The sequence below is a fragment of the Chitinophaga filiformis genome, from assembly GCF_023100805.1.
Taxonomy (GTDB): Bacteria; Bacteroidota; Bacteroidia; order Chitinophagales; family Chitinophagaceae; genus Chitinophaga; species Chitinophaga filiformis_B.
Genome location: NZ_CP095855.1, coordinates 288,358 through 346,028 on the forward strand (window position 1 = coordinate 288,358; position 57,671 = coordinate 346,028).

The 57,671-nt window shown below is 44.2% G+C and carries 58 protein-coding genes and 1 tRNA gene (1 of these 59 running past the window's edge); 36 read left to right on the forward strand and 23 right to left on the reverse strand.

What is annotated here, in order from left to right:
• Positions 1-182: 182 nt before the first annotated feature.
• The 4 genes from MYF79_RS01240 (at position 183) to MYF79_RS01255 (ending at position 7,771) form a co-directional block, all read left to right on the forward strand.
• Positions 183-2,687, forward strand: a complete 2,505-nt coding sequence (locus MYF79_RS01240) for a bifunctional UDP-N-acetylmuramoyl-tripeptide:D-alanyl-D-alanine ligase/alanine racemase (protein WP_247812172.1) — start codon at positions 183-185, stop codon at positions 2,685-2,687.
• Positions 2,688-2,740: 53 nt separating this feature from the next.
• Entirely contained in the window at positions 2,741-3,391 is a 651-nt protein-coding gene (locus MYF79_RS01245) for a lipoprotein signal peptidase (RefSeq protein WP_247812173.1), read from the forward strand.
• 287 nt (positions 3,392-3,678) lie between these two features.
• Entirely contained in the window at positions 3,679-6,552 is a 2,874-nt protein-coding gene (locus tag MYF79_RS01250; protein WP_247812174.1) for a TonB-dependent receptor, read from the forward strand.
• 211 nt (positions 6,553-6,763) lie between these two features.
• A complete protein-coding gene (locus MYF79_RS01255; RefSeq protein ID WP_247812175.1) occupies positions 6,764-7,771 on the forward strand; it encodes a sulfite exporter TauE/SafE family protein in 1,008 nt (335 codons plus the stop codon).
• Positions 7,772-7,853: 82 nt separating this feature from the next.
• On the opposite strand, the gene fumC is transcribed toward MYF79_RS01255, so the two are convergent.
• From fumC to MYF79_RS01275, 4 genes are all read right to left on the reverse strand, one after another.
• Complete coding sequence (fumC, locus tag MYF79_RS01260; protein ID WP_247812177.1) at positions 7,854-9,254, reverse strand: class II fumarate hydratase; 1,401 nt, start codon at positions 9,252-9,254, stop codon at positions 7,854-7,856.
• A gap of 160 nt (positions 9,255-9,414) precedes the next feature.
• The gene (locus MYF79_RS01265) at positions 9,415-10,191 is read right to left on the reverse strand and encodes an enoyl-CoA hydratase/isomerase family protein (protein ID WP_247812178.1); all 777 of its coding nucleotides are present in this window, start codon (positions 10,189-10,191) and stop codon (positions 9,415-9,417) included.
• 410 nt (positions 10,192-10,601) lie between these two features.
• Positions 10,602-11,402 carry an outer membrane beta-barrel protein gene (locus MYF79_RS01270; RefSeq protein WP_247812179.1) on the reverse strand — a complete coding sequence of 267 codons (801 nt, stop codon included), beginning with the start codon at positions 11,400-11,402 and terminating at the stop codon, positions 10,602-10,604.
• An 87-nt stretch (positions 11,403-11,489) separates the two neighbouring features.
• Positions 11,490-11,909 (reverse strand): cobalamin B12-binding domain-containing protein, encoded by a 420-nt coding sequence (locus MYF79_RS01275; RefSeq protein WP_247812180.1) that lies wholly within the window; start codon positions 11,907-11,909, stop codon positions 11,490-11,492.
• Positions 11,910-12,035: 126 nt separating this feature from the next.
• On the opposite strand from MYF79_RS01275, the gene MYF79_RS01280 reads away from it, so the two are divergent.
• On the forward strand, positions 12,036-13,703 hold the full coding sequence (locus MYF79_RS01280) for a glutamine--tRNA ligase/YqeY domain fusion protein (protein WP_247812181.1): 1,668 nt from the start codon (positions 12,036-12,038) through the stop codon (positions 13,701-13,703).
• Positions 13,704-13,863: 160 nt separating this feature from the next.
• Here MYF79_RS01280 and gltX read toward each other — a convergent pair whose 3' ends face one another.
• Positions 13,864-15,396 carry a glutamate--tRNA ligase gene (gltX, locus tag MYF79_RS01285; RefSeq protein ID WP_247812182.1) on the reverse strand — a complete coding sequence of 511 codons (1,533 nt, stop codon included), beginning with the start codon at positions 15,394-15,396 and terminating at the stop codon, positions 13,864-13,866.
• 53 nt (positions 15,397-15,449) lie between these two features.
• On the opposite strand from gltX, the gene MYF79_RS01290 reads away from it, so the two are divergent.
• Positions 15,450-16,076, forward strand: coding sequence for a polysaccharide deacetylase family protein (locus MYF79_RS01290; RefSeq protein WP_247812183.1), 627 nt, complete (start codon positions 15,450-15,452; stop codon positions 16,074-16,076).
• A gap of 67 nt (positions 16,077-16,143) precedes the next feature.
• Here MYF79_RS01290 and MYF79_RS01295 read toward each other — a convergent pair whose 3' ends face one another.
• Positions 16,144-17,034 (reverse strand): hypothetical protein, encoded by an 891-nt coding sequence (locus tag MYF79_RS01295; RefSeq protein WP_247812185.1) that lies wholly within the window; start codon positions 17,032-17,034, stop codon positions 16,144-16,146.
• Positions 17,035-17,154: 120 nt separating this feature from the next.
• Between MYF79_RS01295 and MYF79_RS01300 the strand changes: the two genes are divergently transcribed.
• The 9 genes from MYF79_RS01300 (at position 17,155) to MYF79_RS01340 (ending at position 24,718) form a co-directional block, all read left to right on the forward strand.
• A complete protein-coding gene (locus MYF79_RS01300; RefSeq protein ID WP_247812186.1) occupies positions 17,155-17,925 on the forward strand; it encodes a TatD family hydrolase in 771 nt (256 codons plus the stop codon).
• 45 nt (positions 17,926-17,970) lie between these two features.
• On the forward strand, positions 17,971-19,014 hold the full coding sequence (locus MYF79_RS01305; protein ID WP_247812187.1) for an asparaginase: 1,044 nt from the start codon (positions 17,971-17,973) through the stop codon (positions 19,012-19,014).
• Between the two features lie 67 nt (positions 19,015-19,081).
• A tRNA-Ser gene (locus MYF79_RS01310) sits at positions 19,082-19,168 on the forward strand.
• A 715-nt stretch (positions 19,169-19,883) separates the two neighbouring features.
• On the forward strand, positions 19,884-20,750 hold the full coding sequence (locus MYF79_RS01315) for a helix-turn-helix domain-containing protein (RefSeq protein ID WP_247812188.1): 867 nt from the start codon (positions 19,884-19,886) through the stop codon (positions 20,748-20,750).
• An 85-nt stretch (positions 20,751-20,835) separates the two neighbouring features.
• The gene (locus MYF79_RS01320) at positions 20,836-21,585 is read left to right on the forward strand and encodes an SDR family oxidoreductase (protein ID WP_247812189.1); all 750 of its coding nucleotides are present in this window, start codon (positions 20,836-20,838) and stop codon (positions 21,583-21,585) included.
• Between the two features lie 258 nt (positions 21,586-21,843).
• Positions 21,844-22,392, forward strand: a complete 549-nt coding sequence (locus MYF79_RS01325; RefSeq protein ID WP_247812190.1) for a carboxymuconolactone decarboxylase family protein — start codon at positions 21,844-21,846, stop codon at positions 22,390-22,392.
• A 77-nt stretch (positions 22,393-22,469) separates the two neighbouring features.
• Positions 22,470-23,270: an enoyl-CoA hydratase/isomerase family protein gene (locus MYF79_RS01330; protein WP_247812191.1), complete on the forward strand. Its 801-nt coding sequence runs from the start codon at positions 22,470-22,472 to the stop codon at positions 23,268-23,270.
• Positions 23,271-23,282: 12 nt separating this feature from the next.
• A complete protein-coding gene (locus MYF79_RS01335; RefSeq protein WP_247812192.1) occupies positions 23,283-23,942 on the forward strand; it encodes a peroxiredoxin-like family protein in 660 nt (219 codons plus the stop codon).
• Between the two features lie 2 nt (positions 23,943-23,944).
• Entirely contained in the window at positions 23,945-24,718 is a 774-nt protein-coding gene (locus MYF79_RS01340; RefSeq protein ID WP_247812193.1) for an SDR family oxidoreductase, read from the forward strand.
• Between the two features lie 500 nt (positions 24,719-25,218).
• Here MYF79_RS01340 and MYF79_RS01345 read toward each other — a convergent pair whose 3' ends face one another.
• On the reverse strand, positions 25,219-25,641 hold the full coding sequence (locus MYF79_RS01345; RefSeq protein ID WP_247812194.1) for a winged helix-turn-helix transcriptional regulator: 423 nt from the start codon (positions 25,639-25,641) through the stop codon (positions 25,219-25,221).
• A 204-nt stretch (positions 25,642-25,845) separates the two neighbouring features.
• Here MYF79_RS01345 and MYF79_RS01350 point away from each other — a divergent pair, with 204 nt between their 5' ends.
• A complete protein-coding gene (locus tag MYF79_RS01350; protein ID WP_247812195.1) occupies positions 25,846-26,883 on the forward strand; it encodes an alkene reductase in 1,038 nt (345 codons plus the stop codon).
• Positions 26,884-27,080: 197 nt separating this feature from the next.
• Positions 27,081-27,752: a hypothetical protein gene (locus MYF79_RS01355; RefSeq protein WP_247812196.1), complete on the forward strand. Its 672-nt coding sequence runs from the start codon at positions 27,081-27,083 to the stop codon at positions 27,750-27,752.
• Positions 27,753-27,758: 6 nt separating this feature from the next.
• Here the strand turns inward: MYF79_RS01355 and MYF79_RS01360 are convergent, their stop codons facing one another.
• The 7 genes from MYF79_RS01360 to MYF79_RS01390 all read right to left on the reverse strand — a co-directional run bounded on the left by MYF79_RS01360 (position 27,759) and on the right by MYF79_RS01390 (position 32,869).
• A complete protein-coding gene (locus MYF79_RS01360; protein ID WP_317233103.1) occupies positions 27,759-27,902 on the reverse strand; it encodes a hypothetical protein in 144 nt (47 codons plus the stop codon).
• Between the two features lie 135 nt (positions 27,903-28,037).
• Positions 28,038-28,772: an alpha/beta fold hydrolase gene (locus tag MYF79_RS01365; protein WP_247812198.1), complete on the reverse strand. Its 735-nt coding sequence runs from the start codon at positions 28,770-28,772 to the stop codon at positions 28,038-28,040.
• 289 nt (positions 28,773-29,061) lie between these two features.
• On the reverse strand, positions 29,062-29,505 hold the full coding sequence (locus MYF79_RS01370; protein ID WP_247812199.1) for a DMT family transporter: 444 nt from the start codon (positions 29,503-29,505) through the stop codon (positions 29,062-29,064).
• A gap of 14 nt (positions 29,506-29,519) precedes the next feature.
• Positions 29,520-30,407: a helix-turn-helix domain-containing protein gene (locus MYF79_RS01375; protein ID WP_247812200.1), complete on the reverse strand. Its 888-nt coding sequence runs from the start codon at positions 30,405-30,407 to the stop codon at positions 29,520-29,522.
• A 185-nt stretch (positions 30,408-30,592) separates the two neighbouring features.
• Positions 30,593-30,832, reverse strand: a complete 240-nt coding sequence (locus MYF79_RS01380) for a hypothetical protein (RefSeq protein WP_247812201.1) — start codon at positions 30,830-30,832, stop codon at positions 30,593-30,595.
• Positions 30,833-30,940: 108 nt separating this feature from the next.
• Complete coding sequence (locus MYF79_RS01385) at positions 30,941-31,846, reverse strand: alpha/beta fold hydrolase (protein WP_247812202.1); 906 nt, start codon at positions 31,844-31,846, stop codon at positions 30,941-30,943.
• Positions 31,847-32,194: 348 nt separating this feature from the next.
• The gene (locus MYF79_RS01390) at positions 32,195-32,869 is read right to left on the reverse strand and encodes a putative quinol monooxygenase (RefSeq protein ID WP_247812204.1); all 675 of its coding nucleotides are present in this window, start codon (positions 32,867-32,869) and stop codon (positions 32,195-32,197) included.
• A 280-nt stretch (positions 32,870-33,149) separates the two neighbouring features.
• On the opposite strand from MYF79_RS01390, the gene MYF79_RS32400 reads away from it, so the two are divergent.
• From MYF79_RS32400 to MYF79_RS01400, 3 genes are all read left to right on the forward strand, one after another.
• On the forward strand, positions 33,150-33,278 hold the full coding sequence (locus tag MYF79_RS32400; protein ID WP_262922364.1) for a hypothetical protein: 129 nt from the start codon (positions 33,150-33,152) through the stop codon (positions 33,276-33,278).
• A gap of 240 nt (positions 33,279-33,518) precedes the next feature.
• On the forward strand, positions 33,519-34,415 hold the full coding sequence (locus MYF79_RS01395; RefSeq protein ID WP_247812205.1) for a LysR family transcriptional regulator: 897 nt from the start codon (positions 33,519-33,521) through the stop codon (positions 34,413-34,415).
• Positions 34,416-34,536: 121 nt separating this feature from the next.
• Positions 34,537-36,798 carry a histidine kinase dimerization/phosphoacceptor domain -containing protein gene (locus tag MYF79_RS01400; protein WP_247812206.1) on the forward strand — a complete coding sequence of 754 codons (2,262 nt, stop codon included), beginning with the start codon at positions 34,537-34,539 and terminating at the stop codon, positions 36,796-36,798.
• Between the two features lie 150 nt (positions 36,799-36,948).
• Here the strand turns inward: MYF79_RS01400 and MYF79_RS01405 are convergent, their stop codons facing one another.
• On the reverse strand, positions 36,949-37,413 hold the full coding sequence (locus tag MYF79_RS01405) for a hypothetical protein (RefSeq protein WP_247812207.1): 465 nt from the start codon (positions 37,411-37,413) through the stop codon (positions 36,949-36,951).
• Positions 37,414-37,522: 109 nt separating this feature from the next.
• Positions 37,523-37,879, reverse strand: a complete 357-nt coding sequence (locus tag MYF79_RS01410; RefSeq protein WP_247812208.1) for a winged helix-turn-helix transcriptional regulator — start codon at positions 37,877-37,879, stop codon at positions 37,523-37,525.
• Between the two features lie 110 nt (positions 37,880-37,989).
• Here MYF79_RS01410 and MYF79_RS01415 point away from each other — a divergent pair, with 110 nt between their 5' ends.
• Together MYF79_RS01415 and MYF79_RS01420 are read left to right on the forward strand one after the other, a co-directional pair.
• Positions 37,990-38,856, forward strand: coding sequence for an SDR family oxidoreductase (locus tag MYF79_RS01415; protein WP_247812209.1), 867 nt, complete (start codon positions 37,990-37,992; stop codon positions 38,854-38,856).
• A 146-nt stretch (positions 38,857-39,002) separates the two neighbouring features.
• A complete protein-coding gene (locus MYF79_RS01420) occupies positions 39,003-39,926 on the forward strand; it encodes an NAD-dependent epimerase/dehydratase family protein (RefSeq protein WP_247812210.1) in 924 nt (307 codons plus the stop codon).
• 126 nt (positions 39,927-40,052) lie between these two features.
• Here MYF79_RS01420 and MYF79_RS01425 read toward each other — a convergent pair whose 3' ends face one another.
• The 3 genes from MYF79_RS01425 to MYF79_RS01435 all read right to left on the reverse strand — a co-directional run bounded on the left by MYF79_RS01425 (position 40,053) and on the right by MYF79_RS01435 (position 42,647).
• A complete protein-coding gene (locus tag MYF79_RS01425) occupies positions 40,053-40,535 on the reverse strand; it encodes a GNAT family N-acetyltransferase (protein WP_247812211.1) in 483 nt (160 codons plus the stop codon).
• A gap of 61 nt (positions 40,536-40,596) precedes the next feature.
• A complete protein-coding gene (locus tag MYF79_RS01430) occupies positions 40,597-41,730 on the reverse strand; it encodes an epoxide hydrolase family protein (protein ID WP_247812212.1) in 1,134 nt (377 codons plus the stop codon).
• 77 nt (positions 41,731-41,807) lie between these two features.
• Positions 41,808-42,647 carry a helix-turn-helix domain-containing protein gene (locus tag MYF79_RS01435; RefSeq protein ID WP_247812213.1) on the reverse strand — a complete coding sequence of 280 codons (840 nt, stop codon included), beginning with the start codon at positions 42,645-42,647 and terminating at the stop codon, positions 41,808-41,810.
• A 338-nt stretch (positions 42,648-42,985) separates the two neighbouring features.
• Here MYF79_RS01435 and MYF79_RS01440 point away from each other — a divergent pair, with 338 nt between their 5' ends.
• The 9 genes from MYF79_RS01440 (at position 42,986) to MYF79_RS01480 (ending at position 50,174) form a co-directional block, all read left to right on the forward strand.
• Positions 42,986-43,402, forward strand: a complete 417-nt coding sequence (locus MYF79_RS01440) for a DUF4267 domain-containing protein (protein ID WP_247812214.1) — start codon at positions 42,986-42,988, stop codon at positions 43,400-43,402.
• Between the two features lie 4 nt (positions 43,403-43,406).
• A complete protein-coding gene (locus MYF79_RS01445) occupies positions 43,407-43,874 on the forward strand; it encodes a DUF1772 domain-containing protein (RefSeq protein WP_247812215.1) in 468 nt (155 codons plus the stop codon).
• Between the two features lie 211 nt (positions 43,875-44,085).
• A complete protein-coding gene (locus tag MYF79_RS01450) occupies positions 44,086-44,823 on the forward strand; it encodes a helix-turn-helix domain-containing protein (protein ID WP_247812216.1) in 738 nt (245 codons plus the stop codon).
• Between the two features lie 54 nt (positions 44,824-44,877).
• Complete coding sequence (locus tag MYF79_RS01455; protein WP_247812217.1) at positions 44,878-45,822, forward strand: NADP-dependent oxidoreductase; 945 nt, start codon at positions 44,878-44,880, stop codon at positions 45,820-45,822.
• A gap of 74 nt (positions 45,823-45,896) precedes the next feature.
• Positions 45,897-46,646 carry a pirin family protein gene (locus MYF79_RS01460; RefSeq protein ID WP_247812218.1) on the forward strand — a complete coding sequence of 250 codons (750 nt, stop codon included), beginning with the start codon at positions 45,897-45,899 and terminating at the stop codon, positions 46,644-46,646.
• A gap of 121 nt (positions 46,647-46,767) precedes the next feature.
• Positions 46,768-47,262 (forward strand): cupin domain-containing protein, encoded by a 495-nt coding sequence (locus MYF79_RS01465; RefSeq protein WP_247812219.1) that lies wholly within the window; start codon positions 46,768-46,770, stop codon positions 47,260-47,262.
• 50 nt (positions 47,263-47,312) lie between these two features.
• Complete coding sequence (locus tag MYF79_RS01470) at positions 47,313-48,209, forward strand: alpha/beta hydrolase fold domain-containing protein (protein ID WP_247812221.1); 897 nt, start codon at positions 47,313-47,315, stop codon at positions 48,207-48,209.
• Between the two features lie 98 nt (positions 48,210-48,307).
• On the forward strand, positions 48,308-49,240 hold the full coding sequence (locus tag MYF79_RS01475; protein ID WP_247812222.1) for an NADP-dependent oxidoreductase: 933 nt from the start codon (positions 48,308-48,310) through the stop codon (positions 49,238-49,240).
• A gap of 16 nt (positions 49,241-49,256) precedes the next feature.
• Positions 49,257-50,174: a helix-turn-helix domain-containing protein gene (locus MYF79_RS01480; RefSeq protein WP_247812223.1), complete on the forward strand. Its 918-nt coding sequence runs from the start codon at positions 49,257-49,259 to the stop codon at positions 50,172-50,174.
• A 17-nt stretch (positions 50,175-50,191) separates the two neighbouring features.
• Here MYF79_RS01480 and MYF79_RS01485 read toward each other — a convergent pair whose 3' ends face one another.
• Genes MYF79_RS01485 through MYF79_RS01500 form a run of 4 tightly spaced genes read right to left on the reverse strand, consistent with a single transcriptional unit; the run spans position 50,192 to position 53,688 of the window.
• Positions 50,192-50,893, reverse strand: coding sequence for a lycopene cyclase domain-containing protein (locus MYF79_RS01485; RefSeq protein ID WP_247812224.1), 702 nt, complete (start codon positions 50,891-50,893; stop codon positions 50,192-50,194).
• Positions 50,868-51,362: a sterol desaturase family protein gene (locus MYF79_RS01490; protein WP_247812225.1), complete on the reverse strand. Its 495-nt coding sequence runs from the start codon at positions 51,360-51,362 to the stop codon at positions 50,868-50,870. Before MYF79_RS01490 ends, MYF79_RS01485 begins: the two co-directional genes overlap by 26 nt.
• Positions 51,359-52,198, reverse strand: a complete 840-nt coding sequence (locus MYF79_RS01495; RefSeq protein ID WP_247812226.1) for a phytoene/squalene synthase family protein — start codon at positions 52,196-52,198, stop codon at positions 51,359-51,361. The genes MYF79_RS01490 and MYF79_RS01495 overlap by 4 nt, the downstream gene beginning before the upstream one ends.
• A complete protein-coding gene (locus MYF79_RS01500) occupies positions 52,195-53,688 on the reverse strand; it encodes a phytoene desaturase family protein (RefSeq protein WP_247812227.1) in 1,494 nt (497 codons plus the stop codon). The genes MYF79_RS01495 and MYF79_RS01500 overlap by 4 nt, the downstream gene beginning before the upstream one ends.
• A gap of 144 nt (positions 53,689-53,832) precedes the next feature.
• Between MYF79_RS01500 and MYF79_RS01505 the strand changes: the two genes are divergently transcribed.
• The 5 genes from MYF79_RS01505 to MYF79_RS01525 form a co-directional block, all read left to right on the forward strand.
• Positions 53,833-54,714 carry a MerR family transcriptional regulator gene (locus MYF79_RS01505; RefSeq protein ID WP_247812228.1) on the forward strand — a complete coding sequence of 294 codons (882 nt, stop codon included), beginning with the start codon at positions 53,833-53,835 and terminating at the stop codon, positions 54,712-54,714.
• A 140-nt stretch (positions 54,715-54,854) separates the two neighbouring features.
• The gene (locus MYF79_RS01510; RefSeq protein WP_247812229.1) at positions 54,855-55,277 is read left to right on the forward strand and encodes a response regulator; all 423 of its coding nucleotides are present in this window, start codon (positions 54,855-54,857) and stop codon (positions 55,275-55,277) included.
• A gap of 436 nt (positions 55,278-55,713) precedes the next feature.
• Entirely contained in the window at positions 55,714-56,457 is a 744-nt protein-coding gene (locus MYF79_RS01515; RefSeq protein ID WP_247812230.1) for a hypothetical protein, read from the forward strand.
• Positions 56,396-57,271, forward strand: coding sequence for a zf-HC2 domain-containing protein (locus tag MYF79_RS01520; protein ID WP_247812231.1), 876 nt, complete (start codon positions 56,396-56,398; stop codon positions 57,269-57,271). The genes MYF79_RS01515 and MYF79_RS01520 overlap by 62 nt, the downstream gene beginning before the upstream one ends.
• 338 nt (positions 57,272-57,609) lie before the next feature.
• A protein-coding gene (locus tag MYF79_RS01525; protein WP_247812232.1) for a pentapeptide repeat-containing protein crosses the window boundary here: on the forward strand, positions 57,610-57,671 show its beginning. The gene runs 874 nt beyond the window's last position; 62 of the gene's 936 nt are visible here — the first part of the coding sequence; it begins with the start codon at positions 57,610-57,612; its stop codon lies beyond the right edge, outside the window.

The following is a 57,671-nucleotide window of genomic DNA, read 5'->3' on the forward strand; positions in this document are numbered from 1 at the left end:
GGATTCGGGTCTATGACTATGGACTATTCCCCATATATTTGCCCAGCGATAAATTTAAAAGCGGCTACTTGAACCCCTGAAATAAAAGAGTCAACTTTTAAAATTCAATACCCGGTCAGCCGGGAACTATTAAGGGAAGTCGTGAAATGCGGGATGCTTTTCACATCAAAAATTAACCACACGTGTACAACGCAGAAAGTATCAGCAAAGTGCTGAAAGGTGAACTATTGCAACAGACGGGTAACCCGGAGATTGAACACATTTTGCTGGACAGTCGGAAACTCAGCTTTCCTGAAACATCTCTTTTTATACCATTGGTCAGCAGCAGACGCAATGCGCATCAATACATCCAGGAGCTGTATGACAAAGGCGTTTCCAATTTCATTGTAAGTGAACCTTTGCCTCAGGGCAAATTTCCTAAAGCCAATATCATTCTTGTAAAAGACACCATGCATGCGTTGCATACACTGGTGGCTTACCACCGGCAACAATTCCATATTCCGGTGATCGGTATTACCGGCAGTAACGGCAAGACCATTGTAAAGGAATGGCTGTACCAGCTGCTGGAAAAAGATTACAACATCGTTCGCAGCCCGAAAAGCTATAACTCACAGATCGGCGTTCCTTTGTCTGTATGGCAGATGAAGCCCGAACATCAGCTGGCTATTTTCGAGGCCGGCATTTCCCAGCCGGGAGAGATGGAACACCTGGAAAAGATCATCCGTCCTACCATTGGCATCTTCACCAATATCGGTGAAGCCCACAATGAAGGATTTCTGAACATCAGGCAGAAGATCAACGAGAAGCTGGTATTATTCTCCAAAAGCGAACTGCTGATCTATTGTAAAGACTATCTCGCTCTCAATGAATGTGTGCTCAACTTTCATAACCTGGTAGGTAAGAAGGAAAGCCATGAAGGAGGCTTACAGCTATTCTCCTGGTCGCGCAAAACAGAAGCAGACCTGCGTATTGTAAGCGTGAATAAAAGCGAAAACCGCTCCCATATAGAAGCCCTGTATCAGCATGAGCAGCTGCATATCAGCATTCCTTTTGTGGATGAAGGCTCGGTAGAGAATGCCATTCACTGCTGGGCGCTGATGATACACCTGGGTATGAGCCAGGAGGTCATTCAGCAGCGGATGGACCAGTTGGGCAATATTGCCATGCGCCTGGAGCTCAAACAGGGTATCAACAACTGCTCCATCATCAATGACAGCTATAACTCAGACCTGGGCTCACTGACCATAGCGCTGGAGTTCCTGCAACAACAGCAGCAACACCCCACCCGCACGGTCATCCTCAGCGATATACTGCAAAGTGGAAAAAGTGATGCGTCTCTTTATGAGGAAGTAGCCAGCCTGCTGCAGCAGAAGGGCATCAACAAGGTGATAGGTATCGGTAAAAACATCTGCAGGGAGAAAAAAAGTTTTCAGCAGATTCCCGGACTAAAGAGTAGTTTCTTTCTCACAACGGAAGAATTTATCCAGCAGTTCAACCAGCAGGATTTCCAGCATGAGACCATCTTGCTGAAGGGCGCCCGTGTGTTTGAATTCGAAAGGATCGGCAAATTGCTTGAACAAAAGGTGCATCAGACCATCCTGGAAATTAATTTAAGTGCGGTAGCACATAATGTAAAGCAATACCAATCCCGTCTGAAACCCAGTACCAAACTGATGGCGATGGTAAAGGCCTTTTCTTATGGCAGCGGAAGTTTTGAGATTGCAAATCTATTGCAGTTCCATGGCGTAGATTACCTCGCCGTTGCTTATGCTGACGAAGGAGTAGAATTAAGAAGGACAGGTATTACCATGCCGATCATGGTAATGAACCCCGAACCCGCCTCTTTCGACGCCATCCTTCAATGGAACCTGGAACCCGAAATATATTCCCTTCACCTGTTGAAGCAGTTTGAAGAAGAAGTACAGCTGGCCGGTAAAAATGGCTTCCCTGTACATATTAAGCTGGACACAGGTATGCACAGGCTTGGTTTTGAGAAGAAAGACATTCCTGAACTGGGGCGATTGCTCAATGACAATATATACCTCCGGGTAAGTTCCGTATTCAGTCATCTGGCAGCCAGTGAAAATCCGGCAATGGATGATTTCACAAAACAGCAGGGGCGCCTGTTCTTTGAAATGAGCCACGAGCTGCAGAAAGCCCTGGGTTATGCCGTGATCAGGCACATATCCAACAGCGCCGCTATAGAAAGGCATCCCGACCTGCAGCTGGATATGGTGAGGCTGGGTATCGGGATGTATGGAATTGACAGCGCCACCTCCATCCAGGAACAACTGCGCCCTGTCAGTACCCTGAAAACGACCGTAGCCCAGGTTAAACACCTGGCAGCCGGAGATACGGTAGGATACGGCGCTAAATGGGTAGCTAAAGGCCCCTCAGTTACAGCTACCGTGCGCATTGGCTATGCAGATGGCTATCCCCGTCGTCTGAGCAATGGGAAAGGAAAAATGCTGGTGCGTGGTCAATTGGCCCCTGTGGCAGGCATTGTGGCCATGGACATGCTGATGCTGGACGTGACCCACATCCCTGATGTAACAGAAGGGGACGAAGTGATCGTATTTGGCAGCGAATTGCCCGTTCAGCAGGTAGCAGCATGGGCCGAAACCATTCCTTACGAAATATTAACAGGAATTTCGCAGCGAGTGAAGCGTGTATATTTCGAGGAATGACCGGAAATTCCGATTTTGCACATTATTATTATTTTTGATAAAATTTTTACCCTTTGAAATATCGTCACGTAATTTGGATTGTTGTCTTAGTGCTGGTGGTGGATCAGGCCCTGAAGTTCTGGATAAAGACACACATGAACTTTAGCCAGGAATTCATCATTTTTCCTAACTGGTTCCGTATTCACTTCACTGAGAACCCTGGTATGGCCTATGGGCTGGAGCTGGGAGGAGAATGGGGCAAAGTGTTACTGACGCTTTTCCGCCTGGCGGCCGTAGTAATAGGTTTTAAGTACATGAAAACGCTGGTAAAACAGCATCATCATACAGGTTTACTGGTATGCGGCGCCCTTATTCTGGCAGGTGCTGCCGGCAACCTGATAGACAGCATGTTCTACGGACTGATATTTTCAGAGACCAATTTTTATGATGTGGCTACCTTCCTGCCAAAAGGCGGTGGTTATGCCGGTTTCCTTCATGGAAAAGTGGTAGATATGCTCTACTTTCCGGTTTACCGTGGTTACCTTCCAACCTGGATACCATTCAAGGGAGGCGAATATTTCGTGTTCTTTAACCCGATCTTCAATATTGCGGATGCTGCCATTTCCGTGGGCGTGATCACCATCCTGGTATTCCAGAAACGTTTTTTTCACAAGCACAACGAAAAGCAATCGACTGAAAAAGAACCAGTTGCAGTAACAAAATAAGTTTTTAAGATACTTTTTAAAGCGGTTTCGTCCAGGACGAGACCGCTTTTTTTTGCCCATTCCTTTGAAAAATTAATTTGCCGTATTACATTTGTCTACAAATCCGATAGACTAATAGTTATAATGAAGGGATGATTTAATATTCACCACCAATTAAATACGCAATGAACGCTTCTTTACGATGTTGCTGAGCACTGAAAACAGCTTTTCCCCGACAAACCTGTAATGGCATCTGCCAAAATCGTTTTCATTCACAAGACCAATTTATTTATCAATAAACTATAGTTATGTCCGCAAAAAGACACACTATCTATACAGCATTTTTTTGGCTGCTGACATTATTACTACCTATACTGGCCCAGGCTCAGCTGAATGGATCTTATATTCTCAGCGGCAGGATCACCGGCGACAAAGGCGAAGCACTGGTGGGCGCTACAGTCCAGATCAAGGGAACTTCTTTCGGCGCCACGACGGATACTACCGGCCGCTTCGAAATCACCACGAACGCCAAATTCCCCTTAAAACTGCAGGTACGCCTGCTGGGTTATCAAACGCAGGAATTTGACGTAAAGAACAGCAACAGCCGCTTACAGTTCCAGCTGGTAACACAATCGCTGCTGGTAAATGAAGTGGTGGTATCGGCTTCCCGTCAGCAGGAAAAGCTGATGAGATCTCCGGTGGCCATCGAAAAACTGGACGTTAAAGCCCTGAAGGAAACACCGGCAGCTTCCTTTTATGATGCCATCGGCAACCTGAAAGGGGTTCAGATGACTACCGCTGGTCTGACCTTCAAAGTTTTCAATACACGTGGCTTCAACGTACCCAATAACTTTCGCTTTATGCAGCTGATAGATGGTGTGGACAACCAGGCAGCCACACTGGGTGTGCCCCTTGGAAACGCTATCGGGCCCACAGAGCTGGACATCCTGAGTATCGAGGTAACGCCTGGCGCTTCTTCCGCGCTGTATGGTATGAACGCCCTGAACGGGATGTCTAACCTCATCACAAAAAATCCTTTCCAATACCAGGGTATCAGTGTATACCAGAAAGTAGCCTTCAACCACTTTGACGGCAACGGCAGTTCTCCGAAACCGATCTCTGAAACCTCCGTGCGTTATGCACAGGCGCTGAGTAAAAAGCTGGCTTTCAAAGTAAACTTCTCTTATATGCAGGGTACCGACTGGTATGCAGACAGCCATAATGATTTCAATCCGGGAAGCAAGGCTAACCCTGACTTCCCGCAACTGACCGGTGCAAACAACCCTGCATATGATGCATGGAACAAGTATGCAGACCAGAGTACATTCCCTATCACCGACAAATTCGGTAAATCCTATAACGTGTCCCGCACCGGCTACTGGGAAAAAGACCTGGTAGGCGATTATACCGTAAAGAACCTGAAATTTGACGGAGCCCTGCACTATAAGATCAGTCCTAAAGTAGAAGCATCCTATACCTATCGTGTAGGTAAAATGGATGGTTTCTTTCAGCGTGGTAACCGTATCGGGCTGAAAAATGTAGTAGTGCAGAATCATAAGATCGAAGTAGTAGGACCGGATTTTACACTGCGCTCTTACGTTTCACTTGAAAACACAGGAGATTCCTACAATATGAACCCCCTGGCGGATAACCTGGAAAAGTCTTTCAAGACAGATAAAAAATGGCAGGCCGATTATACGACTGCATTAAATAACGCATTAGATGCCACCGGCAGCAATATCGCAGAAGCGCACAAAGCTGCACGCGCAGCTGCTGATGCAGGCCGCTGGACGCCTGGTACAGCCGCTTTTGACGCACAGGTAGCTAAGATCAAGAGCATTAATGACTGGGATATTTATCCTGTTTCCAAAGACAGTACCAACAAAAGCGGTGGCGCTGCGCTGCTTCAGATGAGCCGTTTCTATCATGCAGAAGGCACCTGGAACCTGCGTAAATACATCCACTTTATGGATGTGCTGGTAGGCGCTGATTACCGTACTTACGAGATCATCCCGGATGGCAACAACTTCGTGGACCTGACCAAGCCATTAGACAAGCGTAATACGCCCGGTGGTAAGAACATCTGGTACGGTAAGGCTGGTGGCTTCGTACAGGGTAGTAAAGTTTTCCTGCATGATCAGCTGAAACTGACAGCATCCCTTCGCTTTGACAAGAGCCAGGAGTTCTCAGGCAAGTTCAATCCGCGTGTAGCCGCAGTATATACGACGCCCAATCAACGTCATAACTTCCGGGCTTCCTGGCAGAACGGGTTCCGTTTCCCATCCCTGTTTGAGGCTTATTCTTTCGTAAATAACGGTGGTGTAAGACGTGTAGGTGGCCTGGCATTTATTGAAGAAGGCCTGGGGTATTTCAAGAACTCTTACCTTACTTCCAGCGCTACTGCATTTACGACAGCGGTGAACAAAGCTACCAATGCCGATCCTACCCTTAGCAGGGACGAAGCCGAACAACGGAATGCAAACGTGCTGAAAGTGGCCAACCTGGATGCCATAAGACCTGAGCAGATCCAGTCGTTCGAAGCAGGTTACAAGAGCGTACTGTTTGACAATAAAGTATTTATTGACATCGACGGTTATTACAACACCTACAAGAACTTCATCGGCCAGGTGGAAGTAGCAGTACCAAAAACCGGTAACGTGAACAATCCTACACAGGAAGTCCTGAACCAGATGTATGATAAACAGTACCAGAATCGTTATCGCGTATGGACAAACAGTAAATCCACTGTACAGAATTATGGTTTCGCACTGGGTGTTACATACAATTTCCTGAAGACATTCACCATCAGCGGTAACGCTAACTACAATGCCCTTGCGCAGGACAAGACCAAAGACGATGCTTTGATCCCCGGTTTTAATACGCCTAAATGGTTCACCAATGTGAGCTTTGGTAACAGGCGTGTGTTGCCGAACCTGGGCTTCAACGTAGTATGGCACTGGCAGGAAACATTCTACTGGCAGAACCTGTTCGGTAATGGAGATGTGCCAGCTTACAGCACTGTAGATGCACAGGTGACCTATAGTTTGCCTAAACTGCATACTTCTATAAAACTGGGAGGTTCTAATATTCTCAACACTTCCTACTTCCAGTATGTAGGCGGTCCGACCATCAAAGGCTTGTATTACGTCGCATTCACATATGATCTGCCTTTCAGTAAGTAAGGCATCAGCATAATTCAGCAACCCGCCGGCAGCAAACCATTTGCCCGGCGGGTTTTCTTTTTTATTCCGGGGGATTGATCTGTCCCCGCCATCTGCGTTTCGCCTCATTCACCGAATATTCAGCACATTTTAATCTCCTGCATTTGGATATCCGGCGATTTCGACCTACCTTAGTCTATAACATCTATAGACTATATAACTGAAGTAATACATGCCGCACAACGAGGAGATAGACCAACTTGAAAAAAAGTACGCTACAGTAGAACGTCAGGAGATACTGATTGACCTTGTCAATGAGGAGAACCAACGTAAACCTTTATTGTGGCTGCTTATCGGCATTATTGCCGTTGCAGTAGTGGCCGGGATAGGTATCTTATCCTACTACAATACATCCGAGGCCACACATACAAAGGTTTTCGAGTTCACACAATCCCTTTTTACAAAGGAGCTGTTATTTTACATTCTGGTAGGTCTGGCAGCACAGACGGTAGACGGGGCCCTGGGCATGGCTTATGGCGCAACTTCTTCCTCGTTGTTGCTGGGATTGGGCATTCCTCCCTCTATTGCCAGTGCCAGCGTGCATGTGGCGGAGGTGTTCACTACGGGTGCATCCGGTATTTCCCACTTCCGCTTTGGCAATGTAAATAAGAAACTATTTCTCTATCTGCTGATACCCGGCATAATAGGCGCTATCAGTGGTTCATTCCTGCTATCCAGGATGAACGCCATCTCCGAATCTGTACCCTGGTTATCTTACTTTAAGGAAGATAATATCAAACCTTTCATCAGCGCATATCTGCTCATTTTGGGCGTTATTGTGCTGCGGAAAGCATTCCTGCCTAAAAAAGCAAAAAGTAAAACCAAACGTCTGGGTTCCCTGGCTTTCTTTGGTGGTTTTATGGATTCCTTTGGTGGCGGCGGCTGGGGCCCGATCGTGACATCCACCTTGCTGAGCAAAGGCCGTACCGCGCATTATACCATTGGTTCTGTGAATGCAGCAGAATTCTTTATCTCCCTTTCCAGCGCAAGTACCTTCCTCATTTTTGGCGCTATTGCCGGCTGGCCTGTTATTATTGGGCTGATCATTGGCGGGGTGATTGCGTCTCCTTTTGCAGCACTTCTTGTGAGAAGGCTTAAACGTAAACCACTGATGATCATGGTGGGTACGCTTATCATACTTTTAAGCCTGCGTACAATTATCCTGACGCTTCTTCATTGACATAAACCGGCTTCCGGTTAAACGTAAACGGGTATCTGTTAATACAGATACCCGTTTACTATTTTATGGTTAAAGCAATTGCTTATTTGATCTCGCCCACCATATCGATCGGGTTTACCCATGCATCAAATTCTTCTGGTTTTACATAACCCAGTTTCACTGCCATTTCTTTCAGTGTAGTACCTTCTTTATGGGCTGTCTGCGCGATCTCTGCCGCCTTGTAGTAACCGATCTTCGTATTCAGTGCAGTTACCAGCATCAGGGAGTTGTCTACATGCTTTTTGATGTTTGCTTCTATTGGTTCGATACCTACAGCACATTTATCATTGAAGCTTACACAGCCGTCGCCGATGAGACGTGCAGAGTGCAGGAAGTTGTAGATCATTACCGGCTTGAACACATTCAGTTCGAAATGACCGGTAGCGCCACCGATGTTGATAGCCACATCATTTCCTAATACCTGTGCAGCGATCATCGTCAACGCTTCACACTGGGTAGGGTTTACCTTACCTGGCATGATGGAAGAACCTGGCTCATTGTCAGGAATATGGATCTCACCGATACCGGAGCGTGGGCCGGAGCTCAGCATACGGATATCGTTGGCGATCTTCATCAGGCTCACTGCTACGGTCTTTAGTGCACCGTGTGCTTCTACAATTGCATCGTGTGCAGCCAGTGCCTCGAATTTATTTTCAGCAGTCACGAATGGTAAACCAGTCAGCGTAGCAATGTGTTTCGCTACATTTTCAGAATAACCTTTTGGCGTGTTGATACCAGTACCTACGGCAGTACCACCCAGGGCCAGTTCGCTCAGGTGGGCAAGGGTGTTCTTAATAGCTTTCAGGCCGTGGTTCAGCTGGGACACATATCCGCTGATTTCCTGGCCCAATGTGAGAGGCGTAGCATCCATGAAGTGGGTACGACCGATCTTCACTATATTTTTGAAAGCCTGCGCTTTTGCTGCCAGTGTATCTCTCAGTTTTTCGATACCAGGAATAGTGGTTTCGATCAACATCTTGTATGCAGCAATGTGCATGGCAGTTGGGAAAGTATCGTTGGATGATTGTGATTTATTCACATCGTCATTCGGATGTATCACTTTATCTTTATCGGAGAGTTTGCCACCGTTGATCACATGTGCACGGTAAGCAATCACTTCGTTTACGTTCATATTTGACTGTGTACCGGAACCGGTCTGCCATACTACCAGCGGGAACTGATCGTCCAGTTTTCCGGCCAGTATTTCATCACAAGCCTGTGCAATCAGGTTTGCTTTCTCCTGAGATAGTGTACCAGCATCGAGGTTGGTCAGTGCTGCTGCTTTCTTCAGGTAGGCAAACGCCTGGATAATTTCCTTCGGCATCCTGTTAATATCCTGAGCAATCTTGAAATTGTCGATAGAACGTTGAGTTTGAGCACCATAGTAAGCATCTACAGGTACTTTCACTTCGCCCATCGTGTCTTTCTCTATTCTATATTCCATATGCTTGATTTTTTGCGGTACAAACGTACATATGAATTATGAATTATCAATTACGAAATACTAATTCAATGCCGTTAATGGAAAGATAAACCCGGGCTCCTTTCCGGAGCCTTGTCTTCCCTGTTGTGTATGTCCTGATGAGGGTGAGGAAACAGCGTTACTATTCCCCTGCAAATCTTGCGGCTCTCTTTTGTACAAATGCCTCAGCGCCCTCCTGCAGGTCTTTTGTGGCGAAGCAGGCGCCGAACTCATTCAGTTCCACTTCATACCCATCCATGCTATGATCCAATGCCGCATTCGCACATTTAATAACACGGGCAACCGCCAGTGGTGCCCTGGTATGTATTTTCTGCAACAGTTCAGTAGATTTCAGCAGGAGGTCACCAGGCGCCACTACATAATTGACCAGTCCCCATTCCAGCGCTTCATCTGCACTGATCATGTCGCCCGTCATCATCATTTCCAGCGCCTTTCCCTTACCTACCAGGGCCGTAAGCCGTTGTGTACCGCCATAGCCAGGTATCAGTCCCAGGTTGACTTCCGGCTGTCCGAACCGCGCGTTAGTGGCCGCTATTCTGAAGTGGCAAGCCATTGCCAGCTCACATCCTCCACCCAGCGCGAAACCGTTCACAGCTGCGATAATCGGCTTCGGACTATCTTCAATACGTTTGAAGACCACTTGTCCTTTCTTAGCCAGTTCAGCGCCCTGCTGGTCTGACAAGGTCAGGAACTCAGAAATATCAGCACCTGCCACAAAAGCTTTCTCTCCTTTACCAGTAATGACTGCACTCTTAATCTCTTTATTTGAATATACCTCGTCTACCGCCAATGCCAGCTCTTTCATCACTTCCACATTCAATGCATTCATTTTGTCAGGGCGATTGATGTAAATAAAGAAGATATTATCGGTGAGTTCAGTTTTGATCGTATTGTACATGAGATCCGGGTTTTGTTGGAGGACTAATTTATCTCATTTTCAAACACAAACTGTGATATTATTTTGACATATCGACAAAACACCATATATAAACGAACCGGCAACCAATCTCTGAAGGCCAGGTATATAAATCCGCCTGCAGTAAGGATCCTGGGCTCACACCGGGATACGGGAGAACAAGCGGAGAAGAAGGGTCGAACAAGCAGAGAAGAAGCAACGAAGAAGTGACGACCAGGCAAGTTCAAAAAAAGAAAAAGAAAGGATTATTACGGGATGTTAAAATAATACAAGAGCACAGGAAAACGATAAAAAACAGGAATGACGAATAAACTGTTACACATCCATTAACATTATTCGTCATTCCTAAGATATGCCTTTTCAGGCATTATATCAACTATATTACTTATGTATCAGGATTTCTTTTCCCAACGTTTCTTATACCGTTCATGCTTTTCTTTCCAGTGCTTATGATCAGGGAATCTACCAAAATCGTAGCTGAGTGTTACAAAGAACAGTTTGGCATCCAGATCTTTATAAGGAGTGGCCGTACCGCCTACCAGTACTTCCTTATATTCTTTATTGAAGAAATTTTTAGGATAATACTGCACCTTCAGTCCAAAACCGGGGCTCATCCTTAATCCGGCAAACAGCGAAGGCATCAGCAGCGGAGTACGGTCGCTGAACCATTCGTTGAACTTTTCTTTTTTGTCGCCATGAATGAATTTCTTTTCCTTGTAATTGAATGCCAGGTCATAAGAACCACCCGCAAAAAAGAAAAAGGAACCTCTTCTGAGGTCACCGATCTTAAAGCCCAGGGGAATACCCAGCGTGTATACACGGCGTTTTAATTTTACCGAATCCCTGTCATCTTTTGTGATGAGCCCTATATTCTTGAGATTCAGGCCGGTGAAGATGCCGAAATGCTTGTTAAAATCGTAGTTCAGGTTATGGCCGACATTGAAAAAGAAGGTGAAGCGGGGAATGTTATGCACATGCTTGCCGGCATCTCTTATTTCGTCACTGAAAGATAACAGGGGACCGTCTCCGCCCCAGGTAACATAAGGCCGCCTGGCGGGATTGGCCCCGGCATACCTGCCAAATACCATTTCCTTCCATTCATGTTTGCTGGAATCGGATTTATTGTCCTGGGAAAAGGCGCTTAACTGCAACAAACAAAGCAGTGTCGGGATGAGGTAGCGTTTCCGTTTCATAAATCTTCTTATGTTTTAATTTGGGTTGTCTTATATATGCACCTAAGACGTCCGGGACGAAAAAAAGTTTCAAAACGGTGGTATTTTTTAAAAACTCCGGTGAGCAGCCACCCAATCAGTAATGTAAGTGGCAATATCCTCTGTGCGGGTACCGGGCGGGAACAGCTTTCCCACACCGATCTCATTCAGTTGTGACATATCTGTTTCCGGTATAATACCGCCACCTGTAAGCAATACATCATCCATCCCTTTTTCTTTCATAAGGGCCATAATACGTGGAAAAACCGTCATGTGTGCGCCTGACAGGATGCTGACACCAATGGCGTCCACATCTTCCTGGAGCGCGGCGCTGACCACCATTTCGGGGGTCTGTCGCAATCCGGTATAAATCACTTCCATACCGGCATCTCTCAGGGCTGCTGCAATCACCTTGGCGCCCCGGTCATGACCATCCAGTCCGACCTTAGCCACCAGCACACGTACGGGACGTTGTAGGGGGTTGACCATAATCTTCGGGTTGTTAAGGTTGTAAATATAAGTTTTTTGAGCAGTCTACCGCCCGATGCCCCCTTACTTCCTACTCGGGTCTGTGGACTTTTCACTACCTTTGCCGTCCGAAATATATAAAACTTTATGAGCGAAGAAAGGACCCTCAATTTTCTGGAACAGATCGTAGAAGAGGACATTGCCAACGGAGTAAATGGCGGCAGGGTGCTTACACGCTTCCCTCCGGAACCAAATGGCTACCTGCATATCGGGCATGCCAAATCCATTTGCCTCAACTTTGGCCTTGCACAGAAGTACAATGGTAAAACCAACCTCCGTTTTGACGATACCAATCCCGTTACGGAGGATACTGAATATGTGGATTCCATTAAGGCCGACATACAATGGCTGGGTTTCAACTGGGCCCAGGAACTGTATGCGTCCGACTATTTCGAACAGATATACAACTTCGCTGTACAACTGATAAAGAAAGGACTGGCATATGTAGATGACTCTACACCCGAGGAGATTGCCATTTCCAAAGGAACGCCTACCGAACCCGGTAAAGGTACTCCCTACCGCAACCGTAGTGTAGAGGAAAACCTTGACCTGTTCGAACGCATGCGTAAAGGGGAATTCAAGGACGGTGAAAAAGTATTACGGGCAAAGGTAGACCTGGCTTCTCCCAATATGCACATGCGCGATCCTATCATGTACCGTATCAAGCATGCACATCATCACCGCACCGGCGACAACTGGTGTATTTACCCGATGTATGACTTCGCCCACGGACAGAGCGATAGCATTGAAAATATCACCCATTCCGTTTGTACACTGGAGTTTATTCCGCACCGCCCGCTGTACAATTGGTTTATCGAGCAACTGGAGATATTCCCATCTCACCAGTACGAGTTTGCACGTTTAAATCTTACCTATACGGTGATGAGCAAACGTAAGCTGCTGCAGCTGGTAAATGAGAAGCATGTCAGCGGCTGGGACGATCCCCGTATGCCAACTATCAGCGGTCTGCGCCGCCGTGGTTATACACCTGCCAGTATCCGTGCATTCTGCGAACGTATCGGCGTACAGAAACGTGATAACATGATCGACGTGAGCCTGCTGGAATTCTGCATCCGCGAAGAGCTGAATAAAACAGCCAATCGCGTAATGGCGGTATTGGACCCGGTAAAACTGGTGATCACCAACTATCCTGCTGATCAGGTAGAAGAAATGACCGCCGAAAACAATCCGGAAGATCCCAATGCAGGTACCCGTACACTGCCTTTCAGCAACACACTCTACATTGAGCGTGAAGACTTTATGGAAGAGCCTCCCAAGAAGTTCTTCCGTCTTGGCCCCGGCCTGGTGGTGCGCTTGAAAAATGCCTACATCATTAAAGGTGAAGGCTTTGAGAAAGATGCTGACGGCAATATTACCACTATCTACGCCACTTATTTTCCTGAAAGCAAAAGCGGCGGAGATACTTCCGGACTGAATGTAAAAGGTACCATTCACTGGGTAAGCGCGGCACATGCTGCGACTGCAGAAGTAAGGCTCTATGATCGCCTGTTCAAAGTGGAAGATCCAAGCAATGAGGAAGGTGATTTCAAATCATATATCAACCCTGATTCTTTGCAGGTCATCCCGAATGCATACATCGAGCCAAGCCTGCTGAAGGCTAAACCGGGAGAACGCTTCCAGTTCCTGCGTAAAGGTTATTTCTGTGTAGATGCGGATAGTACTGCTCAAAAAGTGGTGTTTAACCGTACAGTGACGCTGAAAGATACGTGGGCGAAGGAGGCAAAGAAGGGGTAGTTAAGAAAGGTAGTATAAAATAGAAAAGAGAGGGGCATCGTTTTCTTTTCTATTTTATATCAGAAGACAATTCTTCACACTACAATAATCATAAGTAATAAAACAAGAAGAAGCCGCATCAAGTAATGCGGCTTCTTCTTGTTTTATTACTTATGACTGATCAGGCATTGATCGCATCCAATCCCTTCACAATCCTCGCAATCGTCTCATGTTTACCTAACACCTCAGCAATATTAAATACCGGAGGGCCAAACTTACCACCACACAACATAATACGGAAAGGCAATTGCAATTCACCCGGTTTGATATTCATGGAAGCTGCCAGGGTTTTGAAACTTTCTTCCAGTGATGTAGCTGTGAATTCGGCATGATCTTCTACTACGGCTGCCCAGTTACGGAAGAACTGTGTCTTATCGTCGTTCCATTTCGGTTTTACAGCTGCAATGTCATAGCTCTCAGGCTGCTGGAAGAAGAAGAAAGCGTGGTCCCAGATATCGTTCACGAAGTCGCAACGTTCCTTTACCAGACCCGCTATTTTCGCAACGTATTCAGGAGATGCGTTGATATTCTTTTCCTTCAGTACAGGTGCAAATAATTCCGCTAAACGGTTATTGTCCGCATGTAAAAGGTACTGGTGATTGAACCATTTTGCTTTTTCAAAATCGAATTTCGCACCTGCTTTATGCACACGCTCCAGGGAAAAACGCTGGATCAGTTCTTCCATTGTGAAGATCTCCTGACCGGAACCGTCATTCCATCCAAGCATTGCCAGCATATTCACAAATGCTTCCGGCAGAAAACCTCTTTCACGGAACCCTTTGGTCAATTCGTTCGTCTTAGGGTCTGTCCAGTTCATTGCATAAACCGGGAAACCGAGTCTGTCGCCATCACGTTTGCTCAGCTTACCGTTACCGTCTGGTTTCAGGATCAATGGCAGGTGTGCCCAGTTAGGCATCTGCGCTTCCCAGCCCAGGTATTTCCACAATAACAGGTGTACCGGTGCGGAAGGCAGCCATTCTTCCCCGCGGAAGGCGTGGGTGATCTTCATGAGGTAATCATCCACCACTACTGCGAGGTGATAGGTAGGCATCCCATCAGCTTTCAGCAGCACTTTATCGTCAACAGTGTTTGTATTGAACTGTACATGTCCACGGATCATATCAGTAAAGCCAACTTCCTCGTTCTGTGGCATTTTGATACGGATCACATGAGGAGTACCTTTCTCCAGCAGGCTGGCTGTTTCTTCAGCAGGCAGGCTGATGGAGTTACGCATCTGCTGGCGGGCAGCAGCGTTGTACTGCGGAGAAGGATTCTCGGCAGTTTTTAGTTTATTACGCATTTCCTCCAGCTCTTCGGGAGTATCGAAAGCATAGTAGGCATAACCATCTTTCACCAGCTGTTCTGCATACTGGCGGTATTGCGCTTTCCGCTCACTCTGGCGGTACGGCGCATAGGGGCCTCCTACATGCGGACCTTCATCAGCATTCAATCCGCACCAACGGAGACATTCTATGATATATTCTTCCGCGCCCTGCACATAACGGGTCTGATCCGTATCTTCTATCCTCAGCACAAATTCACCGTTATGCTGCCTGGCAAATAAATAATTGAATAAAACCGTGCGTACACCTCCGAGGTGCAGGCCACCTGTTGGACTGGGCGCAAAGCGTACCCTTACTTTCTGTTGTTGCATGCCGCAAAGGTAAAGAAAGATTTAGCTACCTTTATTTTTCAATCACAACATCCATGTTTTATCTTACGAAAACACCTGCACTGCTGAAAGCACTGTATAAAAGCTGTACCTGGAACTTTTCCCCGGCCAGGCCATCTGTATACCTCACATTTGATGACGGCCCACATCCCACAGCCACCCCTTTTATACTGGACCTGCTCCGTACGTATGAGGCAAAAGCCACTTTCTTCTGTATAGGGAAGAACGTTATTGAGCACCCCGAAATCTACCAGCGGATACTGGAGGAAGGGCACCATACCGGCAACCACACCCAGAACCACCTGAACGGCTGGAAAACGGGTACCGATAAATATATTGAGAACATCCTGGAAGCCCGCAAATACATTAATTCCCCCTTGTTCAGACCTCCTTATGGAAGGATTACCCCATTTCAGGTCAGGCACCTGAAAAAGGTGATCCCTAATGCGCAGGTTATCATGTGGGATGTATTAAGCGCTGACTTCGATACAGAGAGAAGCGGAGAAGAGTGTGTGCAGAATGTAGTATTCAAGTCAAAACCGGGCTCTATTATCGTGTTTCACGACAGTACCAAAGCCTGGGACCGGCTGGAGTATGCCTTACCACGTGTACTGGAGTATTTCAAAAAACAAAAGCTGAACATGGAGGCTATTCCTTATTGAAGGATGTCCTGAAATAGAAAAGCCCGGGTACAACAATACCCGGGCTTTTCTTATGAATTATTATTGCTTATTTAGGCAATACGATGCTTTTAACTTTGTCGCCCAGGTCGATAGTAGCCGAGTCATCACAGATACCATTACCGTAGTTCACAGTAGCAGTAACACCTTTTACAGTCACCAGCGCTTTACCTTTACCTATCCATGGACATTCCAGCTTTCTTTCCAGTGCATCTGCTTCATTTACAGTGATAGTAGCGGAAATTCCCAGGGGATACGTCAGAGAATCTGTACCGGTGATGCTGAAAATATCATCTGTCACATCGCCCATGGTAGCTGTACCGGAAGTCTGTGTGATGATAGTATTGCTGTTGAAGCCAACTATCACGGTATCCAGTTTCACAGTACCACCGGTTACTACGGAGCTGTATTTATATACGCTGCCGTTGCTCATGTTGGTGATAGTTTTGGTGCCCGTAACAGCGACGTTATTTACCATGTAGGTCAGTGGTTTGATAACGATCACGGAACCGGGATAGTAGAAATAACCGCTGTAAGTCACCTGGATATTACCTGCACGCACGCGGCCGGTATTATCAGCACAACCTGCACCAAATTTTATCAGCAAGGTTTTAGGCCACTGGTCTTGTGTTACGTCGTCGATGTCATATGAAAAACAGCTACCCAGTTTGGCAGCCAGTTCAGCCCTGTGTGCCTTACGGCCGGTTTCATTCAGGCTGGCATCAGCACCTACTTCCAGCGCAATGCCGAAGAGGTCGTCATATATTCCGCTTACGATTGCCTGGTCGGCAGCAGCAGTGATTGTTTGATTGTCACTTTTATTCGTGTCCGGTTTGGCAGTTTCAGTAGCCGATTTGGAACATGCAAAAAAAAGCGTTGCCATTACTAACAGGATAATTACTCCTGCGAAGATACGGTTAAAGCAAAAGTAGCTTTTCATAGAATAGTATAGTTTTAAATGAGGCTTTCCGGCCGTACTTTTGTACGGGCTACTAAAATATAAATATTATACAAATGTAATATTTTTACAAATCCAATAAAAAAATTTAATATCTGAGTAATGAACTGGATAGATACACATGCCCATTTATATGGGGAGGAGTTTTCGGCGGACAGGACGGTAATGGTGGAACGGGCGTTGGCGGCGGGCGTATCCAGGTTATACCTTCCCAATATCGATAGTACATCCATTGAGGGTATGCTGGCTTTAGAGGCGCAGTTTCCCGACAATTGCTTTGCCATGATGGGTGTGCATCCCTGTTATATCAATGAGAACGTGGAACGGGAGCTTTCCGTAGTTCGGGAATGGCTGTCAAAAAGACCATTTAAGGCGATCGGGGAGATCGGGCTTGATTTTTACTGGGACACCACCTACCGGGAACAGCAGTATCATGCTTTTCGCAGTCAGCTGGAGCTGGCCAGGGAATACAATCTGCCGGTAGCCATTCATAGCCGCGAAAGCACCCGGGAATGTATTGACGAAGTGAAAGCGTTACAGGACGGCCGCTTATCCGGCGTTTTCCATTGCTTTTCCGGCACCCTGGAAGAAGCGAAAGAGATCATTGACCTGGGTTTTTACCTGGGCATCGGCGGTGTGGTGACATTCAAAAAATCGGGACTGGATAAGATCCTTGAAGATATCGATCTGCAATACGTTGTACTGGAAACAGATGCGCCTTATCTGGCGCCGGTTCCCTATCGGGGCAAGAGAAATGAAAGCGCTTACATTCCATTGATCGGGGAAAAGATAGCAGATGTAAAAAATCTAAAAATAGCGGACGTCGCTGCAATGACCACAAACAACGCGCTTAAATTATTCAAAACCCACTAACCTTTTAGGCGGTACCTTTGCAGGCAATTTGGAACAGCAGCATCAATGAGTAAAATCCTGATTATTTATACAGGGGGCACAGTTGGGATGATCTATGACGAGAAAACCAAAGCCTTGCGTCCTATCGGGTTTAATGAGATACGTAACAATCTTCCGGAACTATACCGTATGGGGATTGATTTTTACGTGTACGCCTTCAATCCTCCCATCGATTCCTCCGACATGCAACCGGAGATCTGGGTAGAAATAGCATCTATCATAGAAGACCGGTACGACCGGTACGACGGATTCGTCATCTTACATGGTTCCGATACCATGTCTTTCACCGCTTCAGCACTGAGTTTTATGCTGGAGAACCTCTCAAAACCGGTTATTCTGACAGGATCACAGTTGCCTATCGGCAAGATCCGTACCGACGCCAAAGAGAACATTATTACTGCCATGGAAATTGCCGCCACCCGTCACAACGGACAGGTGGTAGTACCGGAAGTATGTATCTATTTTGACTTTGCCCTCTTCCGTGGCAACCGTTCCAAGAAGTATAATGCAGAAAAATTTGAAGCATTCTACTCCATGAACTATCCTCCGCTGGCAGAAGCAGGCATTGACATCAAATACAAGACACAAGTTGTATTGCCTGCTCCGGAAAAACCACTGAAAGTACATAAACACCTGGACGATAATGTAACCGTCCTCAAAATGTTCCCGGGTATCACCCGTAAAGCAGTGGAAGCAACACTCAATGTAAATGGCCTCCGCGGGGTGATATTGGAGACTTTTGGCAGCGGCAATACCAACACACAACCCTCGTTCATAGAAAGCCTTAAAAAGGCCATTGACAGGGGCGTAGTAATCGTGGATATCACCCAGTGTGACGGTGGCTCTGTGGAACTGGGTAAATATGAGACCAGCCAGCCCCTGCAGCAGATCGGAGTAATCAGTGGCCATGACATGACCTTCGAGGCGGCCATTACGAAACTGATGTTCGTACTGGGGCAAAACCTGGATCTCGAGGCTACCAAGGCAATGATCGAGACGCCGCTGAGGGGAGAACTGACGACAAATGCCAATGATTGGGAGGCGATATAAATTAATTTTTGGTAATCCGGGGGAAAAAGATATCTTTGCAACCCTGAAATAAAATTTCAATTCAACCGGAGAAGTGCAGGAGTGGTTGAACTGGCACGCCTGGAAAGTGTGTAAACTCGAAAGGGTTTCAAGGGTTCGAATCCCTTCTTCTCCGCTAAAGGGGACAAGTCATCAAAAAAATGACTGTCCCCTTTTTCGTTTCCTGTCCAATTCCTTTGCAGTCGTGCAATCCGGGCAAAAACAAAATTCACTTTTTCGGTTCGATATTGCCCTTTTTCGCGGTCATAGACAATTCCGTCAGGAAACACCAGTTTTTGTATTTCTAGCAGTTGAATGGTAAAGAAAGCACCCAATATGCTGCGTAGTGCAACTACGTCCTTTTCCTGGGGTTTGCCTGCAGCATTACCTGCAAAATCCGATGCAGTGTCATCTTATTGTAAGTGGCCATACCCTCGGCTTGCCTGGGATGAAAGATCGCCAGGACTGGGCAGATCACCGAGTACCGGTATACCACTTAACGCCTGCGGATTTGTTGCGAAGTATATCCCTGCAAGGTTCAATATCGTATCGGTTATCCCGCTGGACGTATTTTCTTTTTCTCCCTACAGCTGCTTGATGGTTTGCAGTAAACCATCCTGGTATTCTTCTGCATCCGGTAGCGTTCCATACATCCAGCTTGTTAAATTTACCTTGCTTATCACGTTCCGCTGCGATTGAATTTATCTGTTACAGGCTCCGACTACTAAAACGTTATTCAGTTAATAAATCCTGATATTCATGTAATAAGTATTGCTAATAACCTTCTAACATAAGAAATGTTAGTTTCAGGATCATACTATATTTGCAATGTACTTTATAACTATTGTGACATGAAGCTACAGTATATAGATCCTGTTTCTGCCGGCGAACTACACCTGACCATACACGAACAAAATTTCGACCGGTTATTCTTTCAGCGGGATCGTAAAGACAAATTTTTGACTATTGCATGGAATGATGGACCGGCCCAAACAGTAACAATAGATGGTGTTCAATACACTTTCCCCTCTCATACCATATTACCGATGATGGTGAATCAAACCTTTACTTTTGAAAATCCTGAACAGATCATCGCTTGGCAGTATAACCGGAACTTCTATTGCATTGTAGACCATGATAAAGAAGTAAGCTGTGTCGGCTTTTTATTTTATGGCTCTGCACAAATTATGTTCATTGCTTTAGATGAACAGCAGCAAAGAAAATTAAATCTTTTGCTTCAAGTATTTATAGATGAATTTGAAGACAAGGACGCCATACAGCGCGACATGCTGCAAATGATGCTTAAACGGCTTATCATAATCGTAACCCGGTTAGCTAAAAAACAATACTTAAATGAACAAGCCCTAACCGAAGATAAACTTGACATACTGCGCAAATTCAATTTAATGGTTGAAAATAACTACCGGAAACAACATACGGTGCAGTTTTACGCAGATCAACTTAATAAATCACCCAAAACACTGGCTAATTACTTCGCTTTATACAACCACAAATCCCCCCTTACAGTAATACAGGACAGGATCATACTGGAAGCCAAGCGCCTGCTGATGTATACGGATAAACCGGCCAAAGAAATTGCATATGATCTGGGTTACGATGATGCGGCTTACTTTAGTAATTTTTTCAAGAAACAAACCGGCTGCGCTCCGTCTGATTTCCGGAATACCAAAGCTTCCTTACTTTCCGGCGGGCAATAGTTACATGCCTGCGGGAATTCTCTCTATTCTTTAGCTTTTTGTGTCGCTGCACCTTTGTAGTGTTCAATCACAACATACCAAAGACATGAAAAAGTTAGAAAATAAAGTTGCCGTGATTACTGGTGGTAACAGCGGCATTGGTTTAGCAACCGCCCAATTATTTGCACGGCAAGGTGCCCGTGTTGTCATTACCGGCAGAAATCAGCAAACGTTGGACAGCGCAATAAGCCAGATAGGCTTTGATGCAATAGGCGTGGCTAGTAACACGGCTGATCTGACTCAAATAGATCAACTGTACCAGCAGGTATATCAAACTTTTGGAAAAATAGATATCCTGGCCATTAATGCAGGCGTTTATGTAACCGGACCATTAAGCGACTATACTGAAGCCATGTTCGACCAAACCAGTGATATCAATTTCAAGGGTGTTTTCTTCTCGGTGCAAAAAGCATTGCCTTACCTGAATGATGGCGCCTCCATTGTCCTGACAGGTTCAACTGTCAGTGATAAAGGCCTGCCCACTATTGCTGCCTATGCGGCTACAAAAGCAGCCGTCCGCTCACTAGCCCGTAGCTTTTCCGCAGAACTGCTGGAAAGGAAAATCCGTGTAAACGTGTTGTCTCCCGGCCCGGTTGATACACCCGTATTTGAAAGGAGTGGTGCCAGCCAGGAAGAAATTGCCGGTGCTAAAGCCTATATGGCACAAGCCACGCCCGTTAAGCGCATGGGTACTACGGAAGAGATGGCCCAGGCCTTTCTTTACCTCGCCTCAGACGACTCCAAATTTATGGTAGGTGGTGAACTATTGTTGGATGGCGGACTAAGAACTTTATAATCTGTAACAGCGCCTCCTGCCTAAAAGGCCTCTTTTATGCAAGGAGGCCTTTCTTTTTAATAGATTAAGCCTTACCAATCCCTTATTAAATACCTGGTCGAATTACAGTAAAGAGCGTATAGAAGAAAACTGCTTAAAGAAAATCACTGAAGAGAAGATTTTACATGCAGTCGGGAATTCTCTCTATTCATCGGCCCAGGCCTTAGCTGCACCTTTGTAAGGTCAAAAGACAATAACAAAAATCTAAATAATTAAATCATGAAAAATTTCCCGGTTCCAACCAAAGAACAAGTTTCTCCAGCCAATCAAACCATTTTCGAAAACCTCAATGGCATGGTAGGTTTTGTGCCAAACCTGTATGCCATCTTCGGTCACTCTGACACCGCTTTAAGCGATTACCTGGCTTTGCAAAACAGAAAATCATCTGTTCGTGCCAAAGAGCGTGAAGTAATCAATTTAGTGGTTAGCCAGGTTAATAACTGTTCTTATTGCTTAAGCGCTCATACGCAGTTAGCCAAAATGAACGGCTTTACCGATGAGCAGATTTTAGATATTCGCCGTGCAAACATCAGCTTCGACGTTAAGCTGGATGCATTAGCTAAACTGGTAAAAAGCGCTACAGAGAACCGAGGCCATGTAAGATCAGAAGTCCTAGAAAGTTTCTTCGCAGCTGGCTACACAGAAGCTAACCTGATAGACGTAGTCATCGTGATCGGCGATAAGATCATCACCAACTACCTGCATGCCTTAACTGATGTTCCGGTTGACTGGCCTTTAGCTCCTGAACTGGAAACTGCTACCGTTTAACAACACCGGGAAGTGGTTTTCAGCTCCCTTTTTTACCTTAATTATCTCTTCTGTTATTTCTAAAAACAAACCATACCGTGAACACTTACAACACTCCAGCATATTTTACCCGTTTTGAGCACCTGAATATGAGCCGTACCGTTAACGGTGTATTAACCGTTCGTTTTAACACTAACGGAGGCCCGATTATATTCACTGGTACTGACCACCGCGAATTCGTAGAGGCTTTCAGCCAGATTGCCCAGGACAGAGATAATAAAGTGGTCATTTTAACCGGTACAGGCGATGAATTTTTTGCACAGATAGACGGACCAAGTTTAGGCGATATCACTAATCCCCGCGATTGGGATAAGACCTGGTGGGAAGGCCAGCAATCCCTGCAGAACCTGACCAGCATTGGCGTACCGGTTATCTCGGCCGTTAACGGGCCCGCTATCGTACATTCTGAGTTTGCCCTGACTGCAGACATTATCCTGGCCAGCGAAAAAGCTTATTTCCAGGATTACCCGCACTTAACTTTCGGTATAGTTCCCGGAGATGGTATGCAAACTGTTTGGGCGCGAGCTTTAGGCGAGTACCGCAACAAGTACTTCCATTATACGCAACAAAAAATTACTGCTGCTGAGGCTAAAACATTAGGCGTAGTAGCGGAAGTATTGCCAGATAATAGTGCGCTGCTTGCCCGGGCAAATGAATTAGCAGAACAGCTACTTAGTATTCCCGAATTAACCCGTCGCCATATGCGTGCGATGTTTGTTGCACCACTTCGCAAAGCTTTATTAGAACAGGTAGGTTATGGTTTAGCCGTAGAAGGCATTACAGCTACAGACCTTAGAATTGCCACCGAAGAAAAAGCTAAACAAGAAAATAATACTTAACAAACATCCACAATGAACACACAACTTACAGATACCGTAACCTTAGCCACCGAACTGGCAGACTTTCAACAATCATGGAATGCCAAAGCCCCCGCAGGCCTGCAGGATAAATTTGAGAACGGGATAGAAGAAACTAAACCGTTAAACGATGCTGCTTTAAAGGTTGGCGATACAGCTCCCGATTTTGAACTGAACAATGCTTCGAACAAACAGGTGAAACTCTCTGCATTACTACAACAAGGTCCGGTAATACTGAGCTGGTACCGGGGCGGCTGGTGCCCGTATTGTAATATCCAGTTGCGCTATCTGCAAAGCTACTTGTCCCATTTTAAAGCTGCAGGCGCTGCGCTGGTTGCCTTGTCTCCTGAGCTACCCGACAAATCGTTGAGCACAACGGAGAAGAATAACCTGGCTTTTGAAGTGTTGACTGACTATAACAACGAGGTAGCACGCCAGTTCCGCATCGCTTTTACACTTAACGAAGAGTTGATCGAGATCTATGATGATTTCCACAAGCTGGAAAACTACAACGGTGTATCTACAAACGAACTGCCTGTACCGGCAACTTATGTAGTCGGCACAGATGGCGTGATCAAGTATGCCTTTGTAGACACAGATTATCGCAAGCGTGCAGAACCTGCAGAAATACTGGACGTACTTAAAAGCCTGTAACCATGTGGAACCTAAATAACAAAAGGATTCTGATCACAGGCGGCACTAAAGGTATTGGCCGGGCGGCCGTAATCGAAACGCTAAAGCTGGGGGCCCGGGTGCTATTTACCGCCAGGAACCAGGATGAAGTTGCATCCTTTCAACAGGAACTTCGGGACGCCCGGTTTTCGGCAACGGGACTGGTAAGTGATATTGCCGATGCGGCAAATCGTCAGGACATAATCAGTTGGGTTCGGGAGCATTGGGGTGCATTGGACGTACTGGTGAATAATGCCGGTATGAATATCCGTAAATCGACATTGGACTTTACACCGGAAGAATACCGGAAGATTTTAGCGGTAAATCTCATTGCACCTTTTGAACTTTCGCGTGGTTTACATGCTCTTCTCGCAAAAGGCCAACATCCCGCTATTATCAACGTGGCCTCTGTTGCCGGTTTTCTTGATGTGCAAACGGGTTCGCCGTATGCTATGTCGAAAGCAGCCTTAATCCAGCAAACAAAAAACCTGGCTGTGGAATGGGCAAAAGATAGGATCAGAGTAAATTCGCTTTCGCCTTGGTTCACTGAAACACCTCTTACCGAAGCATTGCTCCTAAACGAAACCAAAGTACATGAAGTGCTCAGCAGGACACCCTTAAAGCGAGTAGGCCGCGCTGAAGAAATGGCAACCATTATTGCTTTCCTGGCTATGGATACCTCCTCGTACATTACTGGTCAGAACATAATTGCCGATGGGGGCATGAGTGCGATGGCATTATTTAACGCGGTAGAATAGTGATAGTTGGCGCCTTCTGGATCCCGTCCAGTCTGCGAAGACCGGTCCGGTCCGCATCTGAGTAAAAGTGGGCATAATTGAGCAAAAGCGCGCTTGATTATGCCCATTTGCTTTTACACCGGCTAAGAGCAACTTCCGATGCCTCCAAGTAGTAAGCGCTTCCGTTTAAAACTATTCGAAACAAGCACCGCATAAGATATGTATACTAGCTTATGTACAAACTAACGACCTCAATGTATTTAATGGGTTAAAACGTAGTGGCGAGTAAAATGCCAATTGCCTTTTACTCTGATCAGTACATTTGCTCACACATGATCACCTTTCCACGATTTGTTTCGCAACTCGATAGATTTGTTCTAAATCCAGCGCAAATTGGTTCGATAATTGTCCCTCGCAGCCCGCAAGCTTTAAAGCCTTCAAGTCGAAAGATTTGGAGGCTTTTTTTATTTTGATAAATTGGGAATTGAGATCGGATTGGCAGAAACTCCTATAGCCTACCCTTATCCCATCTTAGGCGCTAGAGTTATATGTCTATAAACCGGGCATGTCGTTTTTGAAGTTTCGTTAATCTTAGGGGCTTGCTTAATAACATTCTCCAAAAAACTGCGATTAGCATCACCCCATTGGTTCATGGCGTCAATAATAGGCATCAACGACCAGCCGATCTCCGTAAGCGAATACTCCACTTTAGGCGGCACCTGCGGGTAGGTTTTCTTTTCTATCATGCCATGCCCCTCCAATTCTTTGAGTTGTACATTCAACACCCTGCGGGTGGCGCCGGGAAATAAGCGTAGTATCTCACTCGGACGCTTTACATCCATCGAAATAGCGCGGAGGATGGCTGGCTTCCATTTGCCATTCAGCACTTCCTTAGTAAGATGCAGTCCGCAATCTATTGTGAGGGGAGTCTTTCTTTCGTACATATGCTGCTCACTTTATTCAAAAATAGGGCATTGTATTTTAATTTCTCTATGGGATAAAATAATCCCTATAGTATTAGTTTTTCCCATATTGTAACACTGGGGTATATGCCCGAAGTTCGCTTTAAAAAAGCAATGGAAAATACAGTACAACCTTTGTTAGAGGAATATCAGATAGGCGATTTGAGATTGAAAAACCGGATAGTAATGGCTTCACTCACGCGTGGACGTGCCACCAATACAGGCCTGGTTCCTACACCATTGATGGCCAGGTATTATGCACAACGCGCTTCAGCAGGCTTGATTCTGAGCGAAGGTACCTGGGTGAATTCGAAGTCTATTGGTTTTATCAACGTGCCAGGCATTTATACGCAGGAACAGGTTGAAGGATGGAAACTGGTGACCCAGGCAGTACACAATAAAGGAGGATTAATCTTCTCTCAATTAGGGCATATTGGTGCTGCATCTCATCCGGATTTTTTTGATGGTGAATTACCCGCAGGCCCTTCCGCCATTAATCCACAAAACCATTCTTATACGCCCCAGGGGTTTAAAGATACACTAACGCCCCGCGCGTTCACCGTTGCTGAAATTAAACAAACTATACGGGATTACAGGCAGGCAGCTAAGAATGCCAAAGAAGCAGGATTTGATGGTGTTGAAGTACATGCACAGGCTGGCATGTTAATTCCGCAGTTTTTGAGCATGGCTACTAATCATCGCACCGATGAGTATGGCGGAAGTATTGAAAATCGTGCGCGTATTATATTTGAAATACTGGATGCCATCTTAGAAGTATGGGAAAGCACAAGGCTAGCCATCAAGTTTGCACCGGTCGCATACAGCCATGTAGGCATCGTGACGCCGGACGAAGAAACCATCCCTATGTTCCAGTACATCCTTAAAAAACTGAACGATTATAATCTCGCTTTCCTGCACATTGTCGGGCCTGCAGAGACATTAACAGGTACACCGGTAGAAGCATTGCAGGATAATTACTTCAGTCATTTCCGCTATCACTACAGCGGCAGGTTGATGGCTAATCTGGGCTTTACGCAGGAAAGCGGGAACGCCATCCTGAAAGAAGGCATAGCCGACCTCGTATCTTTTGGCGCACCGTTCATTGCCAACCCCGATTTGCCAGTCCGCTTCAAATATAATTTGCCATTATCAGAAATCAACCAGGATACTTTGTACAGTGGGGATGAAAATGGATATACCGATTATTCTGAGGCGGTGTTTTAATAAAGCCAAAAAGCCTTCAAATCAAAAGATTCGGAGCCTTTTTGGGCCATCGCAAAGTAAAAGGGGACAGTCATTTTTGATGACTTGTCCCCCTTTACTTTGCGACAACCCAAATCTAAACTTCCTTTATTCAGAGATGTGCTTGCGTGGGATCGCCTCTATTTCAATACTTTTGCATTCAACAAATGAATATAAGAATGAACGCTAAATCGCACATATTGGCCCTGGCATTATTGGCAATGTTAATGTCTGGCACAATAACTTACGCTCAGCACAGCAGTGATCAGATAGCAGCCGTTACTCCCTGCGATTCAACGCTGCCGGCCAATTTATTAAACAGCGAAAGAATTGAGAAAAAGTTTGGCGCATACGGTATTGACGTACTTTACAATAGTGCTGATTTAAGGGTGTCTAACCTATACGATGGCAAGAAAATAACACGAACACTGGCCATCGTGAATTATCCGGAAACTATTGACAGTTCCTTTTCAAAAGAACATCAGCAAGTCGTAAACGGAGGGTCCATAGGAAGTACCTTCAAAACCGGAGGATGGAAAATTGTGAAAAAGACGATCTATCTGGGAGAGCTATCCCCTTCTGCTGAATACAAAGCGCTATATAAATTAATGGGGAACATTACTCCTCAAAAATTGTCTATATGGATGTATGTTTTTTACATTCAGAAGAACGGTAGCGAATATCCGTATGTGACCATATCGGAAATTTACCATCCTGATTACCTGTCATTGGCAGACCTCATGTGTATCAATAAAGATGCTGAGGCACATTTAAAGCAAACAAATGCTGTCACCCGCAAGTTGAAAACAGTAAAGAAATTAATGAAGTTAAAATTCATTGCAGACAGATAACCAATACTACTGCTGACTGTTCAGTAAGTACTTTCCATCAACAACAATAACCAACCATAATGATGCCTCACCGCTCCTGCCAAAACCTGGGTAATCAGGGGCTATCAGGTGATATTTGTCTGATAAATCCTTCATGAGATCACTGAACATATGCGATGCGGATGAATAACCATGCAAGAGGAAAATGACCGGCGCATTTTTAGTCCCGCTTCGTGGTAAAAAATATCGACTCCTTTTATATCAATAAAATTATAGGTGCATTGATTTTTCGTTGTGGAACTAATTTTATCCTGGAATAAAACGGCTTATTAACTCAGCGACAAATCCATGATGCTCCTCAAGTAGAAAATGCCCCCCTTCAATCTGAATTATTTCCGCATTGGGTAGATCCTTTCCATAGGCATTCCCTCCGGCTGCTATAAACATGGGATCGTTTTTCCCCCATACGACCAATGTCTTCGGTTGATGTGCTTTAAAATACTCATGCCATTTCCCGTACAGGGCAAGATTACTTCCATAATCCCGGAAAAGAGCGAGTTGTATTTCGTCATTCCCAGCCCGGTCAAGATAATATTGATCAGTTATATAGCTATCCGGACTTATACGGGTTTCATCTCCAGCGCCATTCAGATATAGCCACTTAGTAGCCGCTAATGTCAGAAAAACACGGGCGGCTTCCTCATGTTCGGCATCCGGTTTTTGAATATAGGTGACCAGAGGTTCCAATGCCTGCCCTAAACCTTCCTGATATGCATTCGCATTTTGTATGATAAGTGCCCCGATCAATTCAGGGCGACGGCTGGCGATCCTCAGCCCTATAGGACCACCATAATCCTGCATATACAGGTTGATATTCCGAAGTTGCAGGCGATCAATAAATCGTTCAATAATCACCGATAAATTATCAAACGTATATGAAAACTCCCGCACGTCAGGAGCGCTGCTTTGCCCGAACCCGGGATAGTCGGGAGCAAGAATATGATATGTACCCGACAGATGAGCAATAAGGTCCCTGTACATGTGCGAAGATGAGGGGAAACCGTGTAGTAAGAGCAATACCGGCCTACCTGCCGTACCGGCTTCACGATAGAAAATGTTCAGGCCATCTATTTCGACCGTTCTATAAAATATCTGATCTTTCATAAAAAACATTAAAACAAAAAAATAAATGCGAAGACATACCTATTTACCACCGGCCGCAGCAAGAATCCCTTTACGAAAGCTGCTGGCTATGACAACATCACGTGGCTCACATGCAGGTGATAAGCAGGCCATCCTCTTCCCTTGGCACTAATAGCGCTGATGACTTCTAAAATTTTTCTACCATTGCAACTCCTGCAATGATCAGCAGCATACCAAGGCCGCGCCAAATATTAACAGGATGCTGTGCTGTTACCAGAAGACCAAAGTGATCCAGCAATACTGAAATGAGAACCTGGCCGGCAACCACAAGGCCGAACGTAAGTGCCATACCCAACCTTGGAAGGGCCAGCATACTCCCTGTAATGAATACAGCGCCAATGACACCACCGCCCAGAATGGCCGTTATATCGCTGCCTCTAAGCAGTTGCCAGGAGAATGTTTCTTTTGTAAAAGGAACATACAGGGCCATGGTGAATGCTCCCACGATAAAACAGATCATAGAAGCATATACAGGGCTGGCGATTAATTTCGCCAGTTTGGCATTAAGCCCACCCTGTAAAGGCAATAATGCACCACATAAAAAGACCACAAAAAGCCAGGCTATTTTCATAATTATATTTTTTGTCAGACGAACGATCGTTCATTTACATTAAAACCTTTTTTGAAGTCAGTGAAGTTGATGCCTGAGCAGTTCTTAAAATACTTGCTGAAATGAGCAGGGTTCCAAAACCCCAGATCATATGCAGTCTCCTTCAAACTAAAACCGTCCTGAAGCACCTTTCGTTTCGCCTCCAGAACAATCCGCTGCTGTATGTGATGACTCACCGTGCGTCCCGACAATTGTTTCACCACATCGTTCAGGTAACTGGGGGATACCGCTAAAATCTCAGCGTACTCTTTCACCATCTTTTTGGAAGCATAGTGCCTTTCCAGTTGTGTAAAAAAAAGCTTAACCAGGTCAGACTTCCGCGAGCAACAAATGTCATGGCTATCCTGCTTTATTTGCCGGCATACATAGATCATGAATATCTTCAGGTATCCCTTCAGTATGTCGGAACGCAAATCCAGCACATTATTATATTCCTGTATCATTTTGTCAGCGACGGATGCCATTAAGGCTATCGCATCACCCCATATACGAATAACTGGCACGGAGTTAAACCGGTTGAAAAACGAAATGCGAAATAAACCCGCTAATCTGACATCAGTTAATTCAATATATTCTTCCTCAAAAGAGATCGCATAACCTTTCGCATTTTCATCAATCTCCATTGTAAAAACCTGGCCAGGCCTCACGCAGAAAACTACGTTTTCATTAATAAGAAACACCTCCGTATCGAGGCTTATTTTGACAGTACCACTCAGGCACCAGATAATCAGGTACATTTCCTCACATAAAGAAGGCACTTCTCCTTGTTTATTTCCCGCAAGAAGCGATTGGAGGGAATGAATCTGTAAGGGCGCCAGCTCAGCAACCTGGCCATCTATCTTTATGTTGCGGCTAATTTTCATTTTTAATAACTATTATCTTACTCGTCAGCCACGGGCTTCTCTTTCAATTTCTTTAATTCGGCTTCTAATTGTACAATATATTCGCTTTGCAAAGCGAACGCCTTATTGGCTTCCTCAATGACTACCCAATTCTTCCTGCATATCCCTGACCGCGTCTGTAAATGCTAATGATGCATAATTCATCACTATTTCTGATTTGGTTGCGTTCGATTTAAAATAGAAGGGCTCTCATCCGATTCCGGAATTGCAAGTTCACCGATTGTTGTCAGGTCCGGATGTTGCTCCAATACATCATCCCATAACGAATCACCACATTCATCTGGTATAACAATTATCTCCGGTATTTGCCCGTTCGGATCTTTTGATCCGGCTATAGTATTTTGTGAATTTATTCTGACGGGCGCTATATTGTCTGAAGAACTCATAAAAACAGATTTAATTTAGAAGGCTGTTATTACAATGGGATACAACAAAGCTCCTTACGGCTTATAAATCATTTTCTATGTCCGGAGCTGTTGTATCCAACTAATGCTTTATACTGACTGAGCCAATGCTTCATCCGGCTTACGGTCGCCCACTTTTCTGTCTAAGAAGCTCCGTATAGTTGCTGCAATTTCATCACCAAAACTTTCAAGTGCAAAATGTCCGGTTGGGTAAAGATGAAACTCCAGATTCTTCACATCTTTTTTGAAAGCCTCCGCGCCGACACCAGGGAAAATATAATCGTCTTTTCCATATACAATTAACATTTCCGGGTTTGCTGTGCGTAGATATTCCTGCCATTTAGGATATTGTTTTACGTTGTTTCGATAATCATAAAACAACGCGATCTGTATGTCGTCGTTTTCAGGACGTTGCAGGTGCCTGAGATCGATCTCCCAATTATCAGGAGATATAAGGTTTTCATCCGGAACATGATGTGTGTACTGCCATTTCAATCCATCGGGGCTATGAAAGGCCTGGCAAGCTTTAATAGCCTCCTTGTCATTTCTGTCTTTCCAAAGCGCTTTAATGGGATCCCAAAAGGTTTCTAATCCTTCTTCATAGCAACATCCATTCTGAACAATGATGCTCTCAATCCTCTGCGGGTACTTTGAGGCGAGTGTCCAGCCGATGGGAGCACCGTAATCCATCAGATAAAGGCTGAATTTTTCTATATGCAAGTGCTGCAGCAGTCCTTCAATAATCCTGGAATAGTTTGCAAAACTATACTCAAAATCGGCCATAGGCGGTTGTTCACTTCTTCCATAACCCGGGTAATCGGGCGCAATCAAATGATATTTGTCTGACAGATCATTGATCAGGTTACGGTACATGTGCGAAGAAGTCGGATAGCCGTGCAACAACAGCAAAACCGGAGCATTGGCCGGACCCGCTTCCCTGTAAAAGATGTTTACGCCGCTGATCTCTGCCGAGTGGTAGTGTGTCTTGTTTTTCATTGCGTTTATTTTAGGTTTAATAATTCCTTGCATGTTTGAGATCACCCTTGCCGGGGCTCTGCTTTCCTGGTCGGGGAATGTAACGAGCTAACAATAACATCGCTTTATCGATTTCCTTTATTACCACCAAAGCTCAGTTCTATAATTCGATTTCTAAAATCATTGGAATAATCGGTACTATTAAAAAATTAATATGCGTGGTTGCCTCATGAAATATGGCCTGATTTGTCACTCAGATCTTTTCCCTCTCAGGATGTGCATGCGGAGATGTAAATATCCAATGTAACCGGACAGGAAGAACCGGCTGCTGGTGATGGTACATAGCAAGCATAAAAGGAAAAGAGAGCATTAAAGTTGGCCAAATCTAATAAGGTGGTGATATCCATTTTCAAATGGATATTCTTTGATGGAGGTTTGCAGGAACTTCATTATTGGACCAAGTGCCGGCTCTTTTAAATGATATTGAAATGTGTCCCAGTTACTGAATTTCTTATAAATTACAAACCGGGTTTTGTGGTTAACTACCTGGTTTAGCTGAAACAACAGCAAACCGGGGGACATCGGAAGTGCCGGCATTAAATTACGGTTTATCGATTTGAAATGTTCTTCTGTACCGGCCTTCACATCTACAAATAACATGATGGTTAATGCATCCCGGCTAATTTCTTTGGAATATAATTCCAGCTCTTGTAGAAAAAAAGTTTCAACCGGCCCTGCCAGTCCAATCTTACTTAAAGCATGGACAGCTTTTGCTGCAGTAGTCCTTTTATTTTTCCTATAAAAAGCAGTAGTACCCCATCGTTCTATCATCCACATGATACAGCTATCGCCTCTCTCATAATATGCTTCTGCCATTGCATTACCGGTTGCCTGAAGGCTACTAAACGCATATCGATCTAAAGCTTCGAGGAATTCATCCTGATAGGAACTTTTTACATGATATTGTGTTAAAACAACAGTCTGTCCTTTTTTGACACGCAAAAAAATCGAGAAGGCTATCTCCCATATTCTGCGAATTTTCATTGCGATGATATTAAGAAATGTGATAAGGTTTGCCGGGTAAAGTTGGCAATAAATTTTCCGGCGGAAAAACAAACACAGTAATGATTGGTCGTATTATTTTAATAATGAAAAGTTAGAGGCGGATTTTGTCACCTTAAAAATAAAAGTTTGTTAAACGCAGCATTGACCTGCATCCTGCCTGCCTTGTCAATTGTCTGTAAAAGACGGTACAATATCCTGTATGCAACGTCTAAATATTTTATAATTTCTAAATATAGTCTCCTTTTAATCAGCTGCAATTATGACAAAAAAGGTACTGATCGTGGAGGACGAATTTATTGTAGCCAGTAATCTGCAGCAGGTATTACAGCGATCGGGCTATGAAGTAAGTGGTATAGCTGCGTCTGCCGAAGAAGCAGAAGATCTGTGAATGCACAGGAAACCAATTAATGCGGCTCCGAAAATATCGGACGTAAAAATCACCGCAACTCCAAAATTTTCGGAGCTAAGCGCCAGTAATATCTTCCTGGTTATCTACACATTTCTGTTAGGCAATTCCTTTTCAATACATTGCGTATTTAAATTTTGTTTTTATATTATTTATTGGCAAATGGCATTTAAATGGCTTATGTGATACCCCTTACATAGAAAATTAAAAAAACCTTAAGCCATGTTGAATTTAGAATGGTTTAGAACATTTAAAGCAGTTTACGAGACGGGCAACCTGTCTACTGCTGCACAAACACTGTTTATTTCCCAGCCCGGTGTAAGCGTTCATCTAAACTCCCTGGAAGCCTACACCGGATACCGCCTGTTTGAACGGGTAACAAAAAAGATGGTACCCACGGAACGTGGTATTATACTGTATAATTGTATAATAGACCCTATTAACAAACTGGAGGAGGCAGAAGAATCCTTCCACAGAAATTCCAAAGTGGAAAAGCCAACGATCAGTGTAGGTATGGGGTTTGAAATCTTTAAATACACCCTTGAAGAGCACCTTGCACAATTACCTTTTAACCTTGTCTTACGGTTCGGAGAGTATCGCCAGATTCTGCAAGAACTTGACACAGGAAAACTTGATCTGATATTGACCCCGAAAAAAGGCAGTCAAACCAACCTGGAATATATCCCGTTTACTACAGAGCGTATCATTTTGATCTGTGGCAATGAAACAGATACCGAACAATTTGATAGCCTCGTATTGACCAATGAAAGGACGGCGATCCGGGAATGGCTGAAAGAGCAGATATGGTACACCACTGCAGCCGACATGGAGTATCTTGAGCATTTCTGGATGGCAAATTTTGATTGCCTGCCAGACCTTAAGCCAAACTATGTAGTTCCCTATTTCTCTTCTATACTGCGTTGCCTGAGTAAAGGAAAAGGCTTCGCCGTAATACCCGATTTTCTTGCTAAAAAAGAACTTGCACTTAAATCGGTTAAACTCGCCTGGGAGGGAAGTCCTCATGTGGAAAACACCCTGCATTTCGGTAAACGGAAAAAGACGATATACGCCAATGAGATCCGGCAACTGGAACAAATATTGACAATGAACTGGTTTTAAGACAGAAGCGAAAAGATTATTGATTTATACATAATCAATTCCAGCTATATCTACACTTTAAGACAGCCTTATCACATTGTCTTGTCAGCGCCCGTATATTGCATACTTAAATAGCCTTCTCATGCGCCTCCTCCTATTTTTTATAATGACCTCTGCAGTCATCCGGGCGGCAGCTCAGGAATTCAGTCCACTCCAGGCCGATTCACTCAGGCATGAGTTGACGAATGCCAGTGACAACTACACGAGGGTAAAAACACTCATACACCTGGCTGAGTATCACATCTGGAAAAAGGGTGAATTCGCAATAAACCTGGACAGCGCAAATACCTGTCTGACCGAAGCAGACCGGCTAAATCGAACAGTGCGGTCGACAGAGTTGGCAGGCCATCAGTTACTCATGAAAGGGTTTATGCTCACGGAAGAGGGAAAAAGGAAGGAAGGTCAGGTAGCCGTCATGCAATCTATCCCCCTGCTGCAAAAAAGCAATAGTCAGCGTTTGCTTGGACTGGCTTATTTTGAGCTGCAGGCCTTTTATGATTATTCAGATAGCTGTCAACGCCGGGAACGTATCCGAATTACGGGTCTTGCAGTAAAGGCGTTCCACCAGGCAGGAGAAAAGGCACTGGAAGGATGGGCTCTCACCACACTGGGCGATCTCCATAGTATACAGGAAGAATATGCCGTTTCCAACGGATATCTTCTCCAGGCACTGGCAATATACGATGCCATTGGGCATAAGAAGACACAGGATGCATATGAACTGCTCGGCAGGAATTGCAACAACCAGGGGGACTACAGACGTGCATTCGAATATGCATTACTCGCACTGAAAGCGGCAAAAGCGACCAGCGATTCCAGTATGCAAATGGCTACCATCAACAACCTGCTTGGTTCGCTGTACCGGAACGCCGGCAGAGCGGAGATCAGCATTGCGTATTATCAGGAAGGACTGACCATAGCTTTACAGCACAACGATGGTCCGAATGCCCTATTAATGGCATATGTATTAGGCCGCACTTATCTTGACCTTCACCAGCCCCGCAAGGCCATTGAAGTTTTAGATGCGATTCCCCGGGGCCTGCTCGATTCTTCTAATGCCAGGGTAAAAGCCCTCATGGGAATGGTATACATGGAAGGGTACTATGCCAGGAAACAGTCCAAAAAAGCATACAAATATGCTGCTGTCCTGGAAAAGTTGATTGCTGAAAACACATTGACGGCTGAGTGGGTCAACCGCGCATGCATAGCATTGGTGAGGTATCATTTGAATGAACATGATATAGCCAAAGCCCGCCTGTATCTTGATAAATGCATGACCGTATCGCTGCTGCCCAACTCGCCCGAATGGGTTTCCCGATATGATATCAGTTATAAGGTCGATTCGGCCGAAGGAAACTACAGAGCGGCATTTCACGCTCTGCTCAAATACAAAACACAAGACGATTTACTCCACAATGATGTCAAAACACGACAGTTTCAACAACTGGATGTTGAATACGAAACCTCTAAGAAAGTGGATTCCATCTCTTTGCTTACCCAAAAAACCAACCTGCAGGCCACTAATCTGCGACAGGCCCGCCTGATCCGCAACATCACTATGATTGGTATTGTACTTACCCTGGCCGTCATAGGTCTGCTCTACCGGCAATACAAGCTCAAACAACGCAACAATAAGACAATGGCCATCAAAAACGAGCACCTGGAACACCTTGTCAACGAAAAAGAGTGGCTGCTGCAGGAAGTAAATCATCGCGTTAAGAATAATTTGCAGACCATTGTAAGTCTCCTTGAATTACAATCTGATTCTCTCAGTGGAGATGCACATTTCGCATTGCAAACCAGCCAAAACCGTATATACGCTACATCTCTGCTTTATCAAAAGCTTTACAGAACAGAGAATGTGTCTTCCGTCAACATGAAAGTGTACATTACAGAACTCGTACAACACCTCCAGGATGCACTTGGCAGCAGTACATCCGTAACTGTTACTTTAGATATTGCCCCTATTGAACTCGATGTCTCACAAGGTGTACCCCTCGGGCTGATAATAAATGAAATAATTACCAATTCATTCAAGTATGCATTCGATGAAACCATTTCATATCCGGAAATCGTTGTCACTTTTGCCATCGAGCAGGGTGTTGCCAGCCTTGTCATCAAAGACAATGGAGTCGGCTTTTCCGATGATGGCAAAGACAGCTTTGGGACCGGTCTAAAACTGGTAAAAGGATTGACGGGAAATATAAAAGGGGAGGCCACCATTATATCGGACAATGGCACCTTTATAAAAATCATGTTCTTGCCCAAAGGCTCACCCGCATCAGAAATGCAAAGCAGCGCGTCGTCGGGAATGTTTAGCTTCGAGACTCAGACGCTTTATTAAATAACCTTTTACCACTGCGGCAATGGGTTTACCGCAGTTGGCAAAACGTTACAGTCGAAGCGAATATTAAATATCCTATTATAATTTCAGCGCACTAAAAGTAATTGCAGGTGTTAAGATAGGATATAACGCTAAGCAAGTCAGCCCTAACTATTGCGGCCGCTCCCACAGGTAGCTGGAATCAGCAGCTATGTCATATATACTTATTTCACGACTCAAGACATCGACCGATATAACTTCAGCAGTTGTGAATACGGTACCCTCTCCGTTGTACCTGTCCGCACCTAAGCGTACACTAACGTAGCCGCCGGTATCTGTTTTTTCATACCCATCGTACATAAATACAATAGAGCTATCCTTAACGAAGAGTTTCGTCAGATCGTTTGTTGAGAGCTGAATATAACTACGAATAGTATCTTCCAGCCATGGAAACTGACTATTTATCTCAAAAAAAGAACTATCAATAAGACTAACCGGCTTTTGCGCCTGACCGGTATCTGAAATGGAGGCGGGGACAGCCTGGGTTACGGCTGTATCTGACCTGTTACTAACTACATTGTTACTATGACAAAATGCAAACAGGGAAATTGACAACGCAAAGAAAACTTGCTTCATAGAACCGGGATAATTGCTAACCGTGTTTATTCGTTAAAATGCCTATTTATGGCAAACGTGATCATGTTGTAGAAAGTATGCCATTGAAATTATGTCTGATTTAAGCAGCTCATTGTTTATCATCCGGAGGGCGCTTCGCTAACAGATTTTCGTTGCCCCAATCAGCAATTTCCTTAAACACGGAAGTAAGACTTCTGCTTTTATCTGTAAGTGAATACTCAACACGGGGAGGTATTTCCTGGTACTGCTCACGTATGACCAGCCCGTCTCTTTCCAACTCCTTCAATTGTTCAGTAAGTACCTTTCTTGAAATGTTAGGAATACGAATGGCGATTTCACCAAACCGCCTGGTACCTGACAGAAGATTATACAAAATAACAGGTTTCCATTTTCCACCAATTACCTCCATTGTTGCCGTTATTGGACAATCATTGAAGTCGTTACAAATGCGTTCCTTAGTTACCATGTCGTTACCACTATTTAGCCTGTTACCATAAGGTAACAAGTTACGTTCTGAAACTATATTAGTTCCTTTGGGTAACAAAAGTATTTTTTAAAAGTCTAAATTCAAAACAGATGATTTTAGTTACAGGCGCAACAGGGCACTTCGGGAAATTGACCATTGATTTTTTACTGAATAAAGGAATTGAATCCAGTCAGATAGCAGTGTTGGTGCGCAATGCGGAAAAGGCAGCGGGCTTAAGCGGGATGGGCTTAAAAATCCTCATAGGGGATTATAACGACTATCCGTCTTTGGTTAAAGCCTTCAGCGGCATGGATAAGTTACTGTTTGTTTCTGGAACTGACCTCCTCAATCGCACTTCCCAACATGAACGGGTTGTAAAAGCAGCGGTAGCCTCGGGCATCAGGCACGTCGTTTACACCAGCGGCGAGGTAAGGGTAGAAGGCCCCGATTCTCCGCTTTGGGCTTTCGCGGAAGTACACGTTAAAACCGAAAAGTGGCTAAAAGAAAGCGGATTGACCTATACAATTCTCAAAAACAGTTTGTACCTGGAGTATATACCCTACTTTATCGGCAATGTGCTGGAAACCGGAATGATTTACCTGCCGGCTGGCAAGGGTAAAATAAGCGCGGCCTTACGTTCAGAAATGGCAGAAGCGACCGCAACCATTCTTGCCACAGAAGGACATGAAAACAAGTCCTATCATTTTGTGAACTCGGAAGCCTACGGATATGCAGATATTGCAAAATATATTACAGAGATCACTGGAAAAACCATTAACTATATTTCCCCGACGGAAGAAGAATTTAGGGCAACACTACAGCAACAAGGCTTAGCCATTCCTGAAGAATACATCGGAATCATTTTGGCGCAGGCGCGTGGTGATGGAGAGATCGTAAGTGATGATATGGAAAAACTTATTGGTAGAAAACTGACCACTATGAAAGCATTTCTGCAGGAAGTATATCAGCGTAGCTAAACTTCCCCTGGTAATATCATAGTTTTGATTACAACATGGGCAGATATGTTCTATAAAATCTACCTGGAACATAACGTTTTAAGAAGGCTGTTTAATTAATGTGCAACACAATTTACATTTCCGGTAAAAAACCGATAACTTTAATTATGCAGGTTATATTAGGTGCCAATGGCCAGATCGCGGATGAATTAGCGAAAGAATTAAAGCGGAACTATACCTCCGCGATTCGCCTTGTTAGTCGTAATCCCATTAGAGTTAATGAGACAGACGATATCTTTCCCGGGAATTTATTAGATGAAGCAGAAACTGCCAATGCGGTTAAAGGAACGGAAATAGCCTACCTGACCGTCGGGCTTCCTCTAAATAGCGCACAATGGGCTGCACAGTTTCCTGTCATCATGAAAAATGTTATCAATGCTTGTAAGAAACATGGTACCAGGCTTGTCTACTTTGACAATACTTATATGTATCCGCAGACGGGTGTAAGATTGACAGAAGAGACTGCGTTTCAGCCGTTTGGAAGTAAAGGACGTGTAAGGGCGCAGATCGCTTCTATGCTTCTGGATGAAATGAGACGCGGGAAGATCGAGGCGGTCATATGTAGGGCGCCTGAATTTTATGGTCCCGGCAAGACCCAAAGTATCACGAGATCCTTCGTTTTTGAAAATATCAAACGAAATAAAACCATACGCGTACCGGTTAGTGACAAGACTTTGCGAACACTGATATGGACACCGGATGCAGGCAGGGCAACCGCTATGATCGGTAATACCTTCGATTGCTATCAGCAGACCTGGCACTTGCCTTGTGACGACAACAGGCTAACCTACCAGCAAATAATCGAGTATGCCGCTACTGTTCGTGGCAGCCGCTTGCCTTATTCCGTCATGAACAGATTTATTTTTAAAATAGGAGCGCTATTCAGCAACCAGTTGAAGGAGTTGCAGGAATTGTTGCCGAGATATGGATATGACAACATCTTTGATTCCGCTAAATTCAAAGACAGGTTCCCTAAATTTCCGGTGACCACTTACCAGGAAGGCATTGCAGAACTTATACGTGGGTTTTAACCACAGCTAATGAGCGTTTGCTTCCAGTTACCAACTTCGCTTTTAAACCTGGTTCGCTATCTCTTGAATTTCACAGACCACCTCCTGCGCCGGTGTATTTTAAGAGTGCTTTTACACATGCCAGTTTTACAACAGTTTTTTAAAACAAATGCTGTTCTCACTATCTACATACCCGCCAAACTTTTCTATTTCTGCATAACCATGTTTGAGATAAAAGGCAATGGCTTCCGGTTGGTTTTTCCCGGTTTCAAGGAGCGCCTCTTTGAAACCCTTTATTCTCGATGAATTTTCCAGTGCTGCTAAAATTTCCGACGCTACATTATTCCTGCGATAAGACGGGATTACGTACATCCGTTTAATTTCCACTGCATCTCCTGTATAATTGCGAAATGCGCCACAACCAACTGCCAGTCCATCAATATACAATACAACTGCATTTTCCATATAGCCGGCTTTGTTGATTTCATAATTTACGTCAGCCAGATCGCCATCCCGCTCAAATAACTCCTTTTCGAGTTCCAGGCATAACTTTTGAAAATCGCTTTGGGTCGAATTGGTATATACTAAGTTCATCATAGCTACTTGATTCCCGTGATCAATATCTCCCATTTGCCTTTATTGTAAAGCCCTTATACAACCAGTCACTCATTCTTTCAACGCAGATGACTATTTAGAATTTGCTATAAAAGAAATCGCTAAGCTCTTTTGCAAATAGATCGGGCACATTCAGGGCGGCAAAATGACTGCCTTTTTCTATGACATTAAATCGTTGCACATTTACTTTCCTGTTGACCCATTCTATTGGAAACGACGCTTCTCCGGGAAACAGCGATACGCCGGTAGGCACTTCAACCTTAATTTCTGATTTAAGTCCTGCTGACCAGGCCACTCTGGCCTCCTCAGCATATGTACGGATCGAGGTATTAATAGTTTGTGTGATCCAATATATCATAATATTGGTAATCAGTTCGTCTTTTGTATAATGATTGTCCAGATTTTCAGGTTTGCCGGACCAACCATGGAACTTTTCAATTATCCAGGATGCCAATCCCACCGGGGAATCATTCAAGCTGTAACCTAATGTCTGAGGCTTTGTAGTCTGAATAAGGTTAAAAGCACCTTCTGCAAAGAACCATTGTTGTATAAAGCGGCCAAACTCCTGCTCAGGCGCCGACATCGCTGACCAATCTTCCCGTCCGTTTGGATAGCCAACATCCGTTAAGTGAATAGCCGAGACCTGTAAAGGATATTGATTGGCCAATGACTTGGTGATTGTCGAACCAATATCACCTCCTGCAGCATAGAACGTCTGGTATCCTAATACCTCTGTCATCAGCTTGGCCCATAAACGGGCAGTTTGGTCACTGCTTTGGGGAACTTTATCCGAAAATCCAAAGCCAGGTATTGAGGGGATGACAAGGTCAAAAGTCTCATCTGCATTACCGCCATTGTTTCCGGGATCAGTAAGCACAGGGATCACCTTGTGAAACCTGTAGAAGCTGTCGGGCCAGCCATGCGTTAATATCAGTGGTTTGGCATGCTCAGATTTTCCTTTAACATATATAAAATGCACATTGATACCATCTATTTCTGTTTTAAACTGGGGAAATTGATTCAGATAGGTTTCCTGTGTCCTCCAATCATACTTATTCTGCCAATAGTCTACCAGTTCGCGTAAATAGCCTGGGTTAGTACCGTAATTCCAGCCGGCGTTTTCTGGTTCATCAGTCCAGCGGGTCTGTTTTAATCTTACAGATAGATCGTTCAAAACTTCCTGTGGTACTTCAATTTTAAAGGGTGTCATCTGGGTTATGTTTTTGTTTAAACAAATTTAGTCGTCGCCCACCTAACCCCATTGTAAAAAATTTACCTACCGGCAATTTAATGATTATTAGGAGGTTGCAGAATCATATCTGCAACAAGATAATTTTCTTCCATTTCCATTTGCGATAATAAATATTGTGTGGGTTTGATGCCTGTAAACTGGATAAACTCCTTGACAAAATGCGCCTGATCATAATAATCATATTCATTAACAAGCGCCATCCAGTCTGTCTTCCCCTTAAAGGTTTGGATATCCCTGATCACCTTTTGAAACCTATGGAGCCTTTGCAGGTATTTGGTTGAAAAACCAGTATGTTGTTTGACGATATGTACGACATGTTTTTGGGAGTATCCGGATTTCTTTATTAACCAATCAATAGGTTTTTCAATATTCTTATCAATAAATTTCACCAGAGAATCTTCGAAACGGAGATCGCTGGTGTATCGCAGGAAGTAAGTTTCTATATGGCCAAACAACTGTAGCACATTATCTGTATTAATAAGCTGCTCGTATAAATGCTTAAAAGAATTACCTAACAGCAGTTCGGCCTCCAGGCAAACAGGATGGATAGCTGTTATAGGGATCTTCGTTAGTGCATAAAAACCGCCTGTTGTGAAGCGTACACTCAGGATACTGGAATCCTGCCTGTTTTCATATAAAATAGCCTGTGTCTGTGTACCTGATATCCAGGCATTTTTCATCACCCTTTTCTCCTTCAGATCTGTGTCGAGGAAGACAGTATTGATGGTGTTTTCCTGTAGCTCAATGACCAGATTGACACCTCTGTCAGGCAGCTCTTTGATATATGGGACAGCAGCATTTGAACCACTCACATACACGATATGCTGAATGTAATCAGATAAAGGATAAGCCGGTATATGTTTATGGAATTTCATAATATATGGATGATTTCCGCTTAAAATTTTCCCTCCGGACAAAAACATATGGATTTATTCCAACAGTGGCTACATCAGCTTTGAAATCCGGCATGTCACAATTTCAACGTATATGTTCTGGTCACCTGATCCTAAATATACTTTATTTGTCCTGGTCCTTATATAAAAGTTTCGAAACAAGAAAACGCCTCAAAGAAAGGTTATAGCTTTTCTGCGTCTTCCAAAGCGATCTGTTCTGTCCTGGTTAGATACATGAATACCGGCGGCATTTATTAACCTGGGTGAACGAATAAAAATATGGATGGGGCGACATTTGCTTAAACAAATAAGTAAAGCAAATGAAAACACATCCCATCAACTTCTGGGGACCACGTTCGGCCTCCTACTGGCTCACTGCCCTAGCCGCCGTGGGTATCATTTTCCTGGGCTTAAGGTTTATACTGGCGCCCTATACCGGCGCCGAAGGATTTGGTATTCCGCTGGCCCATACTAAGGAAGCCATGGCCTATGGATGGATTAAAGGCATCAGGGACATATTTTCAGGCATTGTAGTGCTTATATTCCTTATCTCCCGCAAGCCACGGTCAACTGCCTTCGCCTTCGGCGCAGCCATTATCATCCCGGTATCCGATTGCCTCACCATTCTGGCAGTCAATGGTGCCGAAGATGTAACACATTTATTGATCCATGGCATTACAGCAGTGTACATGCTTATTGCCACCATCCTGTTATTTAACGCAAATCCTAAAAACTAATATAATGAACATCCTCTTATTGCATATTTTAAATGGTATAGCGATAGTTGCTACTGCCGTTGTCTTCGGTACCGACGTATTTTTTGCCCTGGTAGGTAAAAAAGCCGCTACTAAAAGTAAAGACACCTCTATAGCCGATGTAATGGGTCATTTCCACGAAGTGGCAGATGCAAGGATGCCTGTCATCGGCGCCACTGCCATCGTCTCCACCCTGCTGCAGGTATTAATTGCCGGTTTCCATACCATCCAGGCACAACTGGCTGCACTCTCCTTGGTGGCCTTACTGATACATCTTACCATATACCTCACCGTGGCCAGGCCCGTAAATAATGTCATGGTAGATGTCGTAAAATTCGGTCGGATAGTGAGTAATATCAGGGAATTACAACAGCGCTGGGACAAGGTGATCGGTCTGCGGGCAGCCTTGTTATTCATAGCGATCACGGGCCTTATCCTGCTAAACTATTGCTAACGAATGGAATATGCAGAGATGACAGGAATGCTGCATCCCGGTTCAGCCTTGGGCTTCAAAGTCTTAGCCCCATCAATCATTGCGTGAAAATATCACTCACATGAGAATTAAAAATAAAACGGAAAGCATAAAATTGTGTAGCTTACCTATAAGCATTAAATTAAAGAGACCAGGCCTAATCGCATAAGGTTTCTATTTGAACATCAGCAAAATGAAAAAACAAATAAATAATCCTTTCATTCTGGCACTGAAGGCATACAATCTTACCGTCGAAATTCATCACCATTCGGCCTATCAGATCGTTCTATCCAATGATACTCCTTTTACTTCTACCATTAAAGGCCAATTGTGTGAACGGATTCATGGCTTTTTGATCAAACCACAGGTGCCGCATTTTTGCGTAGCAGAAAAAGGAAGTTTAAACGTCCTGAACATCGAACCTTACTCCAATGTTGGTTTGGAACTTTCGAACAGGTTTGGTCAAAATGAGGACCACATTGTTTTTCATTCTCCCTCGGAAACAAATACATTTTTTCAAACCGGCCAGGATACCTTTGATATATATACCATTATAGATGCGCTGCTCTCAACCCTGCCAACTGTCCAATATGACGAAAGAGTAACAAAAATAGTAGAGCATATTAAAACCAATTATTTCCGACAAGACATAACGCCGCAAACATTTGCGGATGTGGTATTCCTTTCACCTTCCCGTTTAGCTGCACTTTTCAAACAACAGACCGGCAGCAGCATATCCAAATATCTATTGTGGACAAGGCTTCGCCAGGTCATTTATCTTACACTTTCTGAAAAAGACAGGAGCCTGACAGATATTGCATACGACACAGGCTTTTACGACCTGCCTCAACTGAATAAGTACATGTATGAGATGTTCGGCATGCCACCAAAAGCTTTAAAACATAATAGTGATCTGATACAAGTTTATTAGAGCTGTTGTTGCCAACTTTGTGCTATCAAATCAAACAATTTAAAAGATAGTACCATGAAAGCAATAGCGTATCAAAAATTTGGCAACACAGATGTTTTACAAACCGTAGAAGAACCTAAACCTGTTATCCGGGCAAATGAGGTGTTGGTAAAAGTAAAAGCCGTATCTATCAATCCGATGGATTGGAAGATCAGGAAAGGCGAAATGAAATTGATGTCCGGCTCAACATTTCCCAGGCATACCGGGGTCGATTTTGCAGGCGTTATTGAAGACACAGGCGCCGCTGTAACGAATTTCAAAAAAGGAGACGAAATCTTCGGCGTTGTAAAGAACAACATGAAAGACGGTGCGTTAGCCGAGTATGTTGCCGTACCAGTCACAAATGTCTGGAAGAAACCAGCAAACATCAGTTTCGCCCAGGCGGCCTCCATTCCTATTGTCGGTGCCGCCGCTGTTACAGCACTGGAAAAAATGGGTAACATAAATGCAAAAAGTCATATTCTGGTAAATGGCGCAACTGGCGGTTTCGGCATGTTCCTACTGCAACTGTTAAAGCAGAAAAAGGCGAACGTAACGGCTGTTGCCAGTACAAAAGCCGTAGATCTTGCCAAAAAATGGGGCGCTGATACAGTAGTTGATTACACAACAGAAAATGTACTCGCTCTGCAAAAAAATTATGATATTATTATTGATTTGTCGGGCAAGTTGGGCTATACAAACGCCAGGCAGATCATGAAGCCTAAATCACTGTTCCTAAACCCGACACCCAGGCCCATTGAAATTCCCACTTCACTCTTTAAAAACCTATTTACCGGCAAAAAGCACCTTGTAATGCTTTCCCAGGCCTCATCAAAAAACATGGAGGTACTATTGAATGCTGTCAGCAAAGGATTACAGATTGAAGTAAGCAAGGTCTTTCCATTTACCCAATCTATGGAAGCATACCAGTACGCAGAACGCGGCGGCGTCATCGGCAAAGTTGCCATTGAAATTAACTGATCTTCTGCCAGGTAATGTGGTTTGACCGGTTTATCTCAAACCACTTCTCAATCCCGAACAATAAATCAACAACAATGTTAACAAAGATTGATAGCGCCATAAAATATGGTAAGCAGCATGGCGGCTTCGGCATAGAGATATTGTATCCGGGGCTTGCCTTGCCACAATTAAATGACACGGGGTTTTCTACCATAGGAAGAATGGACCATGCCCGGATTACACCCGGTACGCTTATCCCCATGCATCCGCACAGGGATGACGAGATCCTTACCTATTTGCGGGCTGGCAGCGTACAGCACCGGGACTCAGAAGGAGGGACAGGTATTATATCTAATCAAAAACTGATGATGATGAATGCAGGGGAAAAATTTCGCCACGAAGAACTGGTTTTGGAAGATGCCGGCGTTCTGGAAGGCCTGCAAATATTCATCAGGCCTCAGGCAGCGGGTTTAAAACCGCAGGTGCAGTTTCACCAGTTAACGGAAATATACAGCCGTAACCAATGGCGTAAAATAGCAGGCAAAGGAGATGACTATCCACTGCAAATAAGAAGCAATACCTGGATGATGGATATGCGTCTTGAAGCAGGCAGCAAAACGGTTCTCCCCGAAACAAGCACTGATGATATAGCCTTCCTGTTTTATGTCCTTAGCGGAGAAGTGCAGGTAAATGAAGATCTGTCCCTCAATAGCGGAGAAAGTATGCTGATAGAAGCCACATATCCAACATTCCACGCACTTAAGACAAGCGACATTGTATTATTTATCACGCAAACAAACGCGCCCCATTTTGATGGTGGTATGTATAGCGGCAACCTGCAATAGCTATAAATAGTACTAAGAACAGTGATCTGATACAAGTTTTCCGCTCCATTTCAAAAGACCTTTGTACTGTAAATATCAGAAGACATAAAAGAACCAATTAATCATTCAAAATAAATAAGACATGATAAACAATGCAAGGCTGATAAATAACAGCCAGGGAAACCATTTTTCTATAGTTGGGGATACATATCGCATCGTCATCCCCGGAAAACAAACCAATGGAGAATTTGCAATGATCGACATGCTGGTACCTCCTGGTGGCGGCCCCGGCCCACATGCACATGCATCTTTTCACGAATCATTTTACGTAGTGGATGGAGAAGTTGAATTTAAAACGGAAGAAGGAAAAACCATCGCCAGAAAGGGAGATGTCATCACCATCCCGAAAGGTGGCGCCGTCCATAGTTTTAAAAACGTAAGCGGTAACATGGCTCACCTGTTATGTACAGTTGTTCCGGCAGGTTTAGATGCTTTCTTTGAAGAAATAGGTACACCTGTACAGGCAGGTGAATTTTTACCACACCCTCACCTGGATGAAGATGCAATAAAGAAGCTTGTGTCGATTGCAAAGAAATACGGACAGGAGGTTTATCCTCCCAACTACTTAGACAAATAGGGCATATTAACTCAACTAACATAATTTATCTACAAACAAAACATACCAAGATGAAAAAGGCATTAAAATTATACTTTCTGATAGCTACATTATTCCTGAGCCTCTCAAACATACATGCACAAAATATACCTGATAGTACCATGCAAAAGATCAACGGTTTCAGGGCATTTTATGAAACTCTGGGCAAGGCGTACCCTCCTGATAGCGCTATCAGCATTAACGAAACAACAATTGCAGGTGTAAAAAGTTACTGGCTCAATAAGAGCTCAATTGATCAAAAGCACATAATCATTTATCTGCATGGAGGGGTGTATGTCTACGGTAGCTTTAGGGCCTACCGTGCTATGCTGAGCCACCTGGCTGGGTCCTTAAATTCACCAGTTTTATATATAGAATATTCATTGTCACCGGAACATCCCTTCCCTACAGCAAACAATGAAATTCTAAAAGTCTACCGTGAATTGCAGCATAGTTACCCTGGCTATAAATTTACTATCATTGGTGACAGTGCGGGAGGCGGTTTAGCAATATCCCTGGTGCATGACGCTCAGAAGGCGAATTTGCCACAACCCACTGCTTTAGCTTTAATTTCACCCTGGATAGATCTGAAAGGCAATAACAAATCGTACGAAACAAAGCAAACAGTTGATCCTATATTAAGCAAAACATTTCTCCGTGATCATGCACTGTTATATGCAGGAAATCATATAAAAGAAGCAGACCCAAGTGAAATAAGGTTTAAGCACTTTCCGCCGGTTCTTTTGCTGGTTGGTACTGATGAAGTATTGAATGATGACGCCCGGAACTTCTACGCTTATATAAAACCGATTCAACCCGCGGCGCGTTTCAAAGAATTCGAGGGGCAGAAACATGTCTGGATCTTCTCAGATATAAATACCAAGCCATCAGTTGAAGCGGTAAATGATATTAAAGCATTTATCAGGTAGTTGACGGCAGTACTCTATCGCCGTTCATTTCCGTTAAACAATAGTCCGATTCGGGTAAATGACAGCATCAGCACCGGCGTAATTTTGAAAAAAAGACGATGAAAGCAATTCTTTTAAACGAAGCCGGAGGTACAGATAAGCTGATCTATCAGGATATAGAAAAGCCCCAAATAAGCAGTGGCCATATTTTAGTGAAAATTAAAGCCATTGGCCTGAACCCGATGGATGTTTATATCCGCAGTAATGAGCAGATGATCGACCATTTTCTAGGAACTGAAAGACCTGTCATTCTTGGTTGGGATATCGCCGGCGATATTGTAGAAAAAGCTGATGATGTAATTGATTTTGAGAAAGGCGATGCCGTGTTCGGCATCACCATGGGAAAAGCCTATGCGGAATATGTAGCCGTTAATGCCAGTATGATGGCGAATAAGCCGGAGAATATCAGTTACCAGGAAGCGGCAGGCATACCGGTTGCCGGTGTTACGGCCTGGGAAGCTTTAGTCAAATCAGGAAACATAAAAAAAGGCGATAGGGTGTTGATCCACGCAGGTTCGGGCGGTGTGGGGCATATCGCAATCCAGCTCGCAAAACACTTCGGCGCCACGGTCATTGCGACTTCATCCGCTAAAAACCGCGACTTTGTATTATCGCTCGGCGCCGATCAGCACATTGATTACACGAGTGAAAAATTTAACGAGCTGCTTAGGGACGTGGACCTGGTTCTCGATACGATCGGTGGCGAAACCCGGGAGCAGTCTATTGACGTGGTAAAGCAAGGTGGTACCATTGTATCGATAGTTCCTCCTCTTCCTGATGCCCTTGAACAAAAAGCCCGCAGCAAAGGTGTTAATCTGGAGCTTTTGATCGCGCAGGGCGATAAAGCTGAACTGGGATCACTGGCCACCTTACTAAACAAGGGCGGGGTAAAAGTGCATGTCTCTGCCGTCTACCCATTTACTGATATGGCCAGGGCACACCAGGCTATAGAAACGAAAAGAACAATAGGTAAAATAGTTGTAGACTTGTAAGGTAAAAAAGTTGGCCATGCAGCAACCTTATAGAATCGCCACCATCAGCCAGTTTCATCAATTCAGAAAGCTAGCACCACCAAAGCATCCGTTAATAAGTATTATCAATGTTAGCGGGCCTACGCATCTGAATGACGACGAACCTAAACCACTGGTGTTTGAATTTTACGCCATTGCTTTAAAATCTGTGGCCAATGGTAAGATGAAGTATGGTCAGCAAACATTCGATTTTAACAGTGGGATGATGGGCTTCTCCTCACCTGGCCAGGTTTTCAGTATTGAAGTGGAAAACGGAGCGATATTAGAACAGTCGGGATGGCTTTTACTGGTCCATCCCGACTTCCTATGGCACACGCCGCTTGCAAGGAAGATCAAACAATACGAGTTCTTTAATTACTCGGTTAATGAAGCTTTGTTCGTGTCAGACCAAGAACGGACAATCATTGCTGGTATTTTGCAGAACATTGAACAGGAAAGCTATCAATCGATCGATAAGTTCACCCAGGAAATTATTATAGCACAATTGGAAACGCTGCTGGCCTACAGTGACCGGTTTTACCAGCGCCAGTTTATTACCAGGAAAATGGCTAACCATCAAATGCTCGATAAACTGGATGACCTTCTGGACGCCTGCTTCAGTGAAGATTCTCCGGTAGGAAACAAGCTGCCGACAGTAGTCTTTCTTGCCAAACAATTGAATGTATCGCCTCATTATCTATCGGGCCTCATACGTTCACTCACCGGCCTGAACACCCAGCAGTATATCCATTTAAAGCTGATAGACAAGGCCAAGGAACTACTTTCCACCACTCAGCTTTCCGTGAGCGAGATCGCTTATCTTTTAGGGTTTGAACAGATACAATCTTTTAGCAGGTTATTCAAGACAAAAACCAATACGTCTCCCATTGAGTTCAGGCGAAGTTTTAATGCATAGACAGGCACTCTCCCTGATCAGCTTACAATATTGAATCGCCATCTGGAAGTGGTCATGAACCACTCATATACAGCCACCTGCGATCCCATCAGTATCAAACCGTAAAAAACATCTTCAACAGGAATTGTCAGTAACCTCACCCCGATTATTTCATTGTTATTATACCAAACAACAGGCGCCTCCATCAAACTCCCTGTAAGGATACCGTTTATGATCAGGAAAGGTAACAGCATTGCTGCATAACATAGGTAAAAACGGCCGGCCCAGCTCTTATTCCTGGCGTATAAAATGAAAAATGTCAATAAAAGGAAGGTAGCGCCGGTATATTTATGCTGCAGGAATACAATAGAAGCTACCCCTCCGCCCACTATTAATCCCCACGATATATAAGCAGATGCAATCCCTGAGATAGACAGCCCGGGCCGCAGGGTGATAAGACAGTGATATGAAAACATGCATGCGTATGGTATACATACGAAGAATAAAACTTCTTCAAGGGGCAGGTTGAAAAAGTACACCCCGCAAAGGTAGTCCGGGTTAAAACCCCATACACGGGTTGCGGTAAAGAATATATCCCAGGAGATGAATGCAAGGCCCGACAATAACATAGCCGTTAATACAAATGGCCATTGTTTATAAAACCTTATCCGGGGATGAAACGTTGCAATAAATGGTACAGCTATCGCACTAATATCAATCGCCAGATACGTGTACTTCATTATTATTCTTTTTTAAAACCTCCCTCAAATATCTCATTGGAAAGAGCAACATTCCAAAGCATTCACCCTTATCTTTTCCCAGGTGCTTATGATGAATTTTATGAGCGCGCCTGAGCGCCTTAAAGTAAGGATGATTGCTATTCCTGAGCCATTTAAAACGCTGGTGTACAAATATGTCATGTACGAGGAAATATGTAAATCCATACGCCGTGATTCCCGAGGCCAGGCCTATTAAGGGATAACTTCTATGAACAGTGCCGAACAGGAAGAGTGCGATTCCCGGAAGGGCAAAGATCAGAAAGAAGGTATCATTTTTTTCCAGGAACTGGCCTTCAGGCTTACGGTGATGATCGCTATGAAGGAACCATAGCGGTCCGTGCATGATATATTTGTGCGTGAACCATGCAATGCCTTCCATTCCGGCGAAACCACCCAGCAACATGCATATCAGGATCAGATAATCGCTCATTGCTGCATCAGATTAAAGGGGAATAAAAGGGTTTGTAGCATAATCCTGATCTTATGTGTATTGGGCACTCTGATCCTTTCCGTCATAATACATTGGGCAGGTACACTTTTGATCTTTTTAAACAATACCTGGTAATACGTATATGCGAGGTACACACCCTTCCGCGAGCTAAGCGGCAATTTCATAATTCCGGGTAATGCAGCCTCGAAGTCTGTTGCTATTTCAGATTCTATGGCAAATTTATCCTTATTGCTAAAGTGTTCCAGGTTTACAAACGGGAAATAATGCCGGCCCAGTTCCTGGCTGTCTGATTTGACGTCCCGCAGAAAATTAACTTTCTGAAATGCCGCACCCAGCTTCATTGCCGGACCGCGTAGCTTACAATAAAGGTCATTATCACCTTCCGTAAACACTTTGAGGCACATCAGCCCAACCACTTCCGCACTACCCAGGATGTATTGTTCATATATACTTCTGGTGTAAAAATGCTGGTGGAGATCCATTTCCATACTATCAAGAAATGTGTCCACCAGCTCCTGTTCTATATTAAACGCATGATAAACTTTCTGAAAACTGTTTAAGATAGGGTTCAGACTGATCCTTTCTGCAATGGCCCTGTACGTTTCCTCGCGGAAATGCCGGAGCAAAGCCGCCTTGTCGTATGCATGAAATGAGTCCACTATTTCATCTGCAAAGCGTACAAACCCATAAATGGCATATATCGGCTCATGAAACTTTTTATCCAGCAAGCGGATACCAAGCGAAAACGACGTACTATATTCCTCGGTAGTTATTTTACTGCATAACGCACTTACCTTATCGAATAGCAACTTCATGACTGCAAGATTTTAGTCTTTAAAACGTGATTAGCGACCAGTTCTCCGGAAAGGATGGCAGGCGGTACTCCCGGACCGGGCACAGTAAGCTGACCGGTAAAAAACAGGTTATCAATCTTTTTATGGCGGATAGACGGTTTTAGAAAAGCCGTTTGTCCTAATGTATTAGCTAGTCCGTAAGCATTCCCTTTATAAGCATGATAATCGCTGATGAAATCACTGCAGGCATACGACCTGGAGTAGACAATATCGCTTTCAAAATTATCCCCACAGTAGCTTGCCGTCTCTGTCAATACCTGCTTCAGATACTTTTCCCTGATGGCCGGAGTATCTGCAAGGCCAGGAGCTGTGGGTATCAAATAAAAGAGGTTTTCCATACCCACAGGCGCAACAGCTGCATCTGTTTTTGAGGGACAACACAGGTAAAATAAGGGATGACTTGGCCAGGAGGGTTTATTATAAATAGCCTCAGCATGTTTGTCCAGATCATGCCCGAAAAAAAGGTTGTGATGATGCAGGCGAGGCACTTTTCGTTTGACCCCAATATAATAGATCAGGCATGAGGGAGCCATCACTCTCTTATTCCAATAATTTTCAGAGTAGTTGCTTTTGTTTGCAGGAAGTAATTGCCTGTCAGTATGATGATAATCGGCGCCGGATATAACAATATCTGCGCTTAAAAAACCCTTGTTTGTATTGGCGCCGGTAACCTTATTATCCACTACTTCCAATCCCTCTACCTCGGTATTCAGGCAAAAACTGACACCTGTTTCCACTGCCAGCCTTGAAAATGCATCTGACAAGCTTACCATTCCTCCCATAGGATACCAGGTACCCAACTTCATATCTGCATAGTTCATCATGCTGTACATAGCAGGTACTCTGCTTGCAGTGGCCCCTAGAAAGAGGATGGGAAATTCAAGGATACGAAGCAGGCGCTCGTCTTTAAAATAACGCCCGACATGAGTACGGAAAGATTGTAGCATGTCCATTTTAAGAAAAGACTGTAGCACTTCCAAACTGCAAAGCTCCTTGATATGAAGTCCGGGCCTGTTGACATAAGTCTTCATTGCAGTCCGGTATTTATATTCAGCTTCACGCATGAACGCCTCTAATTTCCTGCCCGCGCCTTTTTCCAGGCTTTCAAAAAGAGAACATATATCTGTAAATGCCGCCGGAAGTACTACCGATTCATCCTGCCGGAATATCATCTGGTAAGAAGGGTCCAGCCTGATCAATGAAAGATAGTCGCTGATACATCGTCCATGCCGTTTAAAAAAGGTTTCCGCCACTTCCGGCATCCAATACCAGCTGGGGCCCATGTCAAAGGTGAATCCCTGCTCAGTAAATGACCTGGCCCTTCCTCCTGCAGTGGCATGCTTTTCAGCCACCGTTACATCATATCCCTGGCTCGCCAGCGTAATTGCAGCAGCCAGACCTGCAAAGCCGGCACCGATCACTAATACGCTTTTACCACTGACTTGTTTCATCTTTTCACAAAACTATTAAACAAATATAGTGTTTAATCTTTTAACAATAACATTAAACAAAACTTTATTTTTGTGAACGCATGACCACAAGCAGGCATATCAGAATTGCCTAAAATACTTACCTTGGCAAACCAAACTGGCTGTATGACATCTGAAATGTATTCAATTAAGGACCTTGAAAACCTATCCGGGATCAAGGCACATACTATCAGAATCTGGGAGAAGAGATATGGGATCGTGCAACCAGGACGCACAGACACTAATATCCGTTATTATACTAACGAGGATCTGAAAAAACTGCTGAATATCAGCATGTTAACGCAACACGGATTTAAAATATCCGCTATAAGCCAGATGGCGGATGAGGAGATTGCCCAGAAAATAGCGGCACTATCTATTGTAAATCAACCGGATATATACGGCGAAAGCCTGCTTTTAAGCCTCATTGATCTGGACGAGCCATTGTTTAATAAAACTTTCCTGGAAATCGTGATGAGCGAGGGGTTTGAAAATGCGATCATCAGGTACATTTTCCCTTTTTTCCGGCGTATCGGGATTATGTGGCAGATAGGAACCATTACCCCTGCCCAGGAACATTTCATTTCCAACCTGATCAGAAACAAGATCATCGTCGCTACAGAACGGATAAACCGTTCGCCTGACCCGGCCCTGGGAACAGTCCTGCTGTTTCTGCCTGAAAATGAACTGCATGAGATTGGCCTGCTGTTCTACAATTATGTAATAAGGGCCAGAGGATTTAAGACCATATACCTGGGGCAGTCGGTTCCCCAGCAAAGCCTTGACCGTATTATGACGGCCCGCACTTTTTCCTTCATTGTTACCCACCTCACAAACCCTCTGCCTCAGGAAGATTTCATGAACTTCTGTCATCTGGTATGTGAAGCTGCTCCTGGCATTGACGTCTACTTTACCGGGCCTGTACCTGAAAATATACAAGGCAAACTTCCGAAAAACGCACTTCTGAAAAAGGACCTGCTCTCACTGCTTAAAATGGACATAGTATAAGCTGATGCAAGCCGGCGGTATACCAGGCAAAAAATTACTCCACTGTTTAGTTTTTTATTATTTTTGTTAGACAAAATAATGCAGCATACGCTGTAATTTTAAACAATTTGCTTTATTCGCTCGTTATAAAATCCATTGGAATGGCTAGATATAAATTATTGATCCTGGAAAAGGATAAAGATGATTTAATTATACTCAGCGAATTACTTCCCGATGATTCTTTTGAAATAATTGGCGTATTAAACGAATATCCCAAAGTTGAATTTCTCGCCCGTTCATCTGATATACCAGATGTAATAATTATGAATTTTAAGTTGTCTGCAAAACCATCCTGGGAACTGATAAAAGAAATCAGGGCCCATGAACAGCTTCGGGGCATTGTGATCATTGTCTTAAGCGTCATTAATCCAAAACTGATCATATATAATGGATTGCTGTCCCAGGCAGATGCCGTCATCTTAAAACCTTTTAAATACAAGGACTTCGCGCCGTTTGTGAAGAAGATTAAAACAATTGTCGTTGACAAGCTAAATCACCATGACAAGCAAACGTATAGTCAATAAAGGTATACATACCAGCTCTCCGCGCGCCCCTGGGCTCTGCAATTCTTCCTCAAATTGTAACCGCTCATTCCCCAATGTGTGACAGACCATTATAAACTAGCCTCCGAAACATGCAATCATCTGATTGCTATTCATTTAAGCTATAATATCCGTACTACATCCACTTACCCCCTCTGCAATTAAAAACAAGCTTCTGCTGTGATTCCCAATGATTAGTGAACGGCCTGCTACCTAATTATCATGTTGGTATTTAAATTCCTCAGATCTGCCGTCGTAATATCAGGACTTCTCATTCCATCATCCTGATTATCATTTTACTAACATAACACAAGGTAACCCACAACCCAATAACCGGCACCTACGGCATGCTTATTGGCTAAAATGTCAATGCTTTTATTTCCACTATGCATTCTATCTGTAAACATTAATTAAACCTATGCTACAACAACTTGCAAATTTGCCAGACAATGAGCTCATGGCCAGAGCAAGAAAACTGAAAGATGAGGAAGCAGCAGGAATTTTACTTGAGAGATACAGCCATTTGCTGGCAACAGTTTCCTTACCATCTCTGAATAGTTACGGTAATACACCGGATGAATTTTTCCCGTCACTTTTACAACGGCTTTTTTATAGCCTTCAAACACAGACTATTCCCAAAATTGGAGAATGGATGCAATTCTTCATAAAGTCGCAGGGCAGCAGATCTGTAAAGAACACATTCTATTTTCCGTCGTCAGCGTCGAGCGATATAACCCGCCTTGAATATAAAGTGGAGAAAGCTAACAGCAACCTCCTGCAAAAACAACAGCTAAGCTCAACCATGCAAGCGGCCTTCGACCGGCTGGATGCAGACGACAGGGATCTGTTAAACGAGTTTTACATTGAACAGAAAACGTTTGCAGAAATAGCGGCAGAACAAGGATACACCATTGAAGATGTGCGGATTTCACTGAAACGGTGCAAACAGGAATTAGCGTCTCTGATATTGGCAAACCTGGAATATGTAAAATCTTCCAAACATGGGCAGCACATTCATCCGGGTTATACAACACCAGCAGAAAACCTGGAATATGCCCAATCCGGCGAGCAAGAGCAAGAACAAGATTTAAATCTAGGATATGCAAAATTTGGAAAACAAGGACAAGATATTAAAGATCTTCAGCAGGGTTCATTGTTTTAACAAAGACCAGCTGCCACGTTATGTAGACGGACGTTTAACACATGTTGAAAAGCACCTGCTGGAACAACACCTTGTAAATTGCGAACTCTGTAGTAATGCAGTAGAAATTCTCCAAAAGCCTAAATTCAAAACGCAATACCAGCCCATGGGGCTAAGGATTCAGCAATATATTCGTAACAGTACTCATATAGCACCGGTGTATGAGGCAGAACGTTACCAGCGGAAAGTGCAAAACAATGAAAGCATTTTGACTTACTTCTGGAGCGCTGTGGCAACTGCGCTTGTAATTGGCTGCTTTTACATGATCCGGCAGCAGGTAAAAAAAGAAAACTTACAAAATACCGTTGCCAAAACAGGAGAACTTAGCATCCCTGTTACCAATCCTGCGCCCGATCTTAAGCAAGCAGTCAATAATGCGCCTTCCGGTTCAGCCAGCCTCGCTATCAATACCGCCACTTCTCTGCCTGCGGGCAACGAAGCAACAGCCGTAAAAGCGGTGTTTATAGATACCAGCAAAACAGAGACGGAACCCGGCATCATTGACGGCGAAACTCCTGATCCTGATAAGTTTCGCTATAAAACCGCCATGACTTATTACCACCAGGGCAATCTTGATGAAGCAATGACCCGGTTCACACAGCTCGCCGCCGATTCAGTCAGCCGTTATAGAGAATTAGCTCATTATCAGCTTGCCATGTGCTTTAAATATAAACGACAGAAAGCTAAAGCACGGCATATACTTAAAACATTAGTGAATATGAATGGCCGTATGAAAAGAAAAGCACAATTAGCCTTGAACAAATTGTCTGTTTAAGCCCCGCTAAAAGGGATAGTTGCAAAGCTATCCCTCTTTATCTTATACAGTTGTACATGCACTCCTTCAATAACAGCCGGTTTTCAGTCCCTGAATGCATTACTGTATATCTTAAAATTGCCTTTTTCGCGAGATCCCGCCGCCTGTTGTTACAGATCTCCGCTTGTCAAAGCCCGTTCTCACACCAGCAATAGCATTGAATATCAATACACACCACTGTAGGTTGTCAAATTACAACCGCAAGTAGCGTAATTACAACTAACAGGTGTTACGCTTTTGCTGATTGTGGGAATGAACCGGAATATCTTTGCCGTATCACAAAAACAAAAACAGTACAAATGGATACCAGGATAATCGGCGGCAAAATTGCCCAGGCTAGAAAGAAAGTAAATATGTCCCA

Excerpts from the sequence above, each read along its gene's own strand:
- MYF79_RS01370 (WP_247812199.1), bottom strand. The coding sequence starts at position 29,505 with ATGAAAATAGCCTGGCTTTTTGTGGTCTTTTTATGTGGTGCATTATTG.
- gltX (WP_247812182.1), bottom strand. The coding sequence starts at position 15,396 with ATGCAACAACAGAAAGTAAGGGTACGCTTTGCGCCCAGTCCAACAGGT.
- MYF79_RS01290 (WP_247812183.1), top strand. The coding sequence starts at position 15,450 with ATGTTTTATCTTACGAAAACACCTGCACTGCTGAAAGCACTGTATAAA.
- MYF79_RS01355 (WP_247812196.1), top strand. The coding sequence starts at position 27,081 with ATGAACGCTAAATCGCACATATTGGCCCTGGCATTATTGGCAATGTTA.
- MYF79_RS01505 (WP_247812228.1), top strand. The coding sequence starts at position 53,833 with ATGACATCTGAAATGTATTCAATTAAGGACCTTGAAAACCTATCCGGG.
- MYF79_RS01405 (WP_247812207.1), bottom strand. The coding sequence starts at position 37,413 with ATGAAGCAAGTTTTCTTTGCGTTGTCAATTTCCCTGTTTGCATTTTGT.
- MYF79_RS01395 (WP_247812205.1), top strand. The coding sequence starts at position 33,519 with ATGTTGAATTTAGAATGGTTTAGAACATTTAAAGCAGTTTACGAGACG.
- MYF79_RS01440 (WP_247812214.1), top strand. The coding sequence starts at position 42,986 with ATGAAAACACATCCCATCAACTTCTGGGGACCACGTTCGGCCTCCTAC.
- MYF79_RS01455 (WP_247812217.1), top strand. The coding sequence starts at position 44,878 with ATGAAAGCAATAGCGTATCAAAAATTTGGCAACACAGATGTTTTACAA.
- MYF79_RS01420 (WP_247812210.1), top strand. The coding sequence starts at position 39,003 with ATGCAGGTTATATTAGGTGCCAATGGCCAGATCGCGGATGAATTAGCG.
- MYF79_RS01340 (WP_247812193.1), top strand. The coding sequence starts at position 23,945 with ATGTGGAACCTAAATAACAAAAGGATTCTGATCACAGGCGGCACTAAA.
- MYF79_RS01425 (WP_247812211.1), bottom strand. The coding sequence starts at position 40,535 with ATGGGAGATATTGATCACGGGAATCAAGTAGCTATGATGAACTTAGTA.
- MYF79_RS01490 (WP_247812225.1), bottom strand. The coding sequence starts at position 51,362 with ATGAGCGATTATCTGATCCTGATATGCATGTTGCTGGGTGGTTTCGCC.
- MYF79_RS01515 (WP_247812230.1), top strand. The coding sequence starts at position 55,714 with ATGCTACAACAACTTGCAAATTTGCCAGACAATGAGCTCATGGCCAGA.
- MYF79_RS01460 (WP_247812218.1), top strand. The coding sequence starts at position 45,897 with ATGTTAACAAAGATTGATAGCGCCATAAAATATGGTAAGCAGCATGGC.
- fumC (WP_247812177.1), bottom strand. The coding sequence starts at position 9,254 with ATGGAATATAGAATAGAGAAAGACACGATGGGCGAAGTGAAAGTACCT.
- MYF79_RS01335 (WP_247812192.1), top strand. The coding sequence starts at position 23,283 with ATGAACACACAACTTACAGATACCGTAACCTTAGCCACCGAACTGGCA.
- MYF79_RS01415 (WP_247812209.1), top strand. The coding sequence starts at position 37,990 with ATGATTTTAGTTACAGGCGCAACAGGGCACTTCGGGAAATTGACCATT.
- MYF79_RS01350 (WP_247812195.1), top strand. The coding sequence starts at position 25,846 with ATGGCTTCACTCACGCGTGGACGTGCCACCAATACAGGCCTGGTTCCT.
- MYF79_RS01500 (WP_247812227.1), bottom strand. The coding sequence starts at position 53,688 with ATGAAACAAGTCAGTGGTAAAAGCGTATTAGTGATCGGTGCCGGCTTT.
- MYF79_RS01450 (WP_247812216.1), top strand. The coding sequence starts at position 44,086 with ATGAAAAAACAAATAAATAATCCTTTCATTCTGGCACTGAAGGCATAC.
- MYF79_RS01385 (WP_247812202.1), bottom strand. The coding sequence starts at position 31,846 with ATGAAAAACAAGACACACTACCACTCGGCAGAGATCAGCGGCGTAAAC.
- MYF79_RS01510 (WP_247812229.1), top strand. The coding sequence starts at position 54,855 with ATGGCTAGATATAAATTATTGATCCTGGAAAAGGATAAAGATGATTTA.
- MYF79_RS01270 (WP_247812179.1), bottom strand. The coding sequence starts at position 11,402 with ATGAAACGGAAACGCTACCTCATCCCGACACTGCTTTGTTTGTTGCAG.
- MYF79_RS01345 (WP_247812194.1), bottom strand. The coding sequence starts at position 25,641 with ATGTACGAAAGAAAGACTCCCCTCACAATAGATTGCGGACTGCATCTT.
- MYF79_RS01280 (WP_247812181.1), top strand. The coding sequence starts at position 12,036 with ATGAGCGAAGAAAGGACCCTCAATTTTCTGGAACAGATCGTAGAAGAG.
- MYF79_RS01465 (WP_247812219.1), top strand. The coding sequence starts at position 46,768 with ATGATAAACAATGCAAGGCTGATAAATAACAGCCAGGGAAACCATTTT.
- MYF79_RS01410 (WP_247812208.1), bottom strand. The coding sequence starts at position 37,879 with ATGGTAACTAAGGAACGCATTTGTAACGACTTCAATGATTGTCCAATA.
- MYF79_RS01305 (WP_247812187.1), top strand. The coding sequence starts at position 17,971 with ATGAGTAAAATCCTGATTATTTATACAGGGGGCACAGTTGGGATGATC.
- MYF79_RS01295 (WP_247812185.1), bottom strand. The coding sequence starts at position 17,034 with ATGAAAAGCTACTTTTGCTTTAACCGTATCTTCGCAGGAGTAATTATC.
- MYF79_RS01275 (WP_247812180.1), bottom strand. The coding sequence starts at position 11,909 with ATGGTCAACCCCCTACAACGTCCCGTACGTGTGCTGGTGGCTAAGGTC.
- MYF79_RS01495 (WP_247812226.1), bottom strand. The coding sequence starts at position 52,198 with ATGAAGTTGCTATTCGATAAGGTAAGTGCGTTATGCAGTAAAATAACT.
- MYF79_RS01430 (WP_247812212.1), bottom strand. The coding sequence starts at position 41,730 with ATGACACCCTTTAAAATTGAAGTACCACAGGAAGTTTTGAACGATCTA.
- MYF79_RS01475 (WP_247812222.1), top strand. The coding sequence starts at position 48,308 with ATGAAAGCAATTCTTTTAAACGAAGCCGGAGGTACAGATAAGCTGATC.
- MYF79_RS01265 (WP_247812178.1), bottom strand. The coding sequence starts at position 10,191 with ATGTACAATACGATCAAAACTGAACTCACCGATAATATCTTCTTTATT.
- MYF79_RS01325 (WP_247812190.1), top strand. The coding sequence starts at position 21,844 with ATGAAAAATTTCCCGGTTCCAACCAAAGAACAAGTTTCTCCAGCCAAT.
- MYF79_RS01470 (WP_247812221.1), top strand. The coding sequence starts at position 47,313 with ATGAAAAAGGCATTAAAATTATACTTTCTGATAGCTACATTATTCCTG.
- MYF79_RS01320 (WP_247812189.1), top strand. The coding sequence starts at position 20,836 with ATGAAAAAGTTAGAAAATAAAGTTGCCGTGATTACTGGTGGTAACAGC.
- MYF79_RS32400 (WP_262922364.1), top strand. The coding sequence starts at position 33,150 with ATGACAAAAAAGGTACTGATCGTGGAGGACGAATTTATTGTAGCCAGT.
- MYF79_RS01315 (WP_247812188.1), top strand. The coding sequence starts at position 19,884 with ATGAAGCTACAGTATATAGATCCTGTTTCTGCCGGCGAACTACACCTG.
- MYF79_RS01520 (WP_247812231.1), top strand. The coding sequence starts at position 56,396 with ATGCAAAATTTGGAAAACAAGGACAAGATATTAAAGATCTTCAGCAGG.
- MYF79_RS01365 (WP_247812198.1), bottom strand. The coding sequence starts at position 28,772 with ATGTACAGGGACCTTATTGCTCATCTGTCGGGTACATATCATATTCTT.
- MYF79_RS01390 (WP_247812204.1), bottom strand. The coding sequence starts at position 32,869 with ATGAAAATTCGCAGAATATGGGAGATAGCCTTCTCGATTTTTTTGCGT.
- MYF79_RS01380 (WP_247812201.1), bottom strand. The coding sequence starts at position 30,832 with ATGAGTTCTTCAGACAATATAGCGCCCGTCAGAATAAATTCACAAAAT.
- MYF79_RS01300 (WP_247812186.1), top strand. The coding sequence starts at position 17,155 with ATGAACTGGATAGATACACATGCCCATTTATATGGGGAGGAGTTTTCG.
- MYF79_RS01375 (WP_247812200.1), bottom strand. The coding sequence starts at position 30,407 with ATGAAAATTAGCCGCAACATAAAGATAGATGGCCAGGTTGCTGAGCTG.
- MYF79_RS01255 (WP_247812175.1), top strand. The coding sequence starts at position 6,764 with ATGCCGCACAACGAGGAGATAGACCAACTTGAAAAAAAGTACGCTACA.
- MYF79_RS01485 (WP_247812224.1), bottom strand. The coding sequence starts at position 50,893 with ATGAAGTACACGTATCTGGCGATTGATATTAGTGCGATAGCTGTACCA.
- MYF79_RS01445 (WP_247812215.1), top strand. The coding sequence starts at position 43,407 with ATGAACATCCTCTTATTGCATATTTTAAATGGTATAGCGATAGTTGCT.
- MYF79_RS01480 (WP_247812223.1), top strand. The coding sequence starts at position 49,257 with ATGCAGCAACCTTATAGAATCGCCACCATCAGCCAGTTTCATCAATTC.
- MYF79_RS01400 (WP_247812206.1), top strand. The coding sequence starts at position 34,537 with ATGCGCCTCCTCCTATTTTTTATAATGACCTCTGCAGTCATCCGGGCG.
- MYF79_RS01360 (WP_317233103.1), bottom strand. The coding sequence starts at position 27,902 with ATGTTCAGTGATCTCATGAAGGATTTATCAGACAAATATCACCTGATA.
- MYF79_RS01250 (WP_247812174.1), top strand. The coding sequence starts at position 3,679 with ATGTCCGCAAAAAGACACACTATCTATACAGCATTTTTTTGGCTGCTG.
- MYF79_RS01435 (WP_247812213.1), bottom strand. The coding sequence starts at position 42,647 with ATGAAATTCCATAAACATATACCGGCTTATCCTTTATCTGATTACATT.